Below are 57671 nucleotides of genomic sequence, written 5' to 3'. Positions count from 1 at the left end.
CCCATTTCAAGCCGCTCCTCCGAGAGACCCGTGATGCCTGCCGCCGTCCCTTCCGAACCCGCCGCAACCCGGACCTTGCGCAAGGGGCAGGCGCACCGGATCGTGTTCGCGAACGAGAAGGGCGGCACGGGCAAGTCGACCACGGCGGTGCATATCGCGGTGGCGCTGTCCTATCTCGGCGCGCGGGTGGCCTCGATCGACCTCGATCCGCGCCAGCGCACCACGCACCGCTATATCGAGAACCGGCTCGGCACGCTGGAGAAGCGCGGGCTGACCCTGCCGACCCCCGATTGCGAGGTGTTCCGGGGCGAGACCACCGGCGATCTCATCGCGATGATCCGCCGGCTTGAGGCGAGCTGCGATTTCCTGATCATCGACAATCCCGGCCGCGACGATCCCTTTGCCCGCATCGCGGTGGAGCATGCCGATACGCTGGTGACGCCGATGAACGACAGCTTCGTCGATTTCGACCTGATCGGTCAGGTCGATGCCGAGACGTTCAAGGTGAGGAAGCTCTCCTTCTTCGCCGAGCTGATCTGGGAAGCGCGATTGAAGCGCAGCCGCATGACCATCGAACAGCAGCGCCCCGAGATGGACTGGATCGTCGTGCGCAACCGCACCGGCCACGTCGAGGCGAAGAACCAGGCGCGTCTGCACAAGGCGCTCAACGAGATGTCGAAGCGCGTCGGCTTCCGGGTGACGCAGGGCCTGTCGGAGCGCGTGATCTATCGCGAGCTGTTTCCCTCGGGCCTGACCTTGCTCGACAAGGGGCATCTGGGTGAGCTCGGCACCAGCCATCTCGTTGCGCGGCAGGAGCTGCGCGCGCTGGTGAAGGCGCTGAACCTGCCCGAATTCAGCCGCGAACAGGGCGAATTGGAGCTGGCATGAAGTACCTTATATTCATCGCCATCGCCTGCGTCTTCTGCCGCTGGGCACTGGGCAAGTGGCCGTGGGAGCTGCTGCGCGCCTCCCCGACGCGATCGCAGGCGGTGTTCCGCGCGCGCAAGCTGCTCGGGGTCGAAGCAGGGGCGGGGCGCGAGGAGATCATCCAGGCCCATCGCCGGCTGACCACACTGGTGCATCCCGACAAGGGCGGCACCAACGCCGCGATGCAGGAGGCCAACGCCGCGCGCGACCTGCTGCTCGACGAACTGCCCTATCCGCAGGACGATGGCGGCGCGTAACGGCACAGCCACAGCTTAGCGGGATTGACACAAAGCCGGGGCAGGGGTTTCAGGGGCAGGTCGCATCACTGCGGGGGGATGCCTGACGATGATCCGCAAAGCGGACGTCGTTCTGGCGGGATCGGGCGTATGGTACGCCGCCGCCCTTCGCGAACATCGCCAGCCGGCGCGGCAAGGAGAACCTCTCGATCATGCAACACCACTTCCACCCCACCGTGCTGCGCGAATACGACATTCGCGGGATCATCGGCGAGACGCTGGGTGCGGACGATGCGCGCGCCATCGGCCGGGCGTTCGGCACGCTGCTGCGCGAGGCGGGCGGCAGGACCGTGGCGGTGGGCTATGACGGGCGCGTCAGCTCGCCGATGCTTGAGCACGCGCTGGTCGAGGGGCTCAACGCCAGCGGCTGCGATGTGGTGCGGATCGGCCTCGCGGCGACGCCGATGCTCTATTACGCCGAAGCCTCAGATGAACAGGTGGATGGCGGCATTCAGATAACTGGCAGCCACAATCCCCCCAATTACAATGGCTTCAAGATGGTATTTCTGGGGCGCCCGTTCTTCGGCGCCGATATCCAGAAGCTCGGGAAACTGGCAGCAGACGGTGCGTTCGCCAGCGGCACCGGCACGATCACCTCGCGCGACATCCTTGGCGAGTATGTCGAGCGCCTGCTCGAGGGACTGGCCGGCATCGAACGCGCCGATCTGGAGACCCTCCGCGTCGGCTGGGATGCGGGCAACGGCGCCGCCGGCCCCGCGCTCGAAGCGCTCGCCGCCCGGCTGCCGGGGGAACACCATCTGCTCTTTACCGAAGTTGACGGACATTTTCCCAATCACCATCCTGATCCGACTGTCGAAGCCAACCTGACCGATCTTCGCGCGCTCGTCGCGGCAAAGAACCTCGATTTTGGAGTAGCCTTCGACGGGGATGGCGACCGGATCGGGGCGATCGACGGCACGGGCCGGGTGGTCTGGGGTGACCAGCTGCTGATGATCTATGCCGAGGACCTGCTCAAGAGGCGCCCGAAGGCGACGATCATCGCCGATGTGAAGGCGAGCCGCGCGCTGTTCGACCGGGTGGCGGAGCTCGGCGGGGAACCGCTGATGTGGAAGACCGGCCACTCGCTGATCAAATCCAAAATGAAGGAAACAGGTGCGCCGCTCGCGGGCGAAATGAGCGGCCACGTGTTCTTCGCGGACGAATATTACGGGTTCGACGACGCGCTCTACGCGGGCGTGCGCCTGCTGGCGGCCTCGGCCCGGCTCGGCAAATCGGTCACCGAGCTGCGCGGTGCGATCCCGCCGATGCTCAACACCCCCGAGCTGCGCTTCCAGGTCGACGAGGCCCGCAAATTCGCCGCGATGGAGGAAATCGCCCACCGCCTCACCACCAGCCCCGGCCCCGAGGTCGAGAGCGTCAACGCCACTGATGGCGTGCGCGTCAACACCGCGGACGGTTGGTGGCTGCTGCGCGCCTCGAATACGCAGGACGTGCTGGTCGCGCGGGCGGAAAGCGATACGCCCGAAGGCCTCGACCGCCTGCTCGCGCAGATCGATGCGCAGCTGGCGGCATCGGGGCTGGAGCGGGGCGAACAGGTCGGCCACTGACCGCCAATCCCGCCGCAATTCCAATTGCCTGACGCGCGCCCCGCGCTATGACATTTGGCATGCTCGTCGGTATTGATCTCGGCACCACCAACAGCGCGGTTGCGCTGTGGAAGGACGGTGTCCCGCAACTCGTGCCCAATGCGCTTGGGCGGGAACTCACGCCCTCGGCGGTCAGTCTGGCCAAGGGCGGGCAGAGCTGGGTGGGCGAGGCCGCGGTCGACCGGATGGCGACCCACCCGGCCGATACCGTCACCAGCTTCAAGCGGATGATGGGCACCGCCTCCACCGTCACCCTCGCGGGCACGACGCTGACGCCCGAAGACCTCTCGGCGATGGTGCTGCGCAGCCTCGCCGACGATGTCGAGGCGGCGACCGGCGAGCGCCCGACCGAGGCGGTCATCACGGTCCCGGCCTATTTCAACGAACGCCAGCGCCGCGCCACGCGCCGCGCGGGCGAGATCGCCGGGCTCGAGGTCAAGCGCCTCATCAACGAGCCCACCGCCGCCGCGCTCGCCTTCGGCCTTGCCGACAAGGGCGACCGCGAGCCGTTCCTCGTCTTCGACCTTGGCGGAGGGACCTTCGACGTCTCGATCGTCGAGATGTTCGACGGGATCGTCGAGGTGCGCGCCTCGGCGGGCGACAACCGGCTGGGGGGAGACGATTTCGATGCCGTCCTCGCGCGGATGGTCGAGCCGCAGCTGCTCGGCCACGCGGCGCTGGAGGGCGTGTCGGTCACGCGCCGCGATGCGCTGATGAAGCTCGCCGCCGAGCGCACCCGCCGCGCGCTGTCCACTTCGGAGAAGGCCGAATTCGTGCTGACGATCGACGGCAAGTCCGCCGGGACGATGGTCACGACCGAAGCCTTCGAGGAAGCCGCAGCCGGCCTCGTGCGCAAGCTGCGCGATCCGGTGATCCGGGCGCTGCGCGATTGCCATATCGACGTGAAGAGCCTGTCGGACATCGTGCTGGTCGGCGGGGCCACCCGCATGCCGGTGGTGCGGAAGGCGCTGACCCGGATGTTCGGGCGCTTCCCCAATTCCACCGTCCACCCCGATCACGCGGTCGCGCTGGGCGCGGCGATCCAGGCCGGGCTGCTGTCGGGCGGGGAGGGGCTCGAGGAGATCCGCATCACCGACGTCGCGCCCTTCACGCTGGGCGTCAACACCGCCACCCGCGATGCGCACGGCGTCTTCCACGACGACATCTTCGCGCCCATCATCGAGCGCAACACGCCCGTGCCGGTCAGCCGGATGGAGCGGTTCTTCACCCTCGGCGACAACCAGCGGCAGGTCACTTTCGCGATCTACCAGGGCGAAGCGCGCGACGTGAAGAAGAACGTCAAGCTGGGCGAGCTGACCGTGCCCGTCCCCCCGCGTCCGGCCGGCGAGGTGCAGGTTGACGTGCGTTTCACCTACGACACCAGCGGGCTGCTCGATGTCGACGTGGCAGTCCCGGCGACGGGCCTCACGCGCAACATGGTGATCGTGGACGAGGATGATCGCCGCAGCCAGAAGGACATCGCCGAAAGCCGCAAGCGTCTGGAAAAGCTCAAGGTCCACCCGCGCGAGGAGGCCGACAATGTTGCCATGCTGGCGCGGGCCGAGCGGGCATACGAGGGCTTCACCGGCCATGTCCGCGACGTGATCGGCCATGCGCTGACCCAGTTCCAGGGCGCGCTCGAGACGCAGGACCCGCGCCTCATCGCCGATGCGCGCGATGCGCTCGGGCAGCTGCTCGACGAGATCGACGCACAGTCTCCTCTATGAGCCGCCGCGCCTTTCCGTGGAGCCGCCTCGGGATCGACCCGACCAAGGATACGGGCGCGATCCGCAAGGCCTATGCCGATATCCTGCGCGCGACCAATCTCGACGACGATATCGCAGGCTACGCCGAACTGCGCCGCGCGCGCGACCACGCCCTGTGGCTGGCCGCGCAGCCCGATGTGGAGGAAGAAAGCGCGGGCGAGGAGGACGAGGGCGAAGTCTACGGCCTCGGCAGTCTCGACGACGATGATGATGACGACGACATCGGCCTCGGCGACTGGGACGACGCGGACTACCCGTGGGATGACAGCCCGTCCGCCCAGCATCCCGATCCCGTCTCCGGTGACGATCCCGCGCCCGAACTCACCGAAGCCCAGCTGCGCGCGCAGGCGGCGTGGAACACCATGCTCGACGTGCTCTACCCCGATGGCGAACCGAGCGAGGAGGCGGTCACCCACGAGCAGCTGGAGACGGGCCTCGCCGCGCTCGGCGTGCTGATCGCGCGCGCGGAGGAGGCGGACCTTCTCGAACACGATGCGCTCGACAATGCGCTCGGCGAGCTCTTCGCGCGCACCTGGCCGCGATCGGCGCCCTTCGTCGAGCCGGCCAACGAGGCCTTCCACTGGCTGGGCGAGGCGGGCGCGCTGGAGGAACGCTACGCGCTGCGCTTCCTCAACGACCGCCTCAAGGGGATGCGCTTCCACGAGAAGGTGCAGCAGCCCGGCCACCCGCTGCACAAGGCGTGGGCGGAACTCTCCCGCCCGGGCCGCGCCGGTTTCGTCGACCGGCTCCGCGTCAGGCGGCTCGACATCCACCGCCTGCTCACCGGCATCCGCGAACGCTATCCCGAGCTCGAAAGCCTGCTCGATGCCGAGCGCGTCCGCTCGTGGGAGAACGGTGGCGGCGTGGCCGAGGGCGCGTCCAATGCCGGACGCGGCTTCGGCGGGGCGCTGCTCTTCGTGGTGCTGTTCTTCGCCCTGATGCGCGGCGTCGCGGCACTGATGGGGCCGACAGGGGACGACGATGCCGGCAAGCCGCCTCTCGCCGAGGTCGAGGCCGCCCTGAAAACAGCCGAGCTCGACATCGCCGCCGACAGGGTCTTCGGCAAGGGCTTCAAGTTCGCCGATGTTCGCGCGGCCGATCCGAACTTCGCCAAGACCTTCGAGGCGCTGGTGAGCATCGCGGACAAGGCTCCCATCGAACCGATCGACTATGCGCGGACTCAGGCCATCGGTGCGTCGCAGGTCGCCGCGAACAATGAACTCGTGGTGCGGGCCGATCTCAAGTCGCTGTGGCTCAACGCGGCGCGAAGGCTGCCCGGCGATGCGTGCCAGAAGCTGATGCGCGGCGATCTGCGCAAGCTTGACCTGAAGCTCACCGACAAGGAGCAGTCACGCGAACAGGCGCTGCTGCGCCAGCTGTTGGAGGCCAAGGTGCTGAGCAACAAGGCCGAAGGGGGCGAAACCCGCTACACCATCCCCGGCTGGCTGATCGAGGCGATGCTCAAGCGAAGCGGCCTGTCGGAGGAGCGGCTGGTGGCAGCGCTCAGGAACCCCGACAGCCCCGACCGCTGCGGCGTCGAATTCGCGCTTGTCGAAGCCGTGCGCGCGGCGCCGGGCAAGGTGCCCAAGGAAGTGCTCAAGGGACTGTAGGCCGCGATCTGTCGGCCGGAATGCAACGAACACCATCGGAGGATTGCAATGAAGCGCTTTGGTATCCTGCTGGCCGCATCGGCTGCCCTGACCACTCCGGCGGTGCTTGCCGCGCAGGACACGCCGCCGCCCGCCCCCATGGTTGTCGGCGAGCGCATCGATGGCCCCGCCGGCAGCGGGGCCGAGGGCATGGATCAGGCGATGGCCGCGCTCGGCGCCATGTTCAAGGTCGAGCCGCTCACCGCCGAGCAGGAGGCCCGCCTGCCGCAGGCGCAGCGGGTGATCAACCGCATGATTCCCGAGGGCACGCTGGGCGAGATGATGGGCGGAATGTTCGACAAGCTGCTCGGCCCGATGCTCGATGCGACCGAGGCCCCGGCGGACGAGACGATCCGCAAGGGCGTGGGCATCGGCCCCGCCGCGCTCGATCTCACCGAGGCGCAGGCGGCCGAGCTCGCCGCGCTGTTCGATCCGGCCTATGCCGAACGCCACAAGCGCGAGCGGGCGCTGATGCCGGCACTGATGCGCGACATGATGACCGCGATGGAGCCGACCATGCGCAAGGCGATGTCGGAGCTCTACGCGATCCACTTCTCGCAGAAGGAGCTCGACGATGTCGAAGCCTTCTTCCTCACCGACAGCGGCGCGGCCTATGCGCGCAAGAGCTTCACCATGTCGAGCGATCCGCGGATCGTCAGCGCGACGATGGAATCGCTGCCGCAGCTGATGGCGAGCTTCGCCAGCATGGAGGAGAAGATGAAGGCCGCCACGGCCGATCTGCCGCCCAAGCGCAGCTTCGCCGAACTGTCGAAGGCCGAGAAGGCGAAGGTCAGCAAGCTCACCGGCTATACCGCCGCCGATATCGAGGGGATGCTGGCCGAGAACGCGGACGGCGCGCGCGAGGAATAGGCTGCGGCAAGGCTTGTGGGGGCAGGGGCGAGCGGCCACATGGGGGCGGTGACTGCGCCGCCCTCCGCCCCCGACCTTCCGCCCCCGATCGCCACGTGGTTCGCGCAGCGCGGCTGGCGCGTGCGGCGGCACCAGTGGGAGATGCTGGAGAAGGCGCGCGCAGGCGAGCATGCGCTCCTCGTCGCCGATACCGGTGCGGGCAAGACGCTAGCGGGGTTCCTGCCCACGCTCTGCGCCTTCGCAGACCCGTCCACCCTGCCGCCAGACGGGCTTCACACCCTCTATGTCTCGCCCTTGAAGGCGCTGGCGCAGGATGTGAAGCGCAACCTGCTGACACCGATCGAGGAAATCGGCCTTCCGATCCGCGTGGAGACGCGCAGCGGCGACACGCCCGCAGACCGCAAGAAGCGCCAGCGCGAGCGCCCCCCGCACATCCTGCTGACCACGCCCGAGAGCCTCTCGCTGCTGCTGTCCTATCCCGAAAGCGCCGAGCTGTTCGCGGGCCTGAAGCGGGTGGTGGTCGACGAGGTCCACGCCTTCGCCACCGACAAGCGCGGCGATCTGCTGGCGCTGTCGCTGGCGCGGCTGCACGCGCTGGCGCCGGATGCGCAAAGGGTGGCGCTGTCGGCTACCCTCGCCAACCCCCGCGATTTTCAGGAATGGCTCGCTCCGCAGATCGACGACGGCTCGGGCGAGATCGCTGCCGCCGCGCTGGTGCTGGGCGAAGAGGGGGCCGAGCCCGAGGTCGAGATCCTCCTGCCACAGGAAGAACGCGTCCCGTGGGGCGGGCACGCGGGGCGCTGGGCCGTCCCGCAGCTTTACGAGGCGATCAAGGCCAACCGCACCACGCTGGTCTTCACCAACACGCGCTTCCTTGCCGAGTTCATCTTCCAGTGCCTGTGGGAGGCGAACGAGGACCACCTTCCCATCGGCATCCACCACGGCAGCCTTTCCACCGAGGCGCGCCGCAAGGTCGAGGAAGCGATGGCGCGCGGCGACTTGCGGGCGCTGGTGTGCACCGCGAGCCTCGATCTGGGGATCGACTGGGGCGATATCGACCTCGTCGTGCAGATGGGCGCGCCCAAGGGCTCCTCGCGCCTGCTCCAGCGGATCGGGCGCGCGGGGCACCGTCTGGACGTGCCGAGCCACGCGGTGCTGGTGCCGGGCAACCGCTTCGAATTCCTCGAAGCCATCGCCGCCAAGGAAGCGGTCGACGAAGGCCAGCGCGATGGCGAGGCCTTCCGCCCGGGAAGCCTCGACGTGCTCGCCCAGCACGTCATGGCCTGCGCCTGCGCGGGCGATTTCCACGAGGACGCGCTGCTTGCCGAGATACGCTCGGCTCTGGCCTATAGCTGGGTCGACCGCGAAACCTTCGTCCGCGTGCTGAACTTCGTCGCCGACGGAGGCTATGCGCTCAAGGCCTATGACCGGTTCAAGCGGATCGTGCGGGCGAAGGACGGGGTATGGCGGCTCGCGCACCCAAATCAAGCGCAGCGGCACCGGATGAACGCCGGGATCATCGTCGATTCCGAGATGCTCAATGTGCGGTTCAAGAACGGCCGCAGCCTCGGCAAGGTCGAGGAGCGCTTCGCCGCGCAGCTCTCCCCCGGCGACACCTTCTTCTTCGCGGGCATGAGCCTCGAGGTCGAGGGGGTGAAGGACATGGACGTCACCGTCCGCGCCGCCAAGAAATCGGCCACGATCCCGAGCTATGGCGGACTGAGGCTCCCCCTCACCACGCATCTCTCGACCCGCGTGCAGGGGCTCCTGTCTGACCGAGCAGGGTGGGGGCGCTTCCCTGACGACGTGCGCGAGTGGCTGGAGATGCAGGACTACCGCTCGCGCCTGCCCGCGCCGGGCGAGCTGCTGGTCGAGAGCTTCCCGCATGGCGGCAAGCACTACACCGCGTACTACACCTTCGAGGGATGGAACGCGAACCAGAGCCTCGGGATGCTCATCACCCGTCGCATGGAGGATCGCGGGCTGCTGCCCGGCGGCTTCGTGGCGAACGACTATTGCCTCGCGGTGTGGGGATTGCGCGCGGTCGAGAACCCCGCGCCGCTGCTGTCACCCGACATCCTGACGGGCGAGTTCGTCGAATGGGTCACCGAAAGCCACCTCCTGCGCCGCGCCTTCCGCGAGGTGGCGGTGATCTCCGGCCTCGTCGAGCGCCAGCATCCGGGGCAGAAGAAGACCGGCAAGCAGGTCACCTTCTCGACCGACCTGATCTATGATGTTCTGAAGAAATACGAGCCCGACCACGTTCTGATCGAGGCCGCCTGGGCCGATGCGCGGGCGCGGATGACCGACGTGGGTCGGCTCGCCGACTTGCTCGAACGCTCCGAGCGCGAGCTGGTCCATGTCACGCTCGACCGCGTCTCCCCGCTCGCCGTGCCGGTGATGACCATGATCGGCCGCGAAGCCGTGCCGCAAGGGGCCGTCGATGACGAGCTGCTGCTCGAGGCCGAGGGGCTGATCGCCGCCGCAATGCGACCGGATGCGCCGCTGGAGGGGGATTAGCGCCCTCTCGTGCCGTAGAGTTGCGGCGCGCAGGTGTCGATGTCGGGCGGCGGCCGCAGGGGCGCGGTCCAGTCGGTTCCGTCGTCCATGAGCGTGACCAACAGCGGCAGCGGATGGCCGCGGCCCATGTTGAAATCCCCGTGCTTCTCCATTCCGTCGATGCAGAACCTTTCATCATTCAGACCCGCGCGTTGAAGCACAGCGAGGGTATGGGCAGCGAGGTTATAGCTGGCCGCACCGTCGGGTTCGAAGGCGAGGACGGGGCGGGGCTCAAGCTTGCTGGCTTGCGAGAGCCGCGCCACCAACTCTTCCACGCTCACCAACTCGCCGTTGAGGCGCAACCGGTCAGCGGCTGTGACCTCGATCCGGTAAACGACGGGCGGATCGCCGTTTGCGAGCAAGCCGGCTTCCGGCTGCGGTAACTTTATGAGCAGCGCGTGCGTGGGCGTCTGGCTCGCCGCGAGCAGGAACAGCACCGCGATGAACAGCGCCACGAACAGCATGGGCCGCGTATCGATCGCGCGGATCGGCGCGCCGTGGTCGAAGCGCCGCGGCGCGGGGCCGCGGCGCAGCGAGGGGTGGGGCATCAGGGGAAGTCCCGGTACTTCTCGTTGCCGACGAAGGTGAAGCCCTCGGCCCCCTCCTCGCGGATCAGGGCGATGGTGCGGGCCGAGGTGTCGTAGCTGGCGCCGGCAGCGGGCTCGAAGCGCAGCACGGGCTGGACGGGACGCTCGCTGGCGGCGGCGAGGAGGTCGCGCAGTTCGGCCTGGCTCACCGGATGGCCGTTCCACGCGATCCGGTCATTGGCGTCGATGGTCAGCGCGTTCGATTCCAGCACCGGATGCTTCGGCTTGCCGGCGACGGGCAGGTCGACGGGGGTGATGTCCGCCTTCATCGGGGTGGCGAGGATCACCATGATCAGCAGCACCAGCAGCACGTCGATGAAGGGGGTGACGTTCATTTCGCCCATCGGGCGGGGGCGGGGGGCGTAGAGGTTGGGACGGGTCACGGTGTGCGGCATCATCGCTCTCCTCGGCGAGGTGGCCGCGGGGATGCGGCCGCGTCGGGATGCCGATAATATCGCGAAAAGAAGAGGTTGCCTAACGCGTACCGGTATGGCGCCTGCAACGGATCGCGGGAGCCGCCCGATGTTCTGCAAATGTTTCACGTGAAACATCGCCCGGCCTGCGCGAAAAACGGGTGCCGGAATGCAAAAAGGGCGCCGCGAAACCTCGCAGCGCCCCCTCTGAGCCTACCCTAAGGGCACTCTGGGGCACCCTGGAGGGTGGCGATCACTTGCCGAAGTCGCGGTACTTGTCGTTGCCGACGAAGCCGAACTTGGTGACGCCCGACGACTTGATGGTGTCGAGCACCTTGGCCGACAGGTCGTAGCTCGCCAGCGCCTCGGGCTCGAACTGCAGTTCGGGCTCGGGCTGCATCTGCATCGACTGTTGCAGGGCGGCTTCGAGCTGGCCCTGATCAATCGGCGTACCGTTCCACAGGATCTGGTCCTGCGGGGTGAGCACCAGCTTGTTCTTGGTCGGCTCGACTTCCGGCGGCGGTGCGTTGGTCGGTTGCGGAAGGTCGATGTCGACCGAGTTGACCGCGACCGGGATGGTAATGATGAACATGATCAGCAGAACGAGCAGAACGTCGATCAGCGGCGTCATGTTCATGTCCATCATCGGCTCGCCGTCGAGCTTGCCTCCAGCCATACCCATGTCAGTTACTCCTTAAGTTGGTCTGGAACGTCAGCTATTCGGATCGACGGGGTTCGAGATGAACCCGACAATCGGATAACCGGCCAGCTGGACGCGGTAGATCGCGCCGGCCACGCAACGCCACGGAGCGTTCACGTCGCCGCGGATGTGGACCTGCGGGATCGCCTCGGGATCCTTCATCAGCGCATCGACCCCGCCAGCGCGCTGCACGATCGCGTCGAGCCGCTTGAAGGCCTGGTCCTGGAGTTCCTGCGAATCCACCAGCGTGATGTTGTTGAAGTAGATCCGGCATTCGCCGTTGCGCGAGGCACCGGCATAGCCGGCATCGCCGGCCTGACGGCCTGCATCGTCGGTCGAGCTGACGGTCAGAAGCAGGTTTTCCGCCTTGGTCTTCGCTTCGATCGATTCGAAGACGGGGATCTTCAGCTTCTCGATCGTCTGGATCGCCACCGGAACCGCGATGAGGAAGATGATCAGGAGCACCAGCATCACGTCCACCAGCGGCGTGGTGTTGATGTCGGACATGGGGGTATCGGCCCCGCCTCCCGTAGAAATCGCCATTGTGAATTCCTAGCCTGTCAAAACTTTTGACTTGGGTTTCCCGCCCGGGGGCGCCGCCGCTGGGGTGGCTGGCCGGGCAGCGGCGGGAGCGAGCCGGGGCCCGCTCCCGCCGTCATGCGGCAATGACGATCAGGCCTTCGGCGCCGGAGCGGCCGCCGGCTTGGCGGCGGGCTTGGCAGCCGGGGCCGCCACGACCGTCGGCTTCACGGCGCCGTTCGAGTTCATGTAGGCCAGCAGGTCGGTCGAGAAGGTGCTCAGCAGCGCGGCAATCTTGCGGTTGCGGCCCTGGAGGTAGTTGAACGCGAACACCGCAGGCACGGCGACGAGCAGACCGATCGCGGTCATGATCAGCGCTTCACCGACGGGGCCGGCGACCTTGTCGATCGAGGCATTACCGGCGATGCCGATGTTGATCAGCGCGCGGTAGATCCCGATCACGGTGCCGAGCAGACCGACGAACGGCGCGGTCGCACCGACGGTCGCGAGGAACGCGAGGCCGCCGTTGAGCACGGCGTTGATCGAATCTTCCGAACGCTGGAGCGAACCGTGCATGTAGTCATGCGATTCGAGGCTGTCGGTCATCTTGCCGTGGTCTTCCTGGGCCTTGACAGCGTCGTCGGCCAGCTGACGCCACGGACCGTCCTTCTCGAGCTTGGTGGCGCCTTCCTTGAGGCTGCCGGCGCGCCAGAAGGCGGTCTGCACGGTCTTGTGCTGCTTGAGGATCTTGTTCTGCTCGAACAGCTTCGTGAACAGGATGTAGAACGAACCGACCGACATGATCACCATGATCGCGAGGATGGTCCAGGCGACGGGGCCGCCCTGTTTCATGGCCTGGATGAAGCCGAATTCGCTTTCGGGAGCGGCGCCAGCGGCGAGAAGCATAAGGTTCATTGCGAAAGTCCTCTTGAAAGAATTGTCGTGAGGGTGGCGGCTCTGTGTGTCCCTTGGCCGCCGACCCGGTTGATCAGTTCAGCTTGTAGGTAATGCGGGTGCGCCACGTGGCATTGATCGGAGCGCCGTCATCGTTGAGTGCCGGCTCGAAGCGGCCATAGCGCTCGAGATCCTTGCACGCCGCGGCATCCAGTTCGTTCGAACCGCTCGAGGAGGTCACCGAGCAACCGGTGGCCCGGCCATCGGTGGTCACGGTCACGCTCACGCCGACAGTGCCTTCGATACCTTCCTGTGCCGCACGACGCGGATAGTTTTCCTGGATGCGCGCCTGCCAGCTGCGGGCGTTCTTCGGCTGCACGCCGCGTGCCTTCGACGGGCCCTTGGGCGGCGTCGGCGGTCCCGGAGGCGCAGTCGGCACCGTGCTCGGACGCGGATCGGTCTGATACGTCGGCGGCGGATCCTGGCGCGTCTCAATCTGCGGAGGATTGGGCGAAATGGCGAACGGCGGCGGCGGCGCGACTGGCGGCGGCGGCGACGTCGTTTCGGGCTGCTCTTCCGGCGGCGGCGGCTCGTCCGGCGGCGGCGGCGGCGGTTCGGTCACGTCGACGGTTGTCACCCGTTCGACCATCTCCTTGACGGCATCGACCGCAAGATAGATGACCATCCCCGTACCCACCAGGCCGACGATCGACAGAGCGATGATCATCGACACCAGCTTGGGGCCGGTCAATCCTTGTTGTTGGCTAGCGTAGGACATCCAGCGCTTTCTCTCCAAATACTCGCCGATCATGCGATCGGCACACTCCCCACCCGCTGGCCTTAGGGGGCCAGTGAGCGGATCCCGGTCATTTCGGTCCTCCCACGCCGGAAAAGACAATGCGGGCGCGCGCCAAGCGCTCCGCCCGATCATTCTCTCCCGGCTGGCACGTTCTGGGTCATCCGACCCCTAACGCAACCTGAACTGTTCCCGCGGCAATGTCCCCAGTCCCGCGCAATCAGCACCCGAGGCTTTAACGGGCAACCCCTAGCCGATCAAACGCTTTTGCGGTTCATCACGGATTCACTGCGAGCCATGTGCAATAAGCCCTGCTAAAGCAGTGCCATCGGCCCGCTGTCCGGGGGCTTTCGCGGGGTCAAAGGTTAAAGGAAAATTAATGCGGTTTTTCAAGTCTCTGGCAGTGGCGGGCATGGCGCTTGGCGGAGCCGCGTCGATGGCTGTTCCTGCGCTTTCGCAAACCTTTGCGCCGGCCGCCGCAACCCAGCCCCAGGGAGCCGTTTCCGGCCCCACTTATGCCGATCTGGCCACCCTTTCGGACGCTGCGCAGCTGGTTCTGCGGGTGCAGATTCGCCGCCAGACGACCCTGAAACCGGACAAGTCGCCGGGCCTCCAGCCGGGATTCGCGCGGCTCTATATGGAAGCGCAGACCATCGCCCTGATCGCCGGCCGCAGCACGGCTCCGGCAGCGGTGACCTACATCGTCGATGTGCCGCTCGATGCGAAGGGCAAGGTGCCCAAGCTCAAGAAGCGGGAATTCCTGCTGTTTGCCCAAGGCGTGCCCGGCCGTCCGGGCGAGGTGCAGCTGATCGCCCCGCGCGCGCAGGTCGATTACACGCCTGCGCTCGAAGCGCGGCTGCGGCCGATCCTGACCGAGCTCTACGCCCCCGAAGTGCCCCCGCGGATCACCGGGGTCAGCGACGCGCTGGCAGTGCCCGGCACGCTGACGGGCGAATCGGAGACCCAGATCTTCCTCGCCACGGAAAACCGCTCGCCCGTGTCGATCACCGTGCTACGCCGCCCGGGGCAGCGCGCGCAGTGGGGCGTCTCGTGGGGCGAGATCATCGATTCGGCCGCGCGCCCGCCGAAGCCCGAAACGCTGCGCTGGTATCGCCTCGCCTGTTCGCTCCCCGCGCAGCTGCCGAGCAATGCCAACCTCGCCCGCGAGCCCGAGGAGCGGCGCCTCGCCGCGAGCGACTATGCCTTCGTCCGGCAGGCGCTCGGGCCGTGCGCGCGGGAGATCACGCAGGGCTAGCAGCCGTGCCGATGGGGCGTATCCCCGCTTGACCGCGCGCCCTGCACGGTTAAGCGCGGCCTTGCGTCAACATCGGAGGGCCGCTTGACCACCACCGCACCTTTACGGATCGCCATCGCCGGGCTCGGGACCGTCGGCGCGGGCGTGATACGTCTGCTCGATACCAACGCGAAGCTGATTGCCGCGCGGGCGGGCCGCGGGATCGAGGTGGTCGCCGTCTCCGCCCGCGACCGCGGCAAGGACCGCGGCGTCGATATCGCCCGCTTCGCCTGGGAAGACGACATGACCGCGCTCGCCCGGCGCGAGGATGTCGACGTGGTGGTCGAGCTGGTCGGCGGCTCTGACGGCCCGGCGCTCGCCCTGTCGCGCGCGGCCCTGTCGGCGGGCAAGGGGCTCGTCACCGCCAACAAGGCGATGATCGCGCATCACGGGCTGGAACTCGCCCGCCTTGCACAAGGCGCGAATGCGGCGCTGAAGTTCGAGGCGGCGGTCGCCGGCGGCATCCCCGTCATCAAGGGGCTGCGCGAGGGCACCTCTGCCAACGCGCTCACCAAGGTCTACGGCATCCTCAACGGCACCTGCAATTACATCCTCTCCGAGATGGAAGCGACCGGCGCGGACTTCGCCGACGTGCTCGCCGAGGCGCAGCGGCTGGGCTTCGCCGAGGCTGATCCCGCCTTCGACATCGAGGGCGTGGACGCCGCGCACAAGCTCGCGATCCTTGCCGCAATCGGCTTCGGCACGCAGGTCGATTTCGCCAATGTCCGGGTCACCGGCATCACCCAGGTGCGCGCCGCCGATATCGCGCAGGCCGACGCGCTGGGCTTCGTCATCCGCCTGATCGGCGAGGCTGACGTGGAGGAAACCGCCGAGGGCGCGCGCCTGCTCCAGCGCGTGCGGCCCTGCCTCGTCGCCAAGGGCCACCCGCTGAGCGCGGTCGATGGCCCGACCAACGCCGTGGTGGCCGAGGGCAACTTCTCCGGCCGGCTGCTGTTCCAGGGCGCGGGCGCGGGTGACGGCCCGACCGCGAGTGCGGTTGCCGCAGACCTCATCGACATCGCCCGCGACGAGGTGGGCGCGCCCTTCTCGATCCCTAGCGACCAGCTCGCCGCACTGCCCCCGGCCGAGCCCGGCCACCGCACCGAGCGCACCTATATCCGCTTCATGGTCAAGGACCGCCCCGGCGTGCTCGCCGAACTCACCGCCGCGCTGCGTGACGGGGACGTCTCGATCGAGAGCCTGATCCAGCAGGGCCGCTCGCAGAGCGGGGGCGAGGTGATGGTGGCGATGGTCACCCACGAGGGGCCGGAGCGCTGCGTCGCCAAGGCGCTGGCGCTGCTCGAGGGATCGGACAGCCTGTCGGGCGATCCGCTGGTGCTGCCGATCCTGCCGCTTTAGGGCGAGGAGGGTTCCGTCGAAGCCTCCGCCGCTTTGGCCTCCGGCGCCTCCGGCAGACCCAGTTCCGCCGCGATCCGTTCCCGCGCATCCGCATCGAGCGGCGCATCGTCGCTCTCCACCGGCGCGAAGCCCTTGGCGACCCGCTCGGCGTCCGAGCCTGCGGGCGGGGGCGGGATCGCTTCGACATCGACGATCAGCGCCGGGTCCTTGGGGCAGGGGCCGATGAAGCACAGGCCGCTGATGGTCGGCTCCCCGCGGAAGATGCCCGGCCCGGCGACATCGGGCGTGGGCAGGGTGCCCTTGTTCTTCGTGCGCTCGGCATAGGCCTTCAGCCACGCCTCACGGCTGCCGCTGTACATCTGCGAGGTATCGGCAGGCAGCTCGCGGCACACCACGATCTCGCCCGAGACCACCCCGCGCTCGGTCTGCTCCTCGCATTCCTTGAGCTCCACCGCATCGGCGGCCTCGGAGGTCTGGGGCGGGACGAGGATGTCGATCTGCTGCGGCGGCGTGACGCTCGTCTGCGCATCGGGGCCGAGATCGATCGGGATGCGCGGGCGCTCCGGCTCGGCCGGCTTCCTCGGCGCGTCGGGCGGGGCGGACTGCGGCAGTCGCAGGGTCTGCTGCGGGGGCACCTGCGGGCCGATCTGCACCTGCGGATCGGTCGCCACCTGCAAGGCGAGCGCGACGATATGGGAGAGGAGCATGGCCCTGCCTCCCTTTACCCGCCCTTCTTCTTCGGTCGCGGCGGAACGGTGGTCCGGATCCCCGCCGCCTCGCGCCGCGCCCTTTCCTCTTCCTCCGACAGCTCACCGTCACGGTCGAGCGGCGGCAGGCCGCGCGCGATACGGTCTGCATCGGAACCGGCGGGCGCAGCGGGCAGGGCTTCGAAATCGACCGAGATCGCCACCGGCGGGGGCTTGCCGAAGCCGATGCCCTTGCCGTTGTCGGGGATTCCGAAAGCCTCCGGCGCGCGCGGGGCTCCCTTCAGCATGGTCTCCTGCGCGTAACGCTTCTGCGTTTCCTCGCGGTTGCCGGTGAGGCCGGTGCCGTCATTGCCGCGCACCCGGCACACCACGATCTCGCCGTTGATCGCGGCGGCTTCCTCGTCATCGCGGCATTCGCGCAAGTCCGCCTGGCTCGGTTCGTCGCGCGGGCGGGTGACCATCAGGTTGATGCGCGGGGGCACGCCGCCTTCGGGCGCGGTCGCGGAAGGGGGCGGAGCGGGCGGAGGCGCATCGGCAGGCGGCGGCGCTGTCGCACCCGTGTCATCCTGCGCGGCCAGAGGGGCGGCCGAGACAGCCGCGCATCCCAGCGCCAGTGCCGACAGGGTGATGCGAAAACCCGACAGGCCAGGCCTTGCTTTGCTCGACAAACCCGTCTCCATCCGCTTAAGCGCCAGGGTGATACTTGGTTGGGTCGCAACCAGAGCGAAGAAGGGCTGAATTGCACATGAACTCCGCCACCGATACCGACCTTCAGGACGCCGCACAAGCTGCGGCCGAGAACGCTATCCAGCGCGTGCTGGTGCTCGAAATGGTGCGCGTCACCGAAGCGGCAGCCATCGCGGCGGCCCAGCTGGTCGGACGCGGCGACGAGAAGGCCGCCGATGCTGCGGCGGTCGAAGCCATGCGCCGCGCCTTCGACAACCTCTATATCGACGGCACCGTGGTGATCGGCGAGGGCGAGCGGGACGAGGCCCCGATGCTCTTCATCGGCGAGAAGGTCGGCATGGGGAAGGGCCCGCAGATCGACATCGCATTGGATCCGCTCGAAGGCACCACCATCACCGCCAAGGCCGGTCCCAACGCGCTCGCGGTGTTGGCGGCGGCCGAGAAGGGCTGCCTGCTCAACGCGCCCGACACCTATATGGACAAGCTCGCGGTCGGCCCGGGCTATCCCGAAGGCATCATCGATCTCGCCAAGAGCGCGACCGAGAACGTCTGCGCCGTGGCCAATGCCAAGGGCGTCAAGCCCTCGGACATCAACGTCTGCGTGCTCGACCGTCCGCGCCATGCGGACCTCATCGCCGAGCTGCGCGCACTGGGCTGCGGCGTGGTGCTGATCGGTGACGGCGACGTCGCCGGGGTGATCGCGGTGACCGACGAGGAAACCACGATCGACATGTACATGGGCCAGGGCGGCGCCCCCGAGGGCGTGCTCGCGGCCGCAGCGCTGCGCTGCGTCGGCGGGCAGTTCAACGGCCGCCTCGTGTTCCGCAACGAGGACGAAAAGGCCCGCGCGCGCAAGTGGGGCATCACCGACCTCAACCGCATCTACAAGCTCGAAGACCTCGCCAGCGGCGACTGCATCTTCGCCGCGACCGGCGTGACCGACGGCTCGCTGCTCAGCGGCGTGAAGCGCCGCCGCAAGCCCACCGGCGAGACGATCCTGACCACCGAAAGCGTGGTGATGCGGGCATCGTCGGGCACGGTTCGGTGGATCCGGGGCGAGCATCGCATCGGGTGATGCGCTGATACCCGCTGCCGGTGCCCCTGGCGCGAGGGTCCTCCGCACCAAAAGCTAGAACGCGCGGTGGATCCGGGGCGAGCATCGCATCGGGTGATGCGCTGAAGCGGACAAAGCGGACACCGTGTCCGCTTTGTGAACGCGCTATTTTTCTTTAATTTACAGTGGTTAACAGCCGCCCAGTCCAAGCGGACGGACACGGGGCGCGGGCGGAAAGTGCGCCGCTGACGGCAAACGGCCTCGCAGGCCGGGCAGAACGATGGGAAAGAGCCGGTCGCAACGTAGCGGCTGGCGGGCGTGTAGGAAAATCTCCCTTCGTCGCCCCGTGCTTGCCTGCCCCGGCGGTTGCGAAGCACAACCGAAGGTTGAACGTCGGGGACGCGGGGCTTGGCTGCATTTCCTTCGAAGGGCGAGGAAGAAAAGCCTGACCCCGTGTCAAGCACGTGGCGACGAGAGGGGAGGATGGCGGCTTCAGCCTTGCTCCGGTCAAAAACAGACATACGGCTATCGACCCCGTTTCGGCCATAGCGCAAACATGCAATACCTAGAATGCGAGTAGGTCAGCGAGCATGATACCATCAGACAACGAGACTTGGCTCATCGATACGGGCGACGACGTCATCCAGAAAAAGGCCGAGCAGGGTCGGAATGCCCTCACCACCTGCGAGCGCTTAATTCATTGCGTTTGGGTAGCAGACTACAGCATGCGGAATGCCGGTGATCTGCTCACGGCGTCAAACCTCTACCCGCCTTTTCAGGAGGAAGCCGCGCAACTTGCGGGCGAGTTAGGACTTGCGAGGACCTCAGCGGCTTTCAGTTTGCCAGCAGCGGAGTTGGAGCGAGCCTACTTTGATGCGTTCGATGATATCTGCGCGGAGCTTCAAGACTGCCTAAGAACCTGACGGCAAAAATCCACCCATCACCAGTCATGAGCGGGGCCGATGCGCGCTCCTGATATCTGCCCGGCAGCTTCAACGGGTTTCTCGCCAGCAGCCGACATTCTGCAACCGACCCCAGAGCGGAAATTAGGTCGTCGGCGCCCTTAACCCGAAAGCTGCCAAACCACGGTCAAACTGGGAGCGGCGGCCTGTTTGGATCCGTTACTGGATGATATCCTGCTTCTCGTAGCCGGTCGATCAACGCGGGGGAGCCATTCGCCTTTGCGAACGCGAGTTCTGTATCGGTGATGCCGGTGAACCCTACGAGGATGACCAATCCAGAAGGCAGGGAGAATTCCTGCGGTGCCCCCTCGTTCTCTACAAGCACCAAATTTCGCACTTGGCAGTCTGGCTGACCGTTGATTGGCGCTCGCAGCGGTATCCGGTCAAACAGCGAAAAGGGTTCGCCTCCGACGTAGCGGCCAGCGCGGAGTAGCAAATCAAACGCCAAGACGTGCTGCAAAGTTTGGATCGCCCAGTCTCCTTGCTCCGATACAGCGAAGGTAAACTCCACCCCGGCCCCAGACTCGCCATTTAAATCGAAATCGGCGGGCTCCTGCTCCCAAGGATTTGAATGTCCCGACGTCACATAAAGCCAATACGGACGCTCTGCGGTCGGCGCGAACTCAAACACACCGTAAAACAACCATCGTGGATCAATATCGCTTTGACCGAAGCGATCAGAGAAGAGTTGCTGGGTGAGTGGAAAAATGCCTCGGCATGGAGGGCCGAACAGAGCCGGGTAGACCTCTTCTTCTCGAATTTTCCAAACTGTCTCAAGATCCACCAGTGAGCCTCCTTGCCACCTCGAACGGCTTAAGAAGCATCCGGTATTCAGGTGAATACAGCAATAGCAGCCATTCGCCTAACCACCCACTTCCCGCCATCCAGCCCGCCTCGCCCCTCTCCCGCAAGCTGACATTGTGCGCGGCCAAAAGAAAAGCCCCGGCGGAGTGGCTCCGCCGGGGCTTTCTTGTGTTGGTGACCGGGCCGACTCCGGCGGAGCCGGAGTCGTCAGACGGGGCCTTGCGGCCCCGCTGGCCGGCCTTGGGCGAGGCGGTGCGAGCGTGGCTCGCTCCGCCCGCCCTAGCGGCTTAGAACCCCATGCCGCCCATGTCGGGCATGGCGGGGGCGGCCGGCTTGTCGTCCGGACGCTCGACGATCGCCGCTTCCGTGGTGATCAGCAGGCCGGCGACCGAGGCCGCGTCCTGCAGCGCGGTGCGCACGACCTTGGTCGGGTCGATCACGCCGGCCTTCACCAGGTTTTCGTAGGTGTCGGTGGCGGCGTTGAAGCCCTGGGTCTCGTCATTCTCGCGCAGCAGGTTGCCCGCGACGACCGCGCCATCGTGGCCGGCGTTCTGGGCGATCTGCTTGATCGGGGCGGTGATCGCCTTGCGGATGATGTCGATGCCGCGGGTCTGGTCTTCGTTCGCGCCCTTCAGGCCTTCGAGAGCCTTGGTGGCGTAGAGCAGCGCGGTACCGCCGCCGGGGACGATGCCTTCTTCAACCGCAGCGCGGGTCGCGTGGAGAGCGTCGTCGACGCGGTCCTTGCGCTCCTTCACTTCGACTTCGGTCGCACCGCCGACCTTGATCACGGCCACGCCGCCGGCGAGCTTGGCGAGACGCTCCTGGAGCTTCTCGCGGTCATAGTCGCTGGTGGTGTTGTCGATCTGGGTGCGGATCTCGGCGACGCGCGCCTTGATGTCGTCAGCCGAACCGGCGCCGTCGACGATGGTGGTGTTGTCCTTGTCGATCGAGACCTTCTTGGCCTGGCCGAGCATGCCGACGGTGACGTTCTCGAGCTTGATGCCGAGGTCTTCGCTGATCATCTCGCCCTTGGTGAGGATCGCGATGTCCTGCAGCATCGCCTTGCGACGATCGCCGAAGCCCGGAGCCTTCACCGCCGCAACCTTCAGGCCGCCGCGCAGCTTGTTGACCACGAGGGTCGCGAGCGCTTCGCCTTCGATGTCCTCGGCGATGATCAGCAGCGGACGGCCCGACTGCACCACAGCCTCGAGGATCGGCAGCATCGACTGGAGGTTCGACAGCTTCTTCTCGTGGATCAGGATGTAGGGGTTATCCAGTTCCACGGTCATCTTGTCGGGGTTGGTGATGAAGTAGGGGCTGAGGTAGCCGCGGTCGAACTGCATGCCTTCGACGACATCGAGTTCGAACTCGAGGCCCTTGGCTTCTTCAACCGTGATGACGCCTTCCTTGCCGACCTTTTCCATGGCTTCGGCGATCTTCTCGCCGACTTCACGGTCGCCGTTGGCCGAGATGATGCCGACCTGCGCGATTTCCGAGCTGTCCGACACGTCCTTCGAACGGGCCTTGAGGTTCTCGACCACGGTGGTGACCGCAAGGTCGATGCCGCGCTTCAGGTCCATCGGGTTCATGCCGGCGGCGACCGACTTCATGCCTTCGGTCACGATCGCCTGGGCGAGCACGGTGGCGGTGGTGGTGCCGTCACCGGCAGCATCGTTCGCCTTCGAGGCCACTTCGCGCAGCATCTGCGCGCCCATGTTCTCGTACTTGTCCTTGAGCTCGATTTCCTTGGCGACGCTCACACCGTCCTTGGTGATGCGCGGCGCGCCGAAGCTCTTGTCGATCACGACATTACGTCCCTTCGGACCAAGCGTCACCTTGACGGCGTTGGCGAGGATATCGACGCCGCGCAGAATGCCTTCACGGGCTTCGCGGCCGAACTTCACGTCCTTGGCAGCCATTTCGTTTCTCCTGAGATTGGTTTGTCTGGTTAAGGGAAGAAGGGGTCAGGGCTTCAGCCCACGATCCCCATGATGTCGCTTTCCTTCATGATCAGCAGGTCTTCGCCGTTGATCTTGACTTCGGTGCCCGACCACTTGCCGAACAGCACGCGGTCACCCGCCTTGACGTCGAGCGCGATGCGGTTGCCGCTGTCGTCGCGGTTGCCTTCGCCGACGGCGATGACTTCGCCTTCGCTCGGCTTTTCCTGGGCGCTGTCGGGGATGATGATGCCGCCGGCGGTCTTGGTGTCGGCTTCGATGCGACGGACCACCACGCGGTCGTGCAGCGGACGAAATGCCATGTTGATGACCTTTCCTTGAATTGGTGAGATGTCTTGGCACTCCCCTCTCGAGAGTGCCAACGAGGCGGCATTTGGTCGTGGGGGCCGGATGAATCAACCCCTACCCAAGCAAAAAATTTTGCTCCGGCGTGGCGGGGTGGTCAGGCGGGGACGGCTCGGCTACCCCTGACCGCCTGACTGCCACAGGAACCCCGCTACCCCGATGTCTTCCCACAAGCTGACCCCGCTGATCATCAACCGTTCCGATGACATCAACGTCGCGCACGAGGCGTGGCTGTGGCTCAAGGTCAACCTCGCCTTCCTGACCGGCGCGCTGGCGGTGACGGTGATCGGGGTGATCCTCGCCCGCCTGCTCTCGCGCTGGGCCGACCGCGCGCTGAGCAACGCGACGCATATCGAGCCGACGGTCGCCAAGTTCCTCAGCAACATCATCAAGTATGCGCTGTGGGTGGTGGTCGGGGTAACCGTGCTGACCCAGTTCGGGGTGCAGACGACGAGCATCATCGCCGCTCTCGGCGGCCTTGCGCTGGCGGTGGGTCTGGCGCTTCAGGGCACGCTCTCCAACGTCGCGGCAGGCGTGATGATCCTGATCCAGCGTCCTTTCCGCGTCGGCGAATACATCACTGCCGGCACGGTCGCGGGCACGGTGCAATCGATCGGGCTGTTCACCACCGAGATGCTCCAGATCGACGGGCTCTATGTCATGGTCCCCAACAACGAGCTCTGGAACAAGGCCGTGGTGAACCATTCGCGCATGCCCACGCGGCGGTTCGAGCTGGTGGTGACGATCGGCTATGACGACGATCTCAAGGCCGCGCGCGATGCGATGCTGGCGCTGGCGAAGGACGATCCGCGCACGCTCGAAACGCCCGCGCCGGTGGCCTTCGTGGCCGGGCTCACCGATGCGGGCGTGCGCGTCGGCGTGCGGGCGTGGTGCAACAGCGGCGATCACCTCGCGCTGACCTGGGCGATGAACGAAGCGGTGAAGCTGAAGCTCGATACGATGGGGATGAGCCTGCACCCGGTCGCGGCCGCCGCCCCGGCCCCTGCGCCCGCCGCGCCGCGTTAGGCGTAGTTCGTCAGCCCCAGCCGGTCACGCCGCGACCAGCGCCACAGCAGCAGCGCTGCGGCGAAGAACAGTCCGGTGGCGAGCCCGATCCACACCCCCGTCCCCTCGAGCGGGGTGTAGAAGCCGAGCCCGATGGCGAGGCCGAAACCGGGCACCCAGTAGCTGAAGATCGCGATCCACATCGGCACCTGCGTGTCCTGCAGGCCCCTGAGCGCCCCCGCGCCCACGGCCTGCACGCCGTCGGCCAGCTGGAAGATCGCCGCCCAGATCAGGTATTGCAGCGCAAAGCCGACCAGCGCCGCGTTGGCGGGGGCGGCGGGGTCGATATAGACCTGCAGCAGGCGCGTCGGGATCAGCATCATGGCGAGCGCGGTGGTGCTCATGAACCCCGTCCCGATCGCGAGCGCCACCCACCCCGCGCGCCCCGCCGCCACGCGGTCGCCCGCGCCGTGGTGGAAACCCACGCGGATCGTCGCCGCCTGCGCGGTGCCGAAAGGGATCTGGAAGGCGAGCGCGGCGAGGTTCAGCGCCAGCGTGTGCGCCGCCAGCTGGGTCTCGCCGAAGCGCCCAATCAGCAGCGCCGCGCCGCTGAACAGCCCCGCCTCGGCGAACACCGTCAGCCCGATGGGGGTGCCGATCACCAGAATCTCGCGCAAGCGCGTCCACTCGGGCCGCCACCAGCGTCCGAAGATGCGGTAGCGGCGCAAGCTGCGGTCGCGCGAGATGATCACGACATAGGCCGCCAGCATCGCCAGCGCGGTGAGCACGCTCGACAGCGCCGAGCCGAGCAGGCCGAGCGCGGGCAGGCCGAGCTTGCCATAGACCAGCACCCAGTTGCCGAGGATGTTCGTCCCCAGCGCCAGCAGCGTGATCGCGGTCGCATAGCCCGGTTTGCCGAGCGCGGCGACGAAGATCCGGAACAGGCTGGCGAGGATCATGGGGATCATCGCGAAGCCGATCACGAACAGGAACCGCCCCGCCAGCGCGGCGACTTGCGGGTTCTGCCCGCTCGCGAGCAGCAGCCGCTCGCCCCCCAGACACAGCGCCATGCCCGCAAGGCCGAGGATCAGCGCGGCCCACATCCCCATCCGCATCGTGCGCCGGATGTCGCGCACCGAATGGAGCCGCCGTCCGCGCTCGGCCGCGATCAGCGGAGCGCAGGCGCCGATCACGCCGGTCAGCGCCCACATGGTGGTGCCGAAGATAGCGATCCCGAGGCTCGATGCGGCAAGCGGCTCCTCGCCCAGCCGCGCGATGAAGAACACGTCGACCGCGTGGATCAGCATCTGCAAGAGGTTCGTCGCAGCGAGCGGCACGGCGAGCGCCAGCGTCGCGCGCAGTTCTTGCCCCCAGCCGGGCGTCGAGAGTGTGTTCGCCTGTGTCATGTCGTCGGTTCGTGCCCGCGGTCAGGCGAGCCGGCCCGGATAGTCGCGGGCGCGATTCGGGGAAAGAGCAAATGCGGGGAGGGGGCATCGGGGCCGGTCGGGCTGCCGGTCTTTCGGAGGATTGCCGTTATTTGTCAGGGGTATGACAATCGTTAACGCATTTTTGCTTTTCCGAATCGGCCCCCCGTTGGATAACAGGGTGCTTGGGGGCACATGTGACGCAGGTTCCGCACCTTTCCAACGAAGAGCTGCTCAGCCGCATCATGCGCGGCAGGGCGCGCGATCTCGCGCCCTCGGAGCCGTCCGCGCGCGGCGGGCTGGGGCGGGTGCTGCCGGGCTCGGTGCTGGTCGCCGCGGCGCTGGTTCTGCCGGGATTTTCGGTCGGAGCGGGGGATCTGGATGCGGGCGAAGGCCGGTCGGAGCCGCCCGAACCTGCCGCTAAGCCCGGTCAAGGGCTGGTCAAGACGCGGCTGAGCGCGAGCGGTGCGGCGCGCCTTTCGCCGACCGAGCAGGTTCTTTCGGGTGTGCGCTATGCCCCCATTGTCGATCTCGGAACCGGGCCTGCCCGTGCCGTGAGCGCGCCGAAGCCGCGGGTGCTGACTGCGCGGTCGGCTCGCGGCGTCCTGCCCGAACAGACCCTTGCCGCGCCCGCGCTTGCGGCGCCGTTGGAAGCGCCGACGCTTCCCGTCGCGGCCCCGGTGCCGCCTGCCACCGCTTATGTGCCGCAGCTCTCGACCCCGCTCGCTTCGCCTGCCGGACGCGCGCCGGAGATGGCCGCGCCGGCATCGCTGCCGCAGGACACCGCCGCTCCGCTCGCAACGCCCGCCGCTGGACCTGCGCCCGCGCCGCTGGCGGGTGATGCGCCATCGGCCCTGGCATCCGCGCCGTCTGGCGCTGCCGACGATGCCGCGCTTGCGGCTTTCGTGCCCGAAGAGAAGGCGGCCCTGCGCGCCCCTGCCGGGATGGCCGCTCCGCTGGCCGAGACCGTCACGCCGCCCGCGCCTTCCAGCCCGATTGCCGCGCCCGCGCCGGTTGCTGCTGCGGCGGCAACGCCCGTCGCCGCGCGTGTCGCGCCTGCCCTGAGCGCGCCTCCGTCAGCCGGTCGCGGTGCGATCGAGCAGCTGACGCCCGCCCGCATCGCCGCCGCGCGCTCCGCCCCGACGGCTGCGGCTCCGGCTGCGACCCCCGCTCCGAGCGCGCCGGTGGCGGCGAAGCCCGCGCCGCTTGCCGCCAAGCCTGCCGCCGCCGCTGCCGCACCCGGCGCTCGCGCGCCCGTTACCGCGCCCGCTTCGACCCCCGCGCCGCCGACGGCCGCCGCCGTGGTGGTGCCCAAGCCCGCGCCCGCGCTCACCGCGCCGCCCGCAGCCTCGGCACCCACCGCCGTCGCCGCGCCCGACTTCAAGGCCCAGCTGCTCACCCGGATCGGCGGCAAGACCGCCGGCACGGTCGAATTCCGGCAGAGCCCCGCAGGGCTCACCGTGCGGCTCGGCTCGGTCGCCGAAGTGCTGGCCGACCGGATCGCCCCGGCCGAGCTCGACCGCATCCGCAATTCGGAAGCCGGCAATGCCTGGCTCTCGCTCGCCGAGTTGCAGGCGCGGGGCGTGCCGATCAGCTACGATCCGGTCTATGACGAGTTCAACATCGGCAACACCGACACCCGCCCCAAGGCCGGGCGCAAGGTTCACATGGACCAGATCAGCGTGCCCGAGCGCGGGGCCGGTGCCGCCGTCATCCCGCAGGCGCGGCGCTAGGCCAGGCACCTAGCTGGCGGCGCAGGTGCCGCGGGTGATCGCATAGGGCGCGCGGCCCTCTTCCTCGGCCACCAGCTTCACGCACCAGTCCTCGCCTGCCGCCGTGCGCATGGTCGAGAGCACCGCCTGCGTGCCTGCGGCCAGCGTGGTGCGCCCCTTGTGCTTCGAGGTCGAGCGGCCCGTCACCTCGAGATCGTAGCTCACCGCCTGCGCGCGCGGCGACAGGCCGGTTAGGCGCACTTCGAGCATCCCGTCGCGGGCCTCGACATCGAGGGTGAGGGCGTGCGGGGCTTCGGTCATGGCGGGGGTCTCCGGAACGGCGGCTGCGGCAGCGGGCGAGGGCGAGGGCGCCAGCAGCGCGAGCATCCCTGCCAGAGGAAAGGCGAGCGTCATGGCCCGTTGCCCGTGAGGTTGGTGATCAGCGCGTTGATCAGCGACTGGGCTTCCTCGCTCATGTTGGGCTTGCCTGTCCCGTCCTTGTCCTCGGGCTTTTCGGTGGTCGCAGGCGCGGTGCCGAGCGCGATCGCGGCGATCGCCTGATTGCTGAGATCGCCGCTCGATGCACCGCCGCGCGCCAGCCGCTCGATCACCTGCGTGATGTTGGGCAGGGTGGTGGCTTCGAGATCGCCGCGCAGCAGGCTGTCCTCGGCGCTCAGCACGCGTTCGGGCAGGGCGGCGAATTCCTGCGCGCGGGTCTCGATCCGGGTCTGGCACAGGGCGAGGATCGCGGCGACGCGCGGCGGGTTGTCGCAGATGTCGGTGCCCTCGATCGCCTGGAGCAGCACGCGGCGTTCGGCGGGGGACAGCTGGGCGAGGGTCGCATCGAGATCGGCCTTCGAAAGCTGCGCCACCGCGGAGCCACCCTGCGCATGGGTCGAGATCTGCGCGGTCGGCGCGGCGGGATCGGCGGCGAGCGAGATCTGGTCGGAGGCGGTGCCCGTCAGGCTGCCGCGCGGTGCGGCTGGCAGGGCGGGGCGGCCGGTCTCGTCGAGATAGGCGCGGCCGGTGCGCGGCGCGGCGGCAGGCAGTTCGATCTGGCTCGCCTCGATCCGGCTGGAGGGCGGTGCGGGCTCGGCGCTGTCCTGCGCGGCTGCGGCGCTCGCCAGAAGGCCCGCCACCGCCGGCATCGCAAGGCGAAGGGACAGCCGCACCGCCGCGCGCGTCCTATCCGCCCGAGCCCGGCGGGGGCGCGAACTGCGCGCCGGTGTTGCTCTGGGTGATCTGGAGATTGGCCCCGCCCGACTGGGTGATCTGGAGATCGGCGAGACCATCGCCGTTCTGGGTCCACAGCAGGCGGTTGCCGCTGTCGAGCTGGGTGGCGGTCATGGCGTTGCCGTTGCCCAGCTGGGTGAGGCTCGCCTGATTGTCGCTGCCGTCCTGCACGAGGACAACGCTGTTGTCGTTGCCGCGCTGGAGGATCGCCGCGAGGCTCTGGTTGCTCGCCGCGGTGTCGCGCTGGAACACCAACGCCGAATTGCCGCTGCCGTCCTGCCCGATGGCAAGCTCGGTCTGGCCGTCGCCGTCCTGCTCTGCGCGCGCGAGATTGTTGTCCCCGTCCTGCACGATCTGCGCGCGGTGCGGGGCGGTGCCCTTCTGGTTGAGGGTCACGCGGTTGTCGTTGCCGTCCTGCACCACGCGGGCGAGGCCGTCGGCATTCTGCTGCGTCACCTCGGCGCGGCTGCCATCGCCGATCTGGGTGACGAAGACGCCGCGTTCCGGCGCGCTCTGCTGTGCGAGCGCGGGTGCGGCAAAAGCGGAAGCGGCGAGCACGAGGCCCGCCGCCGCTGCGGTGCGGATCAGATCGAGAGAGCCGGTTGCGGTCATCCGCCTGTCCTTACGTCAAAAGCGCGCCCCGGGCGAGAGCGTCGCGCTCGCCCGGGGCTGCACTGGCTTACATGCCCTGCGTGACGGAAGCGGTGTTGCCGATCCCGTTCTGGTTCACGCTGGACAGGTTGCCGTTGCTGGTCTGCGTGACCGTGGCGTTGTTGCCGCTGCCGGCCTGGGTGATGAACGAATCGTTCCCCAGCCCGCCCTGGTTGAGCGTGGCGGTGTTGCTCGTCCCGCCCTGCAGGATGTTCGAGAAACCGTCGGTCCCGCTCTGGTTGACATCGGCGGTGTTGCCGCTGCTGCCGGCGCTCTGGGTCACGGCCGACTGGTTGAGGTCGCCGATCTGGTCGACGTACACGCTGTTGGACGATCCGGCCTGGAGCACACCCGAGGTGTTGCCGGCACCGTTCTGCACCACCGCGATCAGGCTGTCGGAGGCCGACTGCGAGATCGTGGAGGCGTTGGTATCGGCCGCCAGGCTGCCCAGCAGGTTGGTCTGGGTGACGCTGGCCGACGAGCCGGTCGCGGTGGCGGTCTGCAGAATGTTCGAATCGTTCTGCTGGCCGGTCTGCGAGACAACCGCGCCCGCATCGCCGTTCTGCACGATCAGCGAGGCGTTGGTCGGGAAGTAGGTCGGCGCGGTGCTGTCGGCCGACTGCGTCACGGTTGCCGAGGCACCGTTGGCGGTCTGGCTGATGATCGAGTTGTTGTCGCCATAGGCCCCGCCCTGCGTCACGTTGGCGCTGGCACCCGCAGTCTGGTCGATCTGCGAGTTGTTGTAGATGCCGGTCTGCGAGACTTCCGCTTCGGCATCGCCGCCGGTCTGGATGATCTCCGAACGGTTCAGTTCGCCGTTCTGGGTCACGTCGGCGGTGGTGTCGCTCCCGCTCTGCTCGATGTTCGAGAAGTTGCCGCGGACGAGATCGCCGCCCACGCCATCGGTGCCGTCGGACAGACGGTTGCGGTCGCCGAAGTTGTCGGCGGCGGCGGTCTGGTTGACGGTCGCGACGTTGTTGATGCCCGACTGGGTGACGGTCGAATCGTTCTGCAGGCCCGACTGGGTGACGTTGGCGATCCCGTCGGTGCCGGTCTGGTTGACCGTCGAGATGTTGTCGGTGCCGTCCTGATCGGTGGTGGCATCGTTGCCCGTGCCGCCCTGGCCGATGGTCGAGAGGTTGTCCTCGCCATCCTGGGTGACGTCGGCGATGCCGTTGACGCCGGTCTGGGTGATCCCGGTCACGTTGCCGTCACCGGCCTGGTTGACCGTGGCGGTGTTGTTGTTGTTGCTCTGGTTGATGGTGGCCTGGGCATTGGTGCCCGTCTGGGTCGCCGTGGCGTCCTGGCTCACACCGGTCTGGGTGATGGTGGTCTGGTTGTCCTGCGCAAAGGCAGGTGCGGCAATCGCGAAAGCCAGCAGCGAGGCGCCGGCAAGGATGGTGTTCTTCATCTCGAATTCCTTCGTGAAATCGGTTTCTTGCGAAATGGCGTGAGGATCAGAAGCCCTGCGTCACGGTGACCGTGCCGCCGGTGCCGGTCTGCGAGACCGTCGACAGGTTGCTGTTGCTCGACTGGGTCACGGTTGCCGCGTTCAGCGACCCGTTCTGGAGGATCGACGAAACGTTGTCGTTCCCCGACTGGGTCAGGCTGGCGGTGTTCCCGAGCCCGTCGACCGTGCCGGTCTGGTTGATCGTGCTGCTGTTGCCGCTGCCGCTCTGGTTGACGAGGGCACCGTTGTCATAGCCGCCCTGGTTGACCTGCGAGCCGTTGTTGCGGCCGCTTTGCGTCACGTCCGCGGTATTGGCCGACACCGGCCCGCCCGCACCCGTCTGGGTGATGAACGAGGTCGATCCGTCGGAGCCCACCAGCTGGTCGACATAGGCAAGATCGCCCCGGCCGTTCTGGTTGATGCTCGAGGAAGCACCGCCCGCGCGCGCCGCCTGCAGCACGTCGGCCCGGTTGTCGGTGCCGGTCTGGGTGATGCCCGAGGTATTCGCGTTGCCCGACTGGAGCAGCACCAGACGGTTTCCGACCCCGCTCTGCAGCGCATTCGAGATGTTCGAATTGCCGGTCTGGTCGATATCGGCAAAGGCACCGCGGTTGATCTGGGTCAGGGTCGAGGAGTTGTCGTTCCCGGTCTGGTTGACGTCGGCGGTCAGCCCGGTGTCGGGATCGAGCGCCGAGCCGGCACCGTCGTCGCGCTGGACGATGTTCGAGAAGTTGCCGTTCCCGCCCTGGTTGAGCCGGGCGAGGAAGGTGTTGCTTCCCGCATTGTCGAACGTCTGGGTGATGAACGAGGCGTTGACCCCGTTCTGCCGGACGATCGCGTCCTGATTGACCGACCCGACGCCGTTGGCGGTCTGGTTGATCGTCGAGCTCGCGCCGTTGGTCTGGCGCACGTCGGCCATGAGATCACCCGAACGCTCGCCGGTCGCGGTCTGGTTGATGATCGAGTTCGAGTTGCGCGACTGGCTCAGCATGACCTGCAGCAGATTGGAATTCTGCCCGGTCGCCAGCTGGTTGACGCTCGACACCGACTCGCTCTGCGTGATGGTCGCCAGCAGATTGCGCGAGTTGTGGGTCATCGCCGTCTGCACGACATTCGAGACCGACTGCCCGGTCTGGGTCAGAACCGTGCGGATCGCGCCGGTGAAGCCGGGGCCGGACGCGTCCTGATCGATGTTCGAGACGTTGTCGTTTCCGCTCTGCGAGACGTTGGCCACCAGGTTGTAGCTCGACGGCGCCGAGTTCTGGTTGACCATCGATTGGTTGCGGTTGCCCCGCTGGATCACGGTCGATTCCGGGTCTTCGGGAAGACCGATCGTGTTCTGGGTCGCGGTGTCGGCCTGGATGATGGTCGACTGGTTGCCCTGACCGTTCTGGGTCACGAAGGCCCCGCCACCGAGCGTGCGCTGATCGATCACCGAGCTGTTGGTGTTGCCGGTCTGATTGGCGCTCGCCCGGTTATTGTTGCCGTTCTGGTCGATGTCGGAGGTGTTGTTGCCGCTCTGGCTTACCACCGCGCCATTGCCGTTACCGGTCTGGTCGAGCGTCGAGACGCTCTGGGCGGATCCGGGCGAAGCGATGGCCAGAGCCATCAGCGACGCTCCGATTGCGATTGTCTTTTTCATGGTGTTTTTTCCTTGTTCGGGTGTCGCTTACGGCTGGTTCTGGAAGACCGCCGCGCTGTGGCCGGTGCCGGTCTGGCTGACATTGGCGATGTTGCCGACGTCACCCTGCGTGACCCCGGCGGTGTTGCCGGTGCCGGTCTGGAGAATGGTGGACTCGTTCAGCAGCCCGTCCTGATCCAGCTCGGCGAGGTTGTTGCTGCCGTTCTGGGTGACGCTCGAGCGGCCCTCGTCACCGGTCTGGTTGACCAGCGCGGTGTTGCCGTTGCTCGCCGACACCGTGACGATGCCGAAATTGCCCGAGGTGCCCTGGTTGATGACCGAGCTGTTGCCGTCACCTTCCTGACGCAGCCGCGCCGTCTGGTTGCGGCCGACCTGGGTGATCCCGACGGCACCCGCGGGCGCGCCGTTGACGTTGCCCTCGCCGATCTGGGTCACTTCGACGACCTGGTTGATGCCGTACTGGTCGACCCGCGAGGTGTTGCTGTCGCCGTTCTGGGTGATCAGCGCGCTCTGGTTCTCCACCGCCGGGATGTTGATCGCCAGCGTGCCGAGGCGCGCGGAGTTCTGGTCGAGCTCCGAACGGTTGCCGGTGCCGGTCTGGTTGATCGTCGCATCCGAGGCATTGGCCACGCCGCGCACATCCGAGAAGTTGGCGGTGCCCGACTGGTTGACGTTCACATCAGCGACGCCCGCCAGCTGCGAGACGGTCGAGACGTTGTCGTCGCCGTTCTGCACCACGGTGGCATTGGTGAGGCCTTCAAGCAGCGCGCCGGTCTGGCCGACCGTGCTGTTGTTGCGGTTGCCGGTCTGCTGGACGTCGACGGTCGAGCCGACACCGGTGCCAGTGACAAGCGACTGGTTACTCGTGCCGTTCTGGAAGACATCGACTTCCGAGCCGAACCCGTTCTGGGTGATGGTCGAGCTGTTGGTGGTGCCGAGCTGGGTCACGGCGAGATCCGATTCCGCACCGGTCTCGCTCGCGCTCGAAACGTTGCCCGTGCCGTTCTGCGTGACCACCGCCACGGCGTTGAGGCCGGACTGGGTGAGGCTCGAGGTGTTACCGGTGCCGTCCTGATCGATGGTGTTGACCGATCCGATCCCGCTCTGGGTAACGCCGGCGAGGTTGCCTGTGCCGTCCTGGGTGATGGTGGTCCGCGAGTTGCGGCCGCTCTGGGTAACGCCGGCATTGTTGCTGGTGCCGTCCTGCGTGATGTTGGTGCGCGAGGCGCGGCCCGACTGGGTCACGGTCGCCACGTTGCCGGTGCCGTCCTGGTTCACGTCGGTGCGCGAATCCAGCCCGGTCTGGTTCAGGGTCGAACGGTTGCCGGTGCCGGTCTGGATGATGAAGGCATCCGCGCCGATCCCGCCTTGGGTGACCTGCGAGCTGTTGTTGACCCCGGTCTGCGAGACGTCGGTCAGCGAACCGTCGCCGGTCTGGGTCACGTTCGAGATGTTGCCCTGGCCGTCCTGGTCAACAGTGGTCGACGCGTTGTCGCCGCTCTGGGAGACGGTCGACTGGTTGCCGGCAATCGCGCCTTCGCTGTTGCTCTGGTTGACCATGATCAGCGCACCGTCGCCGGTCTGGCCGACAGTGCTGCTGTTGGCATTGCCGGTCTGGGTCACGGTCGCTTCAGCGCCGAGCGCGTTCTGGGTGACGGACGAGGTGTTGTCGGTGCCGTTCTGATCGACCGTCACTTCGCTTTCGTCGCCATCCTGACGGATGTTGCTCTGGTTGCCTTCGCCGCGCTGCTTGGCGCTGGCGGTGCTTTCGCTGGCTGTCGCAGTCTGGAGGATGGTCGAGCTGTTGGCATTACCCGCGGTGCTGCCCTGATCGACGATCGCGGTGTTGCCGCTGCCGTTCTGGGTCACGTCCGAGGTGTTGGTGCCGGTGCCGCCCTGCGTGATGGTGGCGGTCTCGCCCGAGCCCGCCTGGGTCACAGTCGAGGTGTTGGGTGCGGTCGGCGGAGCGGCCGCATATGCCGCGCCAGCCAGCGATAGCGCGATCAGCGATACCCCGGCCTTGATAGCCTTCTTCATAGCTCGTTTCCTTCTGCTTCGTAGTTTTTTGGGTGCGACATGTTCCAACTCCGCCGGCGTGCGTGCGCCGGGGATGCGGGAATGGGTGAAATTTCGGTGAGCGCGGCGGCGGCAAAACGCGTCGCGCGGGCGCCTGTGGCTGTGGCCACACCGCCCCGTAAAGGGCTGTTTTGCTGGTCAGTTACGGGCCGCTCGGCTTTCATTCTTGCATCAGCCTTAACGATAGGCGATACCGAGCATCGGCCACGGCGCGTTGAGACGCCGGGCCAATCAGGTAATCGCAAGCCTTTCCTCGCGCGCATCGGAGTTGCCGCTCCTTTGCGTGCTTTGTTTTGTCCGGCCCGTTCGGCGTTGCCGCGCCTCCCGGACCTGCCCCGTCAGACCGTCAGGCCCTCCGGAACCCCCTTATCGGCGTCACGAACCGTCACGCCGTTTTTCCTCAAGCTTCTCGCCATCGACGACCGTCATCGCGGTAAGCGAGCCTGCCCGCTTCACCGCCTTCTGGATATCGCTGGCGTCGTAGTGCCCGTCGCGCTCGGCGCGGTAGGCCGCGAGCAGCGGCCCGGCGAGCGACATGTCGTCGAAGCGCCACAGGTCGAGCTCCACGCCTTCGAGCACGAGGCCATAGACCGCCTTCTCGATCGCCTGTTGCAGCGCGACCTGATCGGGCTCGTTCGAGGTGATGCCCGCCTCGGCCTCGAGCAGCTCGCGGAAGGCGACGAACTTGAACGCGTTGGCGCCAAGCGCCTGGCTGGCGATGGTCTTGGACGCGGTGACGTTGGCGAGCACCTCGCCGGTGCGCACGGACACCGCGCGCAGATAGACGGTCACGGTGTCCTGCCGGTATTCGGTCCGCGCGCCGATGCCGAGGAATGATGCCCCCGCGCCGCCGGTCACGGTGTTGGTGTCATAACCCACGATCCCGCCCTCCAGCAGCACGCCGGCAAAAAGCAGCGCGGGAAGGGCCTGCGGATCGACCTCCTGTTCGCCGAGATAGCGCTTGCGCATCTCGCCGATGATCTGGCGTTCCTTGAGCAGGTTATCGAGCCGCTCGCGCTCGACCACGGTGAACCAGCCGCGGTTGCCCGCGTCCTGGAGCGCCTTCACCAGCATCGAGCTGGCGCCCTGTGTGACCGCGCGCGACAGGGTCTGGCCGGTCTCGGTCGGCTTGAACTGGCCGGTCTGGTCGGTGAAGCCATAGACCGCGATCGCCACCGGCCGCTGCGGCGGGGGCAGCTGGTTGAGCAGGCTCTGGGTCTGGGTCTTCTTCGGGAAATAGGCGAGGCTGGTGGTCGTCGCCAGCGCGTTGCGCCCGTCCTGCGGCGCGCTCATGCAGCCGCCCAGCGACAGCGCGGCCAGTGCGGCGAGGGCAAGGGTAATCGGTTTGCGCATCGTCCGGGCCGGTCAGTTCACATCGATGAAGAGCGGCACGACGATCTTGGTCTCCTCGCCCGTCGCGTCGTCACGGATGATGATCGTCACCTCCTCGAGCGAGCGGAAGAAGTTGATCGTCTGGCCGCCAAAACTGATGGTGCCGCTTTCCTGCGGGTTCTCGCCGAAGATCGCGTCGACGATCTGCGAGGACAGCGCCGAGAGCAGCCGCGATTGCAGCTGGCGGGCGAAGATGTCGGCCTGCGAGTTGCTGTTGGCCGCGCGCGGATCGCGGAAATCGTTGTTGGCGTTGGCCACGCCCAGCACGTGCTGCGAATTGAACGGGTTGCCACCGAAAGTGGGGCTGACGGGTTCGTAGACCACGTCTTGCGCTGCCAGCGGAGCACCGCACGCAATAGCGCACGCCGCGATGGCTGCCTTCAGATACGACATACTTCCCCCCACATTCAACGAGTACCAGCCTGCGGCGTTATGCGACCTGCAGGTTCGGCAAGTCGTGCGACTCGGCGACTCGTGGGGGCATTGTTAGGTGTTATTAACAGGGTGTAAAGTAACTTAACCATTCCATCCCGCTGACACCTGGGAGGCGTCCGGTTCCTGCACGGGTGCACGATCTGCAACTTTTGCCCCGCTCCGCCGAGGGGAAAGGCTGTCGCAATGCTACAAGTTTCGTGTCGCGGACTTACAAGAAAAAAGGCGGCGCCATCGCTGGCACCGCCCTTCGAAAATTGCGGAAGCTTAACGGCTCAGTTGGCCGGCGCTTCGACCCCTGCCAGCTCGGCACCGATGGTCTTGGCGACGTCGAGGCGGACCTTGGCGTTGTGCTCTTCGACGCTCATCAGCTCCTTGCCGTCCTTGTCGAGCAGCATGGCGGGCTTGCCCGAACCTTCGGGCGCGAGGCGCACCTTAAGCGGGCGCGGGAACAGCGTGTTGCTGGCGCCGTTGCCGCCATCGACCACGCCGCCGATGATCCCGCCGGCGATGATGTTGCCGAAGGTCGAACCGGCAAGGCGCGACTGGACCAGAACGTAGACCGGCTCATAGCCCGGCTTCTTGATGTCGACGCGGGTGTCCGAACCGCGCTTCAGCTCGAGCGTGCAGGGCGAGGTGCACTTGAGGCCGTTGAGAAACACCACGTCGGCCCCGGTGGGGTCGGTCTCGGTGAGGTAATCGACGTTGGTGCCGTTCATGACGGTGGCACAGCCAGTGAGCGAGGCGCCCGCCACGACGGCGAGAGCCAGGGATTTGAACTTCATGGATTGACGTCCCCTGTATGCGACCCCCCTTTCGGGGTCGCCGGGTAAGCTAACGGCAAATCCATGCGAGTAAACAAAAAAGGGCGGCGCCATTGCTGGCGCCGCCCTTCCTGTATCGGTCAGAGACCGCGGCTTCGAGCTTACTTGAGCTCGACGGTGCCGCCGGCTTCCTCGATCTTCTTCTTGATGTCTTCGGCTTCGGCCTTCGACACGCCTTCCTTGACGGCCTTCGGCGCGCCTTCGACGAGCGCCTTGGCTTCGGTCAGGCCCAGGCCGGTGATGGCGCGCACTTCCTTGATGACCTGGATCTTCTTGCCGCCGTCGCCGGTCAGGATGACGTCGAATTCGGTCTGCTCTTCGGCAGCCGGGGCATCGCCGCCAGCGGCGGGCGCAGCAACGGCAACCGCAGCAGCGGCGCTCACGCCCCACGCTTCTTCAAGCGCCTTGGCGAGTTCGGCGGCTTCGAGCACGGTCAGCTTCGAAAGTTCTTCAACAAGCTTGGCAATATCGGCCATGATGGTTCACTCCAAATTGGTGGCGGGGCTAATGCGCCCCAAGGAATTGTTTCGACTGGCGAAAAACGTCTCTTAGGCTGCCTTGTCCGCATAGGCGGCGAACACACGGGCGACCTTCGCAGCGGGTGCGGTAACGACCTGGGCGATCTTCGTCGCCGGGGCGTTGACCAGCCCGATGAGCTTGGCGCGCATCTCGTCGAGGCTCGGCATCGTGGCAAGCGCCTTGATGCCGGCTTCGTCGAGCACGACCGAACCCATCGACCCGCCGACGATTTCGAGCTTGTCGTTCGTCTTGGCGAAATCGACAGCGGCCTTGGCAGCCGCGACCGGGTCAGTCGACCAGGCCAGCCCGACCGGACCGGTGAGCATGTCACCGAGCCCGACATAGTCGGTGTTTTCGAGGGCGAGCTTGGCGAGACGGTTCTTCGCAACCTTGTAGGACGCACCAGCATCGCGCATCTTCCCGCGCAGGTCGGTGGACTGGGCCACCGTCATGCCGAGGTTGCGGGTGACGACCACCACGGCAACTTCGTTGAAGACCGCATTGAGCTGGGCAACCGCGTCGGCTTTCTGCGAACGATCCATGCCATACTCCTTCACATTTGATCGCGGCGGGAATGGCTCCCCGGACGCGACCGGCTACGTTTGTCCATGCACAGGGCCGCGAAGGCTCAGAGCACGGGCGAGTCCGTCGATAGGGAAGGAGGGTGTGCCCCATGCCGATAGTGGCAGGCACGCTGCGCGGCGTCTGCGTTGCCGCAGGCCCCTCGCGAAAATCTCGTTTCCCCGTCTAGGCTGGAAATTAAGACCGGCATATTCCGGTCACCAACTGTCTCGGACGGATGATCCCCGAAGGGGTCGGGGCGGGCCTTTAGCCGAGGGTGCGCGCGAGTCAAGCGACTTGTCGGGCGGCTGGCGGGCGGGGCGCCTCCATTCCGGCGGTACCGGGCCTTTGGCGGCGGGCGCATTTTGCTTTATGGACAAGCGCGATGGACACGCCCGAACCCGCCCCTGCCAGCCCCACCGGCCGCGCGCTGCGCCTCGTCGAGCAGGGGCTGCTGATGGTCGCCGCGCTGATGACGCTGGGAGCCGCGGGCGCGGAGGTTGCGGCGGTCTTCCAGCGCGGCAACATCGTGCTCGCAGATATCCTGCTGATGTTCCTCTACACCGAGGTGATCGCGATGATCGCGGTGTTCTACACCGGCAAGGGGAGCTCCTTCGTCTTCCCGATCTTCATTGCCATCACCGCGATCGCGCGGCTGATCGTGCTGCAGGGCAAGGACATGCAGGCCGAAAACGTGGTCTACGAGGCCGGGGCGATCCTGCTGCTCGCCTTTGCCGCGCTGGTGATGGGCAAGGTGCGATCGGACTGACGCGCAGAGGCCGGAGCATACCTGCCCCGGCCTCTGGTCCTTGTCAGTGTGGCCCTGATCAGTCGGCCTGATATCCGAGCAGATCGCCCGGCTGGCAGTCCAGCTCGCGGCAGATCGCGGCGAGGGTGGAGAAGCGGATCGCCTTGGCCTTGCCGGTCTTGAGGATCGACAGGTTGGCGAGTGTCAGTCCCACGCGGTCCGCCAGTTCGGTCAGCGTCATGCGGCGGGCGTAGAGCAGGTCGTCGAGCTTGACCATGATGCGGGCTCCTTCGAGGTCGTCGTTGGTGGGGGGCATCACACGGTCCCTTCCAGGTCTTCGCGCATCGCGGCACCATGGCGGAACACGCGGGCGAGGATGAAGAGGATGATCACCAGCAGGATGCCGCTGAGATCGAACCCGCCGCCGTCGATGTTGATATCGGCGTGTTCCCCGAATTTTTGGGCGAAATCGGCCAGCTGGAGCGCGAAGGGGATCGCGGCGAGCACCAGCAGCTGCACGCCCAGCATCAGCCACGCCATCAGGCTCAGCCGTTCGGCATTGGCAGGGACGAAGGGATCGCCGTCGCTCACCGTGTTGATGATCGCGCGCAGCTTGCCGAAGAAGACGAACAATGCGGCGAGGATCCCGAGGCCGACCAGCATCACGCCGATCATCGGGAAGACCGGCAGGACGACATCGGCATAGTCCATGTCGGCTTTCAGTTCGGCCTGGATGGCGTCGTGGCCGATGGCGAGCGCGCCGGCGACGAAGATCAGCACCAGTCCGCCGAACGCCATCGCGCCCTGCATGAATACGGCGATGACCTTGCCTGCGAGCAGGAGAAGATCGGTCGATCTGTCATGTTTGATCATGGCGCGGTTCCTTCCTGCAGGTCAGGCCAGCTCGGCGTGGATGATCGCCGCGGGCGTTTCGGCCTGGGCGGGCGGGACGGTGACGATCGCACCGATCGACGCGAGCGAGAGGATGAAGGCGGCACAGGCGGCGAGCGCGGTGTTGGCGAAGCGGGTCATATCGATCTCCTTAAAGCATCACATCGTGATTCGATAAGGAACCTCTACGCCTGAGTCGGCATATCGTCAATCAATAATATTGAAAAACGATATTGAGCGCGTCGTTTTCCGGTAAGACCCCTCAAGCCGCCCAGAGCGCCAGCTGGTCGGTATGGTAGAATGCGCCGATGGTGACGGGGGCTCCGGCGGCGGGAGAGATCGGGGCGTGCAGGGCATGGCATAGCGGCGTCCAGTGCGCGCCCGGCATGGTATGGGGTGCGTTTTCGTAGGCGACGCCGCTGCCGAACTCGATCCGCAGCCATTGCGCCACGACATTGGCCCTCCCGCCTTTGGCCGCGACCGTGATCTGCGCGGTGCCGGTAACGGGAAGGGGATCGGGCGAGGACCAGTCGAGCCGCAGCAGATCGGCCGGCTCGGTGCGCAGGGTGAGGGCCTCGGGCCGGTCCGAGATGAACTCGCGGGCCGGGTAGAGCGCCTCGAACCCGGACAGGTCGAAGCCCTCCGCGGCCAGCGGCCGGAACGGCGGCGGGTCGAGCTCGGCAAGCGCGACGCGCAGGGTGGCGACCTCGGGCAGGAAGACCGCGTCCGGTGCGGCAAGCTCGGCCCGGGCATGGGCGAGGGCGGGCATCACCCCCTCGCCGACGATGTCCGCGGCGAAGATCTCCGACATCACTAGCTCCGCGCCCTCTCCGCCGATCATGCTGCGGTCGAGCTTCGAGGAATGGCAGGCGTGGATCGTGATCTTGTGATCGAGGCCGTTGGCCGCAACGATCCGCCGCGCAGCCTCGGCGACGACGGGATTGGCCTCGCACGCCACCACCCGCTCCGCACCCGCGCGCGCGGCGATCATGGCGAGCAGGCCCGATCCCGTGCCGATGTCGAGCACCACCCGCCCGGGCGCGACGGCCGCGATCGCGGCGCTGTAGGCGGCGTTGCGCGGATCGTCGGCCAGCATCACCGCGTGCCAGCGCGGGACCTTGTGGCTGCGGATCATGCGGGCGATGGCGTGATAGAGCGGATTGTCCGGATGGCGGCCCAGCGTCTCGGCGATCAGCGCCTCGACCATCGCGCCCTTGTCCTGCTTCACCAGCGACAGGCCGAGCGAGAGGAAGATTTCCGGCCGGTCGAAGGTCCGTGCGCTCGCGTCGTCCGCCATTCTCTCGTATGCCCCCGTGTTCTGCCCGTTCGCAGCCAGAGGCGTCGCCATTCGCATGCTTGCGATGAAATGGGAAGCGGCCGCCCGCGCCTGCATTGACTTGGGGCCGATGGCTACCTATCTGGGCGATCCGAGTCGACCGGCTTCGAGCAATGCGCGCTACATCGCGGGTGCGTGCATACGGAAGGAAGCCCGGCTTTTCCGTGAGACGAATTCAGGCAGGCTGTACGGCTGCACCGGTTGGTGCTGCCCCGTGCAGTCGTTTTTCACGTCTCCGGCTACCCGTCCGGCACAGTGTTTTGATCGGCGTTGCGGCACGTACCAACAGCCCGCGCGCACAGGAAAGAGGCAAGACCCCTCCATGGCCACCAAGGCGAAGCCGCCCGTCACCCGCAGCCGCAAGGCGCAAGGGACCGCCAAGAAGCGCATCCGCAAGATCTTCGGTGACATCCACGAAGTCGTGCAGATGCCGAACCTGATCGAGGTTCAGCGCGAAAGCTACGAGCAGTTCCTGCGTTCGGACAAGGCCACGGGCTATGTCTCGGGCCTCGAAAAGACCCTGCGCTCGGTCTTCCCGATCCGCGACTTCGCCGGCACCGCCGAGCTCGATTTCGTGCATTACGAACTCGAAGAGCCCAAGTACGACACCACCGAGTGCCGTCAGCGCGGCATCACCTATGCCGCCCCGATGAAGGTGACCCTGCGCCTCATCGTGTTCGAGGTGGACAGCGAAACCGAAACCCGCTCGGTTCTCGATATCAAGGAGCAGGACGTCTACATGGGCGACATGCCCCTGATGACGGACAACGGCACCTTCATCATCAACGGCACCGAGCGCGTGATCGTCTCGCAGATGCACCGTTCGCCGGGCGTGCTGTTCGACCATGACCGCGGCAAGACCCACTCCTCGGGCAAGCTGCTGTTCGCTGCCCGCGTGATCCCCTACCGCGGCTCGTGGCTCGACTTCGAATTCGACGCCAAGGACATCGTCAACGTCCGCATCGACCGCAAGCGCAAGCTGCCGGTCACCGCGCTGCTGTACTCGCTCGGCCTCGATGCCGAGGATATCCTCGGCTATTTCTACAACACCGTGACCTGGGAACGCGCGAAGGACGGGTGGAAGATCCCGTTCCACGCCGAAGCCTGGCGCAACGCCAAGCCGACCTTCGCTCTGGTCGACGCCAAGACCGGCGAGGAAGTGTTCCCCGCCGGCCAGAAAATCAGCCCCCGCGCTGCCAACAAGGCGGCCAAGGATGGCCTCACCGAACTGCTGCTTCCCACCGAGGAAGTCGTCAGCCGTTATGCCGCCGCCGACATGATCGACGAGAGCACGGGCCGCATCTACGTCGAAGCCGGTGACGAGCTGACGCTCGAGCATGTCGACATCCTCGACAAGGCCGGGATCGACCAGCTGCCGCTGCTCGACATCGACGAGATCAACACCGGCCCGTGGATCCGCAACACCCTCAAGGCCGACAAGGCCGAGAACCGCGACGAGGGTCTGGAGGCGATCTACAAGGTCATGCGTCCGGGCGAACCGCCGACGAAGGAAACCGCCGAGGCGCTGTTCGAAGGCCTGTTCTTCGATGCCGAACGCTATGACCTCTCGGCCGTGGGCCGCGTGAAGCTCAACATGCGTCTGGGCCTCGAGTGCGAGGACACCGTCACCACGCTGCGCAAGGAAGATATCCTCGCGGTGGTGAAGGAGCTGGTCGGCCTCAAGGACGGCAAGGGCGAAGTCGACGACATCGACAACCTCGGCAACCGCCGCGTGCGTTCGGTGGGCGAGCTCTTGGAAAACCAGTACCGCGTCGGCCTGCTGCGCATGGAGCGCGCGGTGAAGGAGCGCATGAGCTCGGTCGACGTGTCGACCGTGATGCCGAACGACCTCATCAACGCGAAGCCTGCCGTGGCTGCGGTGCGCGAGTTCTTCGGTTCCTCGCAGCTCTCGCAGTTCATGGACCAGACCAACCCGCTCTCGGAAGTCACCCACAAGCGCCGCGTCTCGGCGCTCGGGCCGGGTGGTCTGACCCGCGAGCGCGCCGGCTTCGAAGTGCGCGACGTTCACCCGACGCACTATGGCCGCATCTGTCCGATCGAAACGCCCGAAGGCCCGAACATCGGTCTGATCAACTCGCTCGCGAGCTTCAGCCGCGTCAACAAGTACGGCTTCATCGAGACCCCCTACCGCAAGGTCATCGACGGCAAGGTCACCTCGGACGTGATCTATCTGTCGGCGATGGAAGAGCAGAAGCACACCGTCGCGCAGGCCTCGGCTGAGCTCAATGAAGACGGCAGCTTCGTCGAAGAGCTGGTCTCGGCGCGTCACAACGGCGACAACCTGATGGCTCCGCGCGAGCACATCACGCTGATGGACGTGTCGCCGAAGCAGCTCGTCTCGGTCGCGGCCTCGCTGATCCCGTTCCTCGAGAACGATGACGCCAACCGCGCGCTGATGGGCTCGAACATGCAGCGTCAGGCCGTGCCGCTCGTGAAGGCGGAAGCGCCGTGGGTCGGCACCGGCATGGAAGAAACCGTGGCGCGCGATTCCGGCGCTGCGATCGCTGCCAAGCGCGGCGGGATCGTCGACCAGGTCGACGCGACCCGTATCGTGATCCGCGCGATCGGCGATGTCGAACCCGGCCAGTCGGGCGTCGACATCTACACGCTCCAGAAGTTCCAGCGTTCGAACCAGAACACCTGCATCAACCAGCGTCCGCTGGTGAAGGTGGGTGACGTGATCGAAGCCGGCGACATCATCGCCGACGGCCCCTCGACCGATCTCGGCGAGCTGGCGCTCGGCAAGAACAGCCTCGTCGCGTTCATGCCCTGGAACGGCTACAACTACGAAGACTCGATCCTGATCAGCGAACGCATCGTGAAGGACGACGTCTTCACCTCGATCCACATCGAGGAGTTCGAAGTCATGGCCCGCGACACCAAGCTCGGGCCGGAAGACATCACCCGCGACATCCCCAACGTCGGCGAGGAAGCCCTGCGCAACCTCGACGAGGCGGGCATCGTCTATATCGGTGCGGAGGTTCACCCCGGTGACATCCTCGTAGGCAAGATCACCCCGAAGGGTGAATCTCCGATGACCCCGGAAGAAAAGCTGCTGCGCGCGATCTTCGGCGAAAAGGCGAGCGACGTGCGTGACACCTCGCTGCGTCTGCCGCCGGGCGTGGCGGGCACGGTGGTGGAAGTGCGCGTGTTCAACCGCCACGGGATCGAGATCGATGACCGTACCCGTGCGATCCAGAACGAGGAAATCGAACGCCTCCGCAAGGACGCTGCGGACGAGCGCAACATCCTCAACCGCGCGACCTACAACCGTCTCAAGGACATGCTGATCGGCCAGACCGCATCGGCAGCGCCCAAGGGGCTGAAGAAGGGCGAGGTGATCACCGAGGAGCTGCTCGAAGGTGTCGAGCGCCACGACTGGTTCAAGTTCGCGGTCGCCGATGATGGCCGTCAGGCGCAGATCGAAGCGGTGAAGAGCCAGTACGACGAAGCCGTCGCGCTGATCGATGCCAAGTTCCACGACCGCAAGGAGAAGCTGGAGCGCGGTGACGAACTCGCTCCGGGCGTGCTCAAGATGGTCAAGGTCTTCGTCGCGGTGAAGCGCAAGCTGCAGCCGGGTGACAAGATGGCCGGCCGCCACGGGAACAAGGGCGTCATCAGCCGGATCCTGCCGATCGAGGACATGCCGTTCCTCGCCGACGGGACGCATGTCGACCTCGTGCTCAACCCGCTGGGCGTGCCGTCGCGCATGAACGTCGGGCAGATCTTCGAGACGCACTTGGGCTTCGCGGCCCGCGCGCTGGGTCACGAGATCAAGGGGCTGCTGGAGGATTGGCGCGCCGCCAACCCGAACGCCGCCGAAGACTACGCCAATGTCGCGCCTCCTGCCGCCGTGCTCGATCGCCTCAAGGACATCTATGGCGAGCAATATGTCGAAGACCTCGAAAGCCGCTCGACCGCGGATATCGTGGAACTCGCCGGCAACCTCTCGGCCGGCGTGCCGATGGGGACCCCGGTGTTCGACGGCGCGCGTGAAGCCGACGTTTCGGACATGCTGGTCAAGGCGGGGATCGATTCCTCGGGCCAGTCGGTCCTCTATGACGGCCGCACCGGCGAGGCGTTCGACCGCAAGGTGACCGTGGGCATCATCTACATGCTGAAGCTCCACCACCTCGTCGACGACAAGATCCACGCGCGTTCGATCGGCCCCTACTCGCTCGTCACCCAGCAGCCGCTGGGCGGCAAGGCGCAGTTCGGCGGCCAGCGTTTCGGGGAAATGGAGGTCTGGGCGCTCCAGGCCTACGGCGCGGCCTACACCTTGCAGGAAATGCTGACGGTGAAGTCCGACGACGTGGTCGGCCGCACCAAGGTCTACGAAGCGATCGTCAAGGGCGACGACACCTTCGAGGCCGGCATTCCGGAGAGCTTCAACGTGCTCGTGAAGGAAATGCGCAGCCTCGGCCTCAACGTCGAGCTGAAGTCGATCCTCGACGAGGACGACGACGGCGAGATGCTGGAGGCAGCGGAGTAAGGGGCGCGGGGGGCGCCAAGACAATCGGGCGCTCCCCCGCCACCGCCGCACACGAATTTCATCCCCCTAAGGGAACACAGTCATGAACGACCTGACCAAATTCACCAACCAGCTGGCGAAGCCCGAAACCTTCGACCAGATCCAGATCGGCATCGCCTCGCCGGAGCGCATCCGCTCGTGGTCCTATGGCGAGATCAAGAAGCCCGAGACGATCAACTACCGCACCTTCAAGCCGGAGCGTGACGGGCTGTTCTGCGCGCGCATCTTCGGCCCCGTGAAGGACTACGAGTGCCTGTGCGGCAAGTACAAGCGCATGAAGTACAAGGGCGTCGTCTGCGAAAAGTGCGGCGTCGAAGTCACGGTGACCAAGGTCCGCCGCGAGCGCATGGGCCACATCGAACTGGCCGCGCCGGTCGCGCACATCTGGTTCCTGAAGTCGCTGCCCTCGCGCATCGGCCTGCTGCTCGACATGCAGCTCAAGCAGCTCGAGCGCGTGCTCTACTTCGAAAGCTACATCGTCACCGAGCCGGGCCTGACCCCGCTCGAGAAGTACCAGCTTCTCACTGAAGACGAGCTGCTCGAAGCGCAGGACGAGTACGGCGAAGACGCCTTCACCGCCGACATCGGCGCGGAAGCCGTGCGCACCATGCTGATGCAGCTCGACCTCGAGGCCGAGCGCGATGCGCTGATGGACGAGCTCGCCACCACCAAGTCGGCGCTCAAGCCCAAGAAGATCATCAAGCGCCTCAAGGTCGTCGAAAGCTTCATCGAATCCGGCAACCGCCCGGAATGGATGATCCTCGAAGTGATCCCGGTCATTCCGCCCGAACTGCGCCCGCTGGTGCCGCTCGATGGTGGCCGCTTCGCGACTTCGGACCTCAACGACCTCTACCGTCGTGTGATCAACCGTAACAACCGTCTGAAGCGCCTGATCGAACTGCGCGCGCCGGACATCATCGTGCGCAACGAAAAGCGCATGCTGCAGGAAGCCGTGGACGCGCTGTTCGACAACGGCCGCCGCGGCCGCGTCATCACGGGTGCCAACAAGCGTCCGCTGAAGTCGCTCTCCGACATGCTCAAGGGCAAGCAGGGCCGCTTCCGCCAGAACCTGCTCGGCAAGCGCGTCGACTATTCGGGCCGTTCAGTGATCGTGACCGGTCCGGAACTGAAGCTGCACCAGTGCGGCCTGCCGAAGAAGATGGCGCTCGAGCTGTTCAAGCCGTTCATCTACGCCCGTCTGGATGCCAAGGGTCTGTCGATGACCCTCAAGCAGGCCAAGAAGTGGGTCGAGAAGGAGCGCAAGGAAGTCTGGGACATCCTTGACGAGGTGATCCGCGAGCACCCGGTTCTGCTGAACCGCGCGCCGACGCTGCACCGTCTGGGCATCCAGGCCTTCGAGCCGGTGCTGATCGAAGGCAAGGCGATCCAGCTGCACCCGCTGGTCTGCTCGGCCTTCAACGCCGACTTCGACGGTGACCAGATGGCGGTCCACGTGCCGCTGTCGCTGGAAGCCCAGCTCGAGGCGCGCGTGCTGATGATGTCGACCAACAACATCCTCTCGCCCGCCAACGGCAAGCCGATCATCGTGCCTTCGCAGGACATGGTTTTGGGGATCTACTACCTCTCGATGGAGCGGCAGGAGAAGCACCCCGAATTCATCGAAGAGAAGGACGGCACCAAGATCGAGAAGCTGCCGCGCTTTGCCGACATGGCCGAAGTGCATCAGGCGCTCGAGGCGAAGGCCGTCACGCTCCACACCCGCATCATCGCCCGCGTTCCGCAGGCCGACGAGAACGGCGTGGTGTCGATGAAGCGCTTCGTCACGACCCCGGGCCGCATGCTGATCGGCGAGTGCCTGCCGAAGAACCACAAGGTGCCTTTCGACATCATCAACCGCCTGCTCACCAAGCGCGAGATCGGCGACGTGATCGACCAAGTGTACCGTCACACCGGTCAGAAGGACACGGTGCTGTTCGCCGACGCCATCATGGCGCTGGGCTTCCGCCACGCGTTCAAGGCCGGTATCTCCTTCGGCAAGGATGACATGATCATCCCCGACGCGAAGGAAAAGCTGGTCGAGGAGACCAAGGAACTGGTTGCCGGTTACGAGCAGCAGTACCAGGACGGTCTCATCACCCAGCAGGAAAAGTACAACAAGGTGATCGACGCCTGGTCGAAGTGCGGTGACATGGTCGCCGACGCGATGATGGCCGAGATCAAGGCGCAGCCGATCGACAGCGAGACGGGCAAGGAAGCCCAGATCAACTCGATCTACATGATGAGCCACTCCGGGGCGCGTGGTAGCCCGGCGCAGATGAAGCAGCTCGCCGGGATGCGCGGCCTGATGGCCAAGCCTTCGGGCGAGATCATCGAGACCCCGATCATCTCGAACTTCAAGGAAGGTCTGACCGTTCTTGAATACTTCAACTCGACCCACGGTGCTCGCAAGGGCCTCGCGGACACCGCGCTGAAGACCGCGAACTCGGGTTACCTGACCCGCCGTCTGGTCGACGTGTCGCAGGATTGCGTCATCGTCGAGGAAGATTGCGGCACGCAGAACGCGCTCGAAATGCGCGCGATCGTGCAGGGCGGTTCGGTGATCGCCTCGCTCGGCGAGCGTATTCTCGGCCGCACGGTCGCGGAAGACATCGTCAACGCGGCGACCGGCGAAGTCATCGTTCCGGCGGGCACCCTGCTCGACGAAGCGATGGTCAAGGCGATCGAGGCGGCGGAAGTCCAGTCGGCCAAGATCCGCTCTCCGCTGATCTGCGAAGCCGAACAGGGCGTGTGCGCGACCTGCTACGGCCGTGACCTTGCCCGCGGGACTCCGGTAAACATCGGTGAAGCGGTCGGCGTCATCGCCGCGCAGTCGATCGGCGAGCCCGGCACCCAGCTGACGATGCGGACCTTCCACATCGGCGGCGCGGCGCAGCTCAACGAAACCTCGCACCTCGAGGCGATTTCGGAAGGCCGCGTCGAATACCGCGACATGCCGACCATCACCGACAAGCAGGGCCGCATCCTCAGCCTCGCCCGCAACGGCGAGCTGGCCGTGATCGACGCCGAAGGGCGCGAGCGCGAGATGCACAAGGTGCCTTACGGGACGGTGCTGAAGTTCAAGGATGGCGATCAGGTCAAGATCGGCGATCGTCTCGCCGAGTGGGACCCGTTCACCCTGCCGATCATCACCGAACAGTCGGGCGTGGTGAAGTATCAGGATCTGGCCGAGGGCATCACGCTCGAGGAACAGATGGATGATGCCACCGGCATCGCGCAGCGCGTGGTGACCGAGAACCGCGCGACGGGCCGCAAGAAGAAGGAAGATCTGCGTCCGCGGCTCACCCTGCTGGCGGAAGGCAGCGGCGAGACCGAAGCGGCGCGCTACATGCTCGCTCCGGGCACGACGCTGTCGGTCGAGGATGGCCAAACGGTCGAAGCGGGCGACATTCTCGCCCGTGCGAGCCGCGAAGCCGCCAAGACCCGCGACATCACCGGCGGTCTGCCGCGCGTGGCCGAGCTGTTCGAGGCGCGTATGCCCAAGGACGTCTCGGTCATCGCCAAGATCTCCGGCCGGATCGAATTCGTTCGCGAATACAAGGCGAAGCGCAAGATCGCGATCATCCCCGAGGAGGGTGAACCCGTCGAGTACCTGATCCCCAAGACCAAGGTGATCGACGTGCAGGAAGGCGACTACGTGAAGAAGGGTGATACCCTGATTTCCGGCTCGCCCAACCCGCACGACATCCTCGAGGTCATGGGTGTCGAGGCGCTGGCCGAGTACCTCGTCGACGAGATCCAGGAAGTCTATCGCTTGCAGGGCGTGAAGATCAACGACAAGCACATCGAGGTGATCGTTCGCCAGATGCTGCAGAAGGTCGAGATCACCGACGGCGGGGACACCACCTTGCTGCCGGGCGAGCAGGTCGATCTGGCCGAGATGCTCGAAATCAACGCCAAGCTGCCCAAGGGCAAGCAGGGCGCATCGGGCAACCCGGTGCTGCTCGGCATCACCAAGGCCTCGCTCCAGACCCGCTCGTTCATCTCGGCGGCCTCGTTCCAGGAAACCACCCGCGTGCTGACGCAGGCGGCGGTCGAAGGGAAGAAGGACACCCTGATCGGTCTGAAGGAAAACGTGATCGTCGGCCGTCTCATCCCCGCCGGTACCGGCGCGGGCATGAACCGTCTGCGCGTCACCGCCAACAGCCGCGATGCGGCGCTGAAGGCGGCGTGGAAGAAGCAGCAGGAAGCCCTGTCGGCTTCGGGCCAGCGCGAAGTCGAACCGGCTGCAGACGCGATCGGTTCGGAAGAGAAGATGAAGGCCGCGATGGCCGCGATGGCGGCTTCGGCCCCGGCGGCCGAGATCGAGGACGACGGCGAGGAGTAAGCTCCCCGCCTCGCCCTTCCGGCGACGACAAGGCCCCGCTGGAGCGTCTGCTCCGGCGGGGCTTTTGTTTGTTCGGATACCGCATTTACGCTATTGCAAATCACTCGCAACTAGATAGGTTGAGCGCAGTTCCACCAACCGCTGCGAGTTGCCATGCCTCATCCGATTCCCACCGACGCCGCCCGCCAGACGATCGCCGCGCTGGCCGCCCCGCTCCGGGTCGAGCGACTGGGGCCGATCGCCGGGCGCTTCGTCCACGCGCTCCGCCTCATCGCCCTGCACGAGCGGGCGGGGCGCGATCCGGTGCCGGAGCTGGCGAACCGGCTCGGCAGCGTCGATGTCGCCGCCAAGGCGCTGATCCTCGCCCATTCCATTGCCGCGACCTGGCCCGAGAACATCCACGTCTCGCGCTTCTGTTGCCGGTTGCTGAGCCATGACGAAGCGACCATCGGCGCCTTCGTCGATGCGGCGGCGGAGGGCGATCGCCCGGGCTTCGAGGCGGCGCTCGAAGGGCTTGTCCGGGCCGACCGCGCGCACCGCCTATGGGAGAGCGCGCTGGCGCTTGCCGCTGCGGAAATCCGCGGGCTGTGAGCGCTTGCGGGCGGGCCTCGCGCGCTTTACCGCGCGTGGCATGACCATCACCCGCTTTGCCCCATCGCCCACCGGCCGGCTGCATGTCGGCAACATCCGCACCGCACTCCACAACTGGATGCTCGCGCGGCAAGCGGGCGGGACCTTCATCCTGCGGATCGACGACACCGATGCTGCGCGCAGCCGCGAGGACTATGTCGAGGCGATCCGCGCGGACCTTACCTGGTTGGGGCTCGATTGTGACCGTGAGGAGCGCCAGTCGGCGCGGCTCGAGCGTTACGAAGCGGCCTTCGCAGCGCTGCGGGCGGCGGGGCGGATCTACCCGTGCTACGAGACCGCGCAGGAGCTCGACGTCAAGCGCAAGATCGCTCTGGGCCGCGGCCTCCCGCCGATCTACGACCGCGCGGCGCTGAAACTGACCGAGGCCGAGCGCGCCGCGCAGGAGGCGGCAGGCAACGCCCCCCACTGGCGCTTCCTGCTCGATCACGCCGAACCCATCGCATGGGAGGACGGCATCCGCGGCACGCAGAAGTTCGACGCCGCGCAGCTCTCCGACCCCGTCATCCGCCGCGCCGACGGATCGTGGCTCTATATGATGCCGAGCGCGGTCGACGACATCGACATGGGCGTCACGCAGGTCCTGCGCGGCGAAGACCACGTGTCCAACACTGCCGTGCAAATCCAGATATTTACCGCACTTTATGCTGCAGACTTTGCTGCAGCAAAACCGCTCCCCGCCTTCGCCCACGAGGCGCTGCTGGTGGGCCGCGAGGGCAAGCTTTCGAAGCGCCTCGGATCGCTCGGCTGCGATGCCTTCCGCGAGCGCGGGATCGAGCCGGAGGCGATCATCGCGCTGCTGGCGCGGCTGGGCACCTCGCGGCCGGTCGAGCCTGTTGCCGACCGTGCCGCGCTGACCGCCAGCTTCGATCTGTCGACCTTCGGCCGTGCGCCTGCGAAGTTCGACGAGGAAGATCTGGAGCGCCTCAGTGCCGGTATCGTCCATCAGCTGCCGTTCGAGGCTGTCGCCGCGCGCCTGCCCGAAGGCATGGACGCGGCGGGCTGGCATGCGGTGCGCCCGAACCTTGCGCATATCGGCGAGGCGGCGGACTGGTGGAGGCTGGTGACCGGGCCGGTCGAACAGCCCGCTTTCTCCGACGAGGACAAGGCCTTCCTCGCTCAGGCCGCGCAGGCGCTGGCATGGGGCGATGATCCGTGGGGCGCGCTTACCGCAACGCTCAAGGAGGCCACTGGCCGCAAGGGCCGCGCGCTGTTCCTGCCGCTGCGTCAGGCCCTCACCGGCATGGACCACGGCCCCGATATGGGCGAGCTGCTCCCGCTGATCGGCGAGGCCGAGGCCCGCGCCCGCCTGAGCCGCGCTGCGGCCTAGTTCGCGGGCGGGATCGGCGGCGTGTTCCAGAACAGCGCCACCTCGTCGTCCGCGCCGGTCATCTCGTAACGCACCAGCGCGATCGGCAGGCGCCCCGCGGCGAGAAACTGGTCGTGGAACTCGCGCAAGGAGAAGGCATCGCCCAGCTGGGTCGCGCGGTCGGCGAGCAGCGCGTCCATCTGCATCTTGCCGATGGTATAGGCGATCCCGTAGCCCGGCGGGCGGCGCAGGTAGATCTCCGCATCGACCCGCGCGACGTCCTCGTCGAGCCACGGCGTGCGCTGGCGCATGAATTCGACCGCCTCGCTCACGCTCGAACGGTTCTGCTGCATGGCGATGTCGGCTGGCACCCGCACGGCGCGGAATATGCCGAACAGCGCGATGAACTCGTCGGCGCGCGGTTCATGGCGGGTCGCTCCGGCCAGCGTCAGCGCATCTTCCAGATAGGTCGCCCATCCCTCGGCGCGCCCGCCGTCACTGTAGGTGCTGCGGATCGGGCGGGTGTCGCGCTCGGCCAGCACCGCGTCGAAACGGTGGCCGGGGATCACCGCGTGGAGGTGATCGGGGATCGGATCGCGGAACTGGATCTGCTCCCAGAAATTGGGCCCGCCCGGCCGCTCGATATAGGGCGTGTTGCTGCCGAGATCGCCGACGTCGTCGGGGACGGTGACGATCTCTTCGTCCTTCAGGAACTGGCGCACGCGGGCGTCTGTGGCGGCGATCTTCCCGGCTTGCTCCGCCGCGCTCTGTGACAGGGTAAGCGCGGGCAGATTGCGGTTGCGGTGGCGCAGCAGCGCCAGCGAGGCGCGCGTCCTTTCGTATTCGCGCTCGGCCAGCACCTGCATTTCGGCGGCTGTCAGCGGGATCATGCGGACGTGGCGGATGTACCAGTCATAGCGGGCCGCGCCCACGCCGCCCGGTGCGGTCATCTGCGGGCGTCCGGCGCGCAGCCAGTCGCGGAAGGCCACCAGCGCATCGCGTGCGGCGGTGACATCGGCGACGAGATCGGGGCGCGTCTTGCGGCTGCGGGTGAGCAGGTCTTCATACCATCCGATGATCCCGGCAGGCGGGACGGCGCGATAGGGATGGTAGTGGTTCACCCCGTCGGAGTTGTCGAGATTGTGGAGCGCAAGGTCGGCGAAGTCCCCCGCGACTTCGGTGAGGTTGCCCTTGGCCGAGGACAGCAGCGGCGGCACCGCGCGCAGCCGCTCGCGCAGCTTGGCGATGGCCGCTTCGTCCCCTGTCACTTCGGTGAAGGCGACCGCCATCAGCGGATCGAGGTAGAAGCCCGGATCGCGCTTCCACGGGCGGAGCACTTCGAGGTTGAAGCGGTAGCCGTTGAGCACCGACTTCACCGCCAGATAATCGACCTGCTGCGCGCGCGGCCATGCGGCGACGGGGAGCGCCGCGAGGGCGTTCTCGAACCGGTCGAGCCCTGCGAGCTTCTGCGCCATCACGGCGTCGGAATAGACATCCCCGATCCGCGCGCCGGAATCGAGCACGACGCCCGCGGTGAAGCCCGGCAGCATGTAGTCCCGCAATTCGCGGTCGAGCGCGACGAGGCGGTCATGGTCGGCGGGCGCGGCGTCCTCGGCCCGCAGCGGCGCAGCGAGGGCTAGGACGAAACCCAGAAACACCAGAAGATACCGCATCGCCGCCCCCATTTGCTGTCCACCGACAGGCGGGGATTGAGACCGACAGCCCCGCGCCTGTCAAGCCGCCCGGGGCAGGGCGCGGCGGTGCGGCGCATCAGCCATCCGTGGGGGCGAGGGCGACCAGAACGGCGGCATCCGCGCTGGCGGCGAGCGCGGTGCGGTCGGGCAGATAGAGGCACTCGCCCACACCCGCGCTGGTGCCTGCGGCCTCGACGGTGCCGGACAGCGGCACGACCCACAGCCCGGCAAAGCGCGTGGTCCAGTCCGCAATCGCTTCGCCGCGCAAGTGCCACAGGTCGAAATGCGGGCCTTCGACGAGATGCTGCGACCGGGCGGAGTTCAGCCGTCCTGTCCGCGCATCGGCATAGGGCCGCGCGCGCGAGACGGCGATACCGGCATCGAGGTGAAGCTCGCGCGGGCGGCCGTAATCGTAGAGGCGATAGGTGACGTCGGCGTTCTGCTGCACCTCGACCAGCGTCACGCCCGCGCCGATCGCATGGACGGTTCCGGCCGGGATGTAGAAATAGTCGCCCGCGCACACAGGCTTCCAGTCCATCATCCCCTCGATCTCGCCATTGAGCGCCGCGCGGCGCAGCGTTTCCGCATCGAGGGCGACCCGCGTCCCGATGCCCAGCACAGCGCCGGGCTCGGCCGCGACGACCACCCAGCATTCCTCCTTGCCCGAGACAAAGCCATGCGCGCGGCCCTGCGTGTCGTTCGGGTGAACCTGGATCGAGAGGCGCTCGGAGGTGAACAGCCATTTGACCAGCAGCGGAAGCGGGCGTTCAGCGGCGTCGAACCAGACCTCTCCGATCCGGCGATCCGCGGCATCGGTGAAGATGCCGGGCAGGTCGGTGCGCCCCCAGGGCTTTTCGACCAGCATCGTCTCGAGTTTCATCGCGGCGCTCCTAGATTTCTGACACGAGGTCGCAGGGCCGCGCGCGCAGATTGCGGCGCATGGCGAGGCCTTGCGGCTCCATCGCCAGATATGCCCCGCGCGCGAACCGCCCCCAGCGTGGCATTCCGCGTCCGTTGGGGTCGCCCGCCTTCGCGAAGTTGGTCCAGTAGTTCTGGATCAGGGGGGAGGGAGTTGTTGGCCCCAGCGGAAGGCGGTCAAGGATATAGGGAATCTCGGCCGCGTGGGCGGTAAGGGTTGATGGGTCAGCGCCGCGCGGCGGGACGTCGAATTCGTAGCGCCAGACCGGCCAGCCCTGCCGCGTCAGAAGCTGCGCGAGGTTGCCGGCCGGGCAGCGGAACACGACGTCGGTCTCCATCCGCGCCTCCATCGGGCCGAGGCGGGGATCGGGGCCGGCGGCGTCCTCGGCGTGGTAGAAGGCGAGCGCGGCAGCGGCCTTGTCGCCGAACCAGTGAGCGGCATAGGCGGCGACATCGATGGTGCCCGGGGGAGGGCCGAATTCGAAACGGTTGGTGCCGATGATGACGGGGCGGGGCGGCGCCTCGTCCAGCAAGGCGCGCGGATCACGCGGCAGCACGCGGCCATCGATGGTGGTGCGCAGCCACATGAAGTCCTGGTTCCACAAGGCAGCATCGCGCAGCTTGAGGTCGGCCGCCAGCAGCGCCGGGGCGGGGGTGTTGCGCAGCTCGGGGAGGCTGCCGCCGAGCTGGTCGCCGATGGCGAAGGCCTCGCCAAGCGGTCGGGGCGGCATGCCGAAGCCGGGTGTGCCGCTTTGCAGGATCGCTTTGCGGAATAGCCCGCGAGCTTCCGGCGCTGCGAGCAGGAGCGAGACGTCCTGGCTGCCCGCGCTCTCGCCGAAGATGGTGACATTGGCCGGATCGCCCCCGAACCGCGCGATGTGGTCCCTGATCCAGCGCAGCGCTGCGATCTGGTCCATCAGCCCGTAATTGCCGCTCGCGCCGTCCTGTTCGGCAGCGAGATCGCGGCGGGCGAGGAAGCCGAAGATGCCGAGCCGGTACTGGATGGCGACGAGCACCACGCCAGAATCGGTGATGCGGCTCGACACCGTCCCGCCCGAGCCGCCCGCGCGGTTGGAGCCGCCGTGAATCCAGACCATCACCGGCAGGCGTTCGCCGGGCTTGGCGGGCGTGCGGATGTCGAGAGTCAGGCAGTCTTCCGAGGCGAAGAGATGGTTGGCGCGGTTCCAGCCGTAATCGTTCTGCAGGCAGGCGGGCGCGGGTTTGTCGGCGGCGCGCACGCCGTTCCACGGGACCACCGGAGCGGGCGGGCGCCAGCGCAGCGCGCCGAGCGGAGGCGCGGCGAAGGGGATGCCTTCGAAGATGCGGGTGCGCCCGTCGGCGTCGCTCCGCCCCTGCACCTGCCCGCCCGTTACCGTGACAGGCTCGGGCGCAGGCTCCGCGGCGGCAGGCAGCGCCGCGAGCGCGAACGCGAGGGGCGCGAGCCGGAGCCTCACTTTACGCGCACGCGGGCTTCGGCGACGTTCCAGCCGCGCAGGGTGATCTGCGGCGGATCGGTGCGGGTGGCGGGGTAGCGGATCGTGATCGTGCGCGTCTCGCCCGGCATCAGCGAGGCGTAGTTGTCGCTGTAGAAGGCGGGCAGGATGCGCTCGCCCCTCGCATCGACCAGCGTCACCTTCGCAGCCAGCGCAGGTGTGGCCGATGCGTTGCGCAGCGTGACGCTGACGACCTTGTCTTCGCCATCGACCTTCGGCTTCGAAAGGCTCGCCGCTAGCGCCACCGAGGGCATCGCGCCGAGCGCCTGATAGGCCGCCTCGTCCTTCCCGCGCCAATAGAAGTTCTCGCTCACCAGCGTCCCCGCAGCATCGCGCAGTTCGAGCTTCACCAGCACCATCGGGTTTGCCGCGAAGAAATCGGCGAGCGGGACGGGAGCAAGGTTCGCCACACGGTTGGCGGCGGCCGAGAGCGCATCGGTACGGGCGAACAGGGTCTTGCCCGCAAGGTCGGTCACGCGGACGGAGGCCGTCAGGCCCGCGCGGTCCTCGCGGGTCGAATTGATCACCGCCAGCCCGTCGTCGGGCAGGTTGAGCTGGATATGCAGCGGCTCGGCCGCCTTGCGCGCGCCGTAATAGGCGGCGTGGGTGTCATAGTCCCAGCTGTAGATCTGCCACGCGTTCGATGGCCATGCGGGGTGCGTCATCCACAGCAGACGCCCGGTGTTCTTGGTCCACAGATGCGCGTTCAGCCCCTCGTACATCGCCTTGTGCGTTTCGAGGTTCATCATCTGCGCCTTGCGCTCGAAATCGGGCAGGCTCGTGCCCGGCCCGAACATGCGGGCGAGCGTCTCCATGAAGGTCTTGGTGTCGCCGTTCCCGGCAAAGTGCCAGTCGTGATAGGCGAGCGTGTCCGACAGCGGCCACTGGTCGGGTGCGGGGGTGTAGGAGCGGATCGATTCCAGTGTCGAGAGCGAGGGCGTGCCGGTCTCGACCGAGAAGCCGGTGGCAAGGTTGGTGAAATATCCCTCGGGCGCGCGGTAGTTGTAGGGGCCGGAATACTGGAGGTTCACGACGTTCGAGCTGCCGTTGAACCAGCGGGTGCCGTCGAGCCGGAAGACCAGATCGTCGAGCCCCTCGTTCAATTGCGGATAGGGCACGCCCTCGTTGCGGCCGAACCACAGGATGATCGAGGGGTGGTTCCGGTAGCGTGCGATGGTGTCCGCCGCGTTGGCGAGGAACAGCTGCGGGTCCTGCGGTTCGACCTGGAAGTTCTGGGTCGATTGCCAGAAATCGTTGAGCACCATCAGCCCGTTCTCGTCGGCCAGATCGTAGAATTCGGGTTCGGTGTTGGTGCCCATCCAGTTGCGGATGATGTTCATGTTCGCCTCGCGCTGGAGGCGGAAATAGGGCTCCAACCGCGCGCGAGAGATGCGCTTCATGGCATCGTCCATCCCCCAGTTGCCGCCGCGCGCGGCGATGCGTACGCCGTTGACGCGGATCGCGAGGTGCGGCTCGGGGATGGTGTAATCGGTGACGGGGGTGACGGCGGGGGAGGCCTCGCCCGCCTTGGTGAGCGAGGCGGCCCAGCCGGTCGGGCTTTCCTTGATCGCCTCGTGCGTCACATCGATCAGCTTGGTGCCCGCGAGCCCGCCATCGGTGGTCTGCACCTCGACCCGGGCAAGCTTGCCGGCGCTGTCGAACAGGCCGAGGTCGTAGCTCACCTCGCGGATGCCGAAGCGCACGTCGCGCCGGTCGGAGACCTTGCCGTCGGCCGAAACGGCGATGCTGGCGGTGTGCAGCGTCGGCTTGCCATAGCCGTTGGGCCACCACAGCTCGGGGTTGCGCACGGTCAGCGCCGCGTCGGTGCGGGGCGAGAATTCGACGAGAGTGGTGGAGCGGGGTGCCGCGACGACTTCACGCTGAAGCTGCGCGCCGGCGATGCTCACCGTTACCCTCGTGCGTACCTGGGCGGCGCTGCGGTTGGCCACCGGCACGCGGACATAGAGGTCCGCGCTGTCGATCCGCGGCAGGGGAAGATCGGTGATGATCTGCGGGTCACCGATCTCCACAGCATTGGTCGCGATCAGTTCGACGTTCTGCCA

At 66.8% G+C, this 57671-nt stretch carries 48 protein-coding genes (1 of these 48 cut by a window edge); 17 read left to right on the top strand and 31 right to left on the bottom strand.

What is annotated here, in order from left to right; translation table 11 throughout:
* Positions 1-33 precede the first annotated feature (33 nt).
* The 7 genes from BZF57_RS12850 to BZF57_RS12820 all read left to right on the top strand — a co-directional run bounded on the left by BZF57_RS12850 (position 34) and on the right by BZF57_RS12820 (position 9635).
* The gene (locus tag BZF57_RS12850; RefSeq protein WP_086738544.1) at positions 34-888 is read left to right on the top strand and encodes a division plane positioning ATPase MipZ; all 855 of its coding nucleotides are present in this window, start codon (positions 34-36) and stop codon (positions 886-888) included.
* Positions 885-1184, top strand: coding sequence for a J domain-containing protein (locus BZF57_RS12845; RefSeq protein ID WP_086738542.1), 300 nt, complete (start codon positions 885-887; stop codon positions 1182-1184). Before BZF57_RS12850 ends, BZF57_RS12845 begins: the two co-directional genes overlap by 4 nt.
* A 191-nt stretch (positions 1185-1375) precedes the next feature.
* Entirely contained in the window at positions 1376-2791 is a 1416-nt protein-coding gene (gene pgmG, locus BZF57_RS12840; protein WP_086738540.1) for a phosphoglucomutase/phosphomannomutase PgmG, read from the top strand.
* A 59-nt stretch (positions 2792-2850) separates the two neighbouring features.
* On the top strand, positions 2851-4557 hold the full coding sequence (locus BZF57_RS12835) for an Hsp70 family protein (protein ID WP_086738538.1): 1707 nt from the start codon (positions 2851-2853) through the stop codon (positions 4555-4557).
* Positions 4554-6206, top strand: coding sequence for a hypothetical protein (locus BZF57_RS12830; RefSeq protein WP_086738537.1), 1653 nt, complete (start codon positions 4554-4556; stop codon positions 6204-6206). The genes BZF57_RS12835 and BZF57_RS12830 overlap by 4 nt, the downstream gene beginning before the upstream one ends.
* A gap of 48 nt (positions 6207-6254) precedes the next feature.
* Entirely contained in the window at positions 6255-7115 is an 861-nt protein-coding gene (locus BZF57_RS12825; protein WP_086738535.1) for a DUF2059 domain-containing protein, read from the top strand.
* Between the two features lie 39 nt (positions 7116-7154).
* The gene (locus tag BZF57_RS12820; protein ID WP_086738533.1) at positions 7155-9635 is read left to right on the top strand and encodes a ligase-associated DNA damage response DEXH box helicase; all 2481 of its coding nucleotides are present in this window, start codon (positions 7155-7157) and stop codon (positions 9633-9635) included.
* Here BZF57_RS12820 and BZF57_RS12815 read toward each other — a convergent pair.
* From BZF57_RS12815 to BZF57_RS12790, 6 genes are all read right to left on the bottom strand, one after another.
* Positions 9632-10222 (bottom strand): ExbD/TolR family protein, encoded by a 591-nt coding sequence (locus BZF57_RS12815; RefSeq protein WP_086738531.1) that lies wholly within the window; start codon positions 10220-10222, stop codon positions 9632-9634. The genes BZF57_RS12820 and BZF57_RS12815 overlap by 4 nt on opposite strands.
* A complete protein-coding gene (locus tag BZF57_RS12810) occupies positions 10222-10659 on the bottom strand; it encodes an ExbD/TolR family protein (protein ID WP_240505975.1) in 438 nt (145 codons plus the stop codon). Before BZF57_RS12810 ends, BZF57_RS12815 begins: the two co-directional genes overlap by 1 nt.
* 268 nt (positions 10660-10927) lie before the next feature.
* A complete protein-coding gene (locus BZF57_RS12805) occupies positions 10928-11356 on the bottom strand; it encodes an ExbD/TolR family protein (RefSeq protein WP_086738529.1) in 429 nt (142 codons plus the stop codon).
* A 30-nt stretch (positions 11357-11386) separates the two neighbouring features.
* The gene (locus BZF57_RS12800; RefSeq protein ID WP_206073255.1) at positions 11387-11917 is read right to left on the bottom strand and encodes an ExbD/TolR family protein; all 531 of its coding nucleotides are present in this window, start codon (positions 11915-11917) and stop codon (positions 11387-11389) included.
* A 129-nt stretch (positions 11918-12046) separates the two neighbouring features.
* Positions 12047-12808, bottom strand: a complete 762-nt coding sequence (locus BZF57_RS12795; RefSeq protein ID WP_206073254.1) for a MotA/TolQ/ExbB proton channel family protein — start codon at positions 12806-12808, stop codon at positions 12047-12049.
* A gap of 73 nt (positions 12809-12881) precedes the next feature.
* The gene (locus BZF57_RS12790; RefSeq protein WP_240505974.1) at positions 12882-13598 is read right to left on the bottom strand and encodes an energy transducer TonB; all 717 of its coding nucleotides are present in this window, start codon (positions 13596-13598) and stop codon (positions 12882-12884) included.
* 364 nt (positions 13599-13962) lie between these two features.
* Between BZF57_RS12790 and BZF57_RS12785 the strand changes: the two genes are divergently transcribed.
* Both BZF57_RS12785 and BZF57_RS12780 read left to right on the top strand, forming a co-directional pair.
* Positions 13963-14838 (top strand): hypothetical protein, encoded by an 876-nt coding sequence (locus BZF57_RS12785; protein ID WP_143738495.1) that lies wholly within the window; start codon positions 13963-13965, stop codon positions 14836-14838.
* A gap of 84 nt (positions 14839-14922) precedes the next feature.
* On the top strand, positions 14923-16236 hold the full coding sequence (locus BZF57_RS12780; RefSeq protein ID WP_086738525.1) for a homoserine dehydrogenase: 1314 nt from the start codon (positions 14923-14925) through the stop codon (positions 16234-16236).
* Here the strand turns inward: BZF57_RS12780 and BZF57_RS12775 are convergent.
* Positions 16233-16943 (bottom strand): hypothetical protein, encoded by a 711-nt coding sequence (locus BZF57_RS12775; RefSeq protein WP_086738523.1) that lies wholly within the window; start codon positions 16941-16943, stop codon positions 16233-16235. The two genes, BZF57_RS12780 and BZF57_RS12775, sit on opposite strands and share 4 nt — an antisense overlap.
* A 14-nt stretch (positions 16944-16957) precedes the next feature.
* On the bottom strand, positions 16958-17623 hold the full coding sequence (locus BZF57_RS12770; protein ID WP_143738494.1) for a hypothetical protein: 666 nt from the start codon (positions 17621-17623) through the stop codon (positions 16958-16960).
* Between the two features lie 65 nt (positions 17624-17688).
* Between BZF57_RS12770 and glpX the strand changes: the two genes are divergently transcribed.
* Complete coding sequence (gene glpX, locus BZF57_RS12765) at positions 17689-18705, top strand: class II fructose-bisphosphatase (RefSeq protein WP_086738519.1); 1017 nt, start codon at positions 17689-17691, stop codon at positions 18703-18705.
* 1068 nt (positions 18706-19773) lie between these two features.
* Here the strand turns inward: glpX and BZF57_RS12755 are convergent.
* From BZF57_RS12755 to groES, 3 genes are all read right to left on the bottom strand, one after another.
* Entirely contained in the window at positions 19774-20430 is a 657-nt protein-coding gene (locus tag BZF57_RS12755; RefSeq protein ID WP_162291010.1) for a suppressor of fused domain protein, read from the bottom strand.
* 307 nt (positions 20431-20737) lie between these two features.
* Positions 20738-22369 (bottom strand): chaperonin GroEL, encoded by a 1632-nt coding sequence (groL, locus tag BZF57_RS12750; RefSeq protein ID WP_086738513.1) that lies wholly within the window; start codon positions 22367-22369, stop codon positions 20738-20740.
* 53 nt (positions 22370-22422) lie between these two features.
* Positions 22423-22710, bottom strand: coding sequence for a co-chaperone GroES (gene groES, locus BZF57_RS12745; protein WP_066527392.1), 288 nt, complete (start codon positions 22708-22710; stop codon positions 22423-22425).
* 202 nt (positions 22711-22912) lie between these two features.
* On the opposite strand from groES, the gene BZF57_RS12740 reads away from it, so the two are divergent.
* Positions 22913-23779, top strand: coding sequence for a mechanosensitive ion channel family protein (locus BZF57_RS12740; RefSeq protein ID WP_086738511.1), 867 nt, complete (start codon positions 22913-22915; stop codon positions 23777-23779).
* On the opposite strand, the gene BZF57_RS12735 is transcribed toward BZF57_RS12740, so the two are convergent.
* Entirely contained in the window at positions 23776-25164 is a 1389-nt protein-coding gene (locus tag BZF57_RS12735) for an MATE family efflux transporter (protein ID WP_086738509.1), read from the bottom strand. The genes BZF57_RS12740 and BZF57_RS12735 overlap by 4 nt on opposite strands.
* A gap of 215 nt (positions 25165-25379) precedes the next feature.
* Here BZF57_RS12735 and BZF57_RS12730 point away from each other — a divergent pair, with 215 nt between their 5' ends.
* Positions 25380-26915, top strand: coding sequence for a hypothetical protein (locus BZF57_RS12730; protein ID WP_086738506.1), 1536 nt, complete (start codon positions 25380-25382; stop codon positions 26913-26915).
* 9 nt (positions 26916-26924) lie between these two features.
* On the opposite strand, the gene csgH is transcribed toward BZF57_RS12730, so the two are convergent.
* From csgH to rplJ, 11 genes are all read right to left on the bottom strand, one after another.
* Positions 26925-27308, bottom strand: coding sequence for a curli-like amyloid fiber formation chaperone CsgH (gene csgH / locus BZF57_RS12725; protein ID WP_086738503.1), 384 nt, complete (start codon positions 27306-27308; stop codon positions 26925-26927).
* Positions 27305-28033 carry a hypothetical protein gene (locus tag BZF57_RS12720; protein ID WP_143738493.1) on the bottom strand — a complete coding sequence of 243 codons (729 nt, stop codon included), beginning with the start codon at positions 28031-28033 and terminating at the stop codon, positions 27305-27307. Before BZF57_RS12720 ends, csgH begins: the two co-directional genes overlap by 4 nt.
* 46 nt (positions 28034-28079) lie before the next feature.
* On the bottom strand, positions 28080-28739 hold the full coding sequence (locus BZF57_RS12715; RefSeq protein WP_086738497.1) for a hypothetical protein: 660 nt from the start codon (positions 28737-28739) through the stop codon (positions 28080-28082).
* A 67-nt stretch (positions 28740-28806) separates the two neighbouring features.
* On the bottom strand, positions 28807-30189 hold the full coding sequence (locus tag BZF57_RS12710) for a beta strand repeat-containing protein (RefSeq protein ID WP_086738494.1): 1383 nt from the start codon (positions 30187-30189) through the stop codon (positions 28807-28809).
* Between the two features lie 46 nt (positions 30190-30235).
* Positions 30236-31870, bottom strand: a complete 1635-nt coding sequence (locus tag BZF57_RS12705) for a beta strand repeat-containing protein (protein ID WP_086738491.1) — start codon at positions 31868-31870, stop codon at positions 30236-30238.
* Between the two features lie 27 nt (positions 31871-31897).
* Complete coding sequence (locus tag BZF57_RS12700) at positions 31898-33907, bottom strand: beta strand repeat-containing protein (RefSeq protein ID WP_086738488.1); 2010 nt, start codon at positions 33905-33907, stop codon at positions 31898-31900.
* 414 nt (positions 33908-34321) lie between these two features.
* A complete protein-coding gene (locus BZF57_RS12695) occupies positions 34322-35299 on the bottom strand; it encodes a CsgG/HfaB family protein (RefSeq protein WP_086738486.1) in 978 nt (325 codons plus the stop codon).
* 12 nt (positions 35300-35311) lie between these two features.
* Positions 35312-35731: a curli assembly protein CsgF gene (locus BZF57_RS12690; protein WP_086738483.1), complete on the bottom strand. Its 420-nt coding sequence runs from the start codon at positions 35729-35731 to the stop codon at positions 35312-35314.
* Positions 35732-36045: 314 nt separating this feature from the next.
* Positions 36046-36555, bottom strand: a complete 510-nt coding sequence (locus BZF57_RS12685) for a PEGA domain-containing protein (RefSeq protein WP_086738480.1) — start codon at positions 36553-36555, stop codon at positions 36046-36048.
* Between the two features lie 140 nt (positions 36556-36695).
* Complete coding sequence (rplL, locus tag BZF57_RS12680) at positions 36696-37070, bottom strand: 50S ribosomal protein L7/L12 (protein WP_086738478.1); 375 nt, start codon at positions 37068-37070, stop codon at positions 36696-36698.
* A gap of 72 nt (positions 37071-37142) precedes the next feature.
* Positions 37143-37655 carry a 50S ribosomal protein L10 gene (gene rplJ, locus BZF57_RS12675; protein ID WP_086738475.1) on the bottom strand — a complete coding sequence of 171 codons (513 nt, stop codon included), beginning with the start codon at positions 37653-37655 and terminating at the stop codon, positions 37143-37145.
* Positions 37656-38059: 404 nt separating this feature from the next.
* On the opposite strand from rplJ, the gene BZF57_RS12670 reads away from it, so the two are divergent.
* Positions 38060-38443: a phosphate-starvation-inducible PsiE family protein gene (locus BZF57_RS12670; RefSeq protein WP_086738472.1), complete on the top strand. Its 384-nt coding sequence runs from the start codon at positions 38060-38062 to the stop codon at positions 38441-38443.
* A gap of 58 nt (positions 38444-38501) precedes the next feature.
* On the opposite strand, the gene BZF57_RS12665 is transcribed toward BZF57_RS12670, so the two are convergent.
* The 4 genes from BZF57_RS12665 to BZF57_RS12655 form a co-directional block, all read right to left on the bottom strand.
* Positions 38502-38738, bottom strand: a complete 237-nt coding sequence (locus BZF57_RS12665; protein ID WP_086738470.1) for a helix-turn-helix domain-containing protein — start codon at positions 38736-38738, stop codon at positions 38502-38504.
* Positions 38738-39295 (bottom strand): DUF2975 domain-containing protein, encoded by a 558-nt coding sequence (locus BZF57_RS12660; protein ID WP_086738467.1) that lies wholly within the window; start codon positions 39293-39295, stop codon positions 38738-38740. Before BZF57_RS12660 ends, BZF57_RS12665 begins: the two co-directional genes overlap by 1 nt.
* A gap of 21 nt (positions 39296-39316) precedes the next feature.
* Entirely contained in the window at positions 39317-39454 is a 138-nt protein-coding gene (locus BZF57_RS21450) for a hypothetical protein (protein WP_169712967.1), read from the bottom strand.
* A 121-nt stretch (positions 39455-39575) separates the two neighbouring features.
* Positions 39576-40661, bottom strand: a complete 1086-nt coding sequence (locus BZF57_RS12655; protein WP_162291009.1) for a 50S ribosomal protein L11 methyltransferase — start codon at positions 40659-40661, stop codon at positions 39576-39578.
* Positions 40662-40971: 310 nt separating this feature from the next.
* On the opposite strand from BZF57_RS12655, the gene rpoB reads away from it, so the two are divergent.
* From rpoB to BZF57_RS12635, 4 genes are all read left to right on the top strand, one after another.
* Positions 40972-45162: a DNA-directed RNA polymerase subunit beta gene (gene rpoB / locus BZF57_RS12650; RefSeq protein WP_086738462.1), complete on the top strand. Its 4191-nt coding sequence runs from the start codon at positions 40972-40974 to the stop codon at positions 45160-45162.
* Positions 45163-45244: 82 nt separating this feature from the next.
* Entirely contained in the window at positions 45245-49546 is a 4302-nt protein-coding gene (gene rpoC, locus BZF57_RS12645; RefSeq protein WP_086738459.1) for a DNA-directed RNA polymerase subunit beta', read from the top strand.
* 153 nt (positions 49547-49699) lie between these two features.
* Positions 49700-50137, top strand: coding sequence for a DNA-directed RNA polymerase subunit beta' (locus tag BZF57_RS12640; protein ID WP_086738455.1), 438 nt, complete (start codon positions 49700-49702; stop codon positions 50135-50137).
* 40 nt (positions 50138-50177) lie between these two features.
* Positions 50178-51524 carry a glutamate--tRNA ligase gene (locus BZF57_RS12635; protein ID WP_086738451.1) on the top strand — a complete coding sequence of 449 codons (1347 nt, stop codon included), beginning with the start codon at positions 50178-50180 and terminating at the stop codon, positions 51522-51524.
* On the opposite strand, the gene BZF57_RS12630 is transcribed toward BZF57_RS12635, so the two are convergent.
* From BZF57_RS12630 to BZF57_RS12615, 4 genes are all read right to left on the bottom strand, one after another.
* Entirely contained in the window at positions 51521-53176 is a 1656-nt protein-coding gene (locus BZF57_RS12630; RefSeq protein WP_162291008.1) for a DUF885 family protein, read from the bottom strand. The genes BZF57_RS12635 and BZF57_RS12630 overlap by 4 nt on opposite strands.
* Before the next feature lie 97 nt (positions 53177-53273).
* Positions 53274-54077 carry a class I mannose-6-phosphate isomerase gene (locus BZF57_RS12625; protein WP_086738442.1) on the bottom strand — a complete coding sequence of 268 codons (804 nt, stop codon included), beginning with the start codon at positions 54075-54077 and terminating at the stop codon, positions 53274-53276.
* 10 nt (positions 54078-54087) lie between these two features.
* The gene (locus BZF57_RS12620) at positions 54088-55569 is read right to left on the bottom strand and encodes a carboxylesterase/lipase family protein (protein WP_162291007.1); all 1482 of its coding nucleotides are present in this window, start codon (positions 55567-55569) and stop codon (positions 54088-54090) included.
* Positions 55566-57671, bottom strand: the 3' portion of a protein-coding gene (locus BZF57_RS12615) for a glycosyl hydrolase 2 galactose-binding domain-containing protein (protein ID WP_086738436.1). 1299 nt of this gene lie beyond the right edge of the window; the window shows 2106 of its 3405 coding nt (coding positions 1300-3405); the start codon falls outside the window, past its right edge; it ends in the stop codon at positions 55566-55568. Before BZF57_RS12615 ends, BZF57_RS12620 begins: the two co-directional genes overlap by 4 nt.

Source organism: Erythrobacter colymbi (assembly GCF_002155685.1).
Lineage (GTDB): Bacteria > Pseudomonadota > Alphaproteobacteria > Sphingomonadales > Sphingomonadaceae > Erythrobacter > Erythrobacter colymbi.
This window is presented reverse-complemented; position numbering and strand designations above follow the sequence as displayed.

Bases quoted from the DNA above. Each gene is read 5' to 3' on its own strand.
- BZF57_RS12850 (WP_086738544.1), top strand. From the start codon at position 34: ATGCCTGCCGCCGTCCCTTCCGAACCCGCCGCAACCCGGACCTTGCGC.
- BZF57_RS12845 (WP_086738542.1), top strand. From the start codon at position 885: ATGAAGTACCTTATATTCATCGCCATCGCCTGCGTCTTCTGCCGCTGG.
- pgmG (WP_086738540.1), top strand. From the start codon at position 1,376: ATGCAACACCACTTCCACCCCACCGTGCTGCGCGAATACGACATTCGC.
- BZF57_RS12835 (WP_086738538.1), top strand. From the start codon at position 2,851: ATGCTCGTCGGTATTGATCTCGGCACCACCAACAGCGCGGTTGCGCTG.
- BZF57_RS12830 (WP_086738537.1), top strand. From the start codon at position 4,554: ATGAGCCGCCGCGCCTTTCCGTGGAGCCGCCTCGGGATCGACCCGACC.
- BZF57_RS12825 (WP_086738535.1), top strand. From the start codon at position 6,255: ATGAAGCGCTTTGGTATCCTGCTGGCCGCATCGGCTGCCCTGACCACT.
- BZF57_RS12820 (WP_086738533.1), top strand. From the start codon at position 7,155: ATGGGGGCGGTGACTGCGCCGCCCTCCGCCCCCGACCTTCCGCCCCCG.
- BZF57_RS12815 (WP_086738531.1), bottom strand. From the start codon at position 10,222: ATGCCCCACCCCTCGCTGCGCCGCGGCCCCGCGCCGCGGCGCTTCGAC.
- BZF57_RS12810 (WP_240505975.1), bottom strand. From the start codon at position 10,659: ATGATGCCGCACACCGTGACCCGTCCCAACCTCTACGCCCCCCGCCCC.
- BZF57_RS12805 (WP_086738529.1), bottom strand. From the start codon at position 11,356: ATGGGTATGGCTGGAGGCAAGCTCGACGGCGAGCCGATGATGGACATG.
- BZF57_RS12800 (WP_206073255.1), bottom strand. From the start codon at position 11,917: ATGGCGATTTCTACGGGAGGCGGGGCCGATACCCCCATGTCCGACATC.
- BZF57_RS12795 (WP_206073254.1), bottom strand. From the start codon at position 12,808: ATGAACCTTATGCTTCTCGCCGCTGGCGCCGCTCCCGAAAGCGAATTC.
- BZF57_RS12790 (WP_240505974.1), bottom strand. From the start codon at position 13,598: ATGATCGGCGAGTATTTGGAGAGAAAGCGCTGGATGTCCTACGCTAGC.
- BZF57_RS12785 (WP_143738495.1), top strand. From the start codon at position 13,963: ATGCGGTTTTTCAAGTCTCTGGCAGTGGCGGGCATGGCGCTTGGCGGA.
- BZF57_RS12775 (WP_086738523.1), bottom strand. From the start codon at position 16,943: ATGCTCCTCTCCCATATCGTCGCGCTCGCCTTGCAGGTGGCGACCGAT.
- BZF57_RS12770 (WP_143738494.1), bottom strand. From the start codon at position 17,623: ATGGAGACGGGTTTGTCGAGCAAAGCAAGGCCTGGCCTGTCGGGTTTT.
- glpX (WP_086738519.1), top strand. From the start codon at position 17,689: ATGAACTCCGCCACCGATACCGACCTTCAGGACGCCGCACAAGCTGCG.
- groL (WP_086738513.1), bottom strand. From the start codon at position 22,369: ATGGCTGCCAAGGACGTGAAGTTCGGCCGCGAAGCCCGTGAAGGCATT.
- groES (WP_066527392.1), bottom strand. From the start codon at position 22,710: ATGGCATTTCGTCCGCTGCACGACCGCGTGGTGGTCCGTCGCATCGAA.
- BZF57_RS12740 (WP_086738511.1), top strand. From the start codon at position 22,913: ATGTCTTCCCACAAGCTGACCCCGCTGATCATCAACCGTTCCGATGAC.
- BZF57_RS12735 (WP_086738509.1), bottom strand. From the start codon at position 25,164: ATGACACAGGCGAACACACTCTCGACGCCCGGCTGGGGGCAAGAACTG.
- csgH (WP_086738503.1), bottom strand. From the start codon at position 27,308: ATGACGCTCGCCTTTCCTCTGGCAGGGATGCTCGCGCTGCTGGCGCCC.
- BZF57_RS12715 (WP_086738497.1), bottom strand. From the start codon at position 28,739: ATGACCGCAACCGGCTCTCTCGATCTGATCCGCACCGCAGCGGCGGCG.
- BZF57_RS12710 (WP_086738494.1), bottom strand. From the start codon at position 30,189: ATGAAGAACACCATCCTTGCCGGCGCCTCGCTGCTGGCTTTCGCGATT.
- BZF57_RS12705 (WP_086738491.1), bottom strand. From the start codon at position 31,870: ATGAAAAAGACAATCGCAATCGGAGCGTCGCTGATGGCTCTGGCCATC.
- BZF57_RS12700 (WP_086738488.1), bottom strand. From the start codon at position 33,907: ATGAAGAAGGCTATCAAGGCCGGGGTATCGCTGATCGCGCTATCGCTG.
- BZF57_RS12695 (WP_086738486.1), bottom strand. From the start codon at position 35,299: ATGCGCAAACCGATTACCCTTGCCCTCGCCGCACTGGCCGCGCTGTCG.
- BZF57_RS12690 (WP_086738483.1), bottom strand. From the start codon at position 35,731: ATGTCGTATCTGAAGGCAGCCATCGCGGCGTGCGCTATTGCGTGCGGT.
- BZF57_RS12685 (WP_086738480.1), bottom strand. From the start codon at position 36,555: ATGAAGTTCAAATCCCTGGCTCTCGCCGTCGTGGCGGGCGCCTCGCTC.
- rplL (WP_086738478.1), bottom strand. From the start codon at position 37,070: ATGGCCGATATTGCCAAGCTTGTTGAAGAACTTTCGAAGCTGACCGTG.
- rplJ (WP_086738475.1), bottom strand. From the start codon at position 37,655: ATGGATCGTTCGCAGAAAGCCGACGCGGTTGCCCAGCTCAATGCGGTC.
- BZF57_RS12670 (WP_086738472.1), top strand. From the start codon at position 38,060: ATGGACACGCCCGAACCCGCCCCTGCCAGCCCCACCGGCCGCGCGCTG.
- BZF57_RS12665 (WP_086738470.1), bottom strand. From the start codon at position 38,738: ATGCCCCCCACCAACGACGACCTCGAAGGAGCCCGCATCATGGTCAAG.
- BZF57_RS12660 (WP_086738467.1), bottom strand. From the start codon at position 39,295: ATGATCAAACATGACAGATCGACCGATCTTCTCCTGCTCGCAGGCAAG.
- BZF57_RS21450 (WP_169712967.1), bottom strand. From the start codon at position 39,454: ATGACCCGCTTCGCCAACACCGCGCTCGCCGCCTGTGCCGCCTTCATC.
- BZF57_RS12655 (WP_162291009.1), bottom strand. From the start codon at position 40,661: ATGGCGACGCCTCTGGCTGCGAACGGGCAGAACACGGGGGCATACGAG.
- rpoB (WP_086738462.1), top strand. From the start codon at position 40,972: ATGGCCACCAAGGCGAAGCCGCCCGTCACCCGCAGCCGCAAGGCGCAA.
- rpoC (WP_086738459.1), top strand. From the start codon at position 45,245: ATGAACGACCTGACCAAATTCACCAACCAGCTGGCGAAGCCCGAAACC.
- BZF57_RS12640 (WP_086738455.1), top strand. From the start codon at position 49,700: ATGCCTCATCCGATTCCCACCGACGCCGCCCGCCAGACGATCGCCGCG.
- BZF57_RS12635 (WP_086738451.1), top strand. From the start codon at position 50,178: ATGACCATCACCCGCTTTGCCCCATCGCCCACCGGCCGGCTGCATGTC.
- BZF57_RS12630 (WP_162291008.1), bottom strand. From the start codon at position 53,176: ATGCGGTATCTTCTGGTGTTTCTGGGTTTCGTCCTAGCCCTCGCTGCG.
- BZF57_RS12625 (WP_086738442.1), bottom strand. From the start codon at position 54,077: ATGAAACTCGAGACGATGCTGGTCGAAAAGCCCTGGGGGCGCACCGAC.